This window comes from Psychrobacillus sp. NPDC096426, from assembly GCF_044762745.1.
In the GTDB taxonomy this organism is placed as follows: Bacteria; Bacillota; Bacilli; order Bacillales_A; family Planococcaceae; genus Psychrobacillus.
In genome coordinates this window covers 1-57671 of sequence record NZ_JBIWEX010000016.1, presented here as the reverse complement: position 1 = coordinate 57671, position 57671 = coordinate 1, and the positions used below count along the sequence as shown (strand labels likewise).

At 36.6% G+C, this 57671-nt stretch carries 45 protein-coding genes and 1 other RNA gene; 22 read left to right on the top strand and 24 right to left on the bottom strand.

Annotation, left to right across the window (positions count from 1 at the left end):
- Positions 1–60 precede the first annotated feature (60 nt).
- From ACIQYS_RS14065 to ACIQYS_RS14045, 5 genes are all read left to right on the top strand, one after another.
- Entirely contained in the window at positions 61–363 is a 303-nt protein-coding gene (locus ACIQYS_RS14065) for a YunC family protein (RefSeq protein WP_402981096.1), read from the top strand.
- Positions 364–992: 629 nt separating this feature from the next.
- Positions 993–1502: a MarR family winged helix-turn-helix transcriptional regulator gene (locus tag ACIQYS_RS14060; protein WP_402981093.1), complete on the top strand. Its 510-nt coding sequence runs from the start codon at positions 993–995 to the stop codon at positions 1500–1502.
- Position 1503: 1 nt separating this feature from the next.
- Positions 1504–3228: an ABC transporter ATP-binding protein gene (locus ACIQYS_RS14055; protein WP_402981090.1), complete on the top strand. Its 1725-nt coding sequence runs from the start codon at positions 1504–1506 to the stop codon at positions 3226–3228.
- Entirely contained in the window at positions 3225–5087 is a 1863-nt protein-coding gene (locus ACIQYS_RS14050) for an ABC transporter ATP-binding protein (RefSeq protein WP_402981087.1), read from the top strand. The genes ACIQYS_RS14055 and ACIQYS_RS14050 overlap by 4 nt, the downstream gene beginning before the upstream one ends.
- Positions 5088–5221: 134 nt before the next feature.
- Positions 5222–5590, top strand: a complete 369-nt coding sequence (locus ACIQYS_RS14045; RefSeq protein ID WP_402981084.1) for a hypothetical protein — start codon at positions 5222–5224, stop codon at positions 5588–5590.
- On the opposite strand, the gene ACIQYS_RS14040 is transcribed toward ACIQYS_RS14045, so the two are convergent.
- Entirely contained in the window at positions 5587–6591 is a 1005-nt protein-coding gene (locus tag ACIQYS_RS14040; protein WP_402981081.1) for an LLM class flavin-dependent oxidoreductase, read from the bottom strand. The genes ACIQYS_RS14045 and ACIQYS_RS14040 overlap by 4 nt on opposite strands.
- An 18-nt stretch (positions 6592–6609) precedes the next feature.
- Entirely contained in the window at positions 6610–6894 is a 285-nt protein-coding gene (locus tag ACIQYS_RS14035; RefSeq protein WP_402981244.1) for a DUF3219 family protein, read from the bottom strand.
- A gap of 191 nt (positions 6895–7085) precedes the next feature.
- Here ACIQYS_RS14035 and ACIQYS_RS14030 point away from each other — a divergent pair, with 191 nt between their 5' ends.
- The gene (locus tag ACIQYS_RS14030) at positions 7086–8282 is read left to right on the top strand and encodes an MFS transporter (RefSeq protein WP_402981078.1); all 1197 of its coding nucleotides are present in this window, start codon (positions 7086–7088) and stop codon (positions 8280–8282) included.
- Positions 8283–8389: 107 nt separating this feature from the next.
- On the opposite strand, the gene ACIQYS_RS14025 is transcribed toward ACIQYS_RS14030, so the two are convergent.
- On the bottom strand, positions 8390–8650 hold the full coding sequence (locus ACIQYS_RS14025) for a hypothetical protein (protein ID WP_402981073.1): 261 nt from the start codon (positions 8648–8650) through the stop codon (positions 8390–8392).
- Positions 8651–8808: 158 nt separating this feature from the next.
- Between ACIQYS_RS14025 and ACIQYS_RS14020 the strand changes: the two genes are divergently transcribed.
- The 7 genes from ACIQYS_RS14020 to qoxD all read left to right on the top strand — a co-directional run bounded on the left by ACIQYS_RS14020 (position 8809) and on the right by qoxD (position 15681).
- Positions 8809–9030: a small, acid-soluble spore protein tlp gene (locus ACIQYS_RS14020; RefSeq protein WP_402981069.1), complete on the top strand. Its 222-nt coding sequence runs from the start codon at positions 8809–8811 to the stop codon at positions 9028–9030.
- Positions 9031–9174: 144 nt separating this feature from the next.
- A complete protein-coding gene (locus ACIQYS_RS14015) occupies positions 9175–9843 on the top strand; it encodes a hypothetical protein (protein ID WP_402981066.1) in 669 nt (222 codons plus the stop codon).
- A 126-nt stretch (positions 9844–9969) separates the two neighbouring features.
- Positions 9970–11463 (top strand): MDR family MFS transporter, encoded by a 1494-nt coding sequence (locus tag ACIQYS_RS14010; protein WP_402981063.1) that lies wholly within the window; start codon positions 9970–9972, stop codon positions 11461–11463.
- A gap of 419 nt (positions 11464–11882) precedes the next feature.
- Positions 11883–12800 (top strand): cytochrome aa3 quinol oxidase subunit II, encoded by a 918-nt coding sequence (gene qoxA / locus ACIQYS_RS14005; protein ID WP_402981242.1) that lies wholly within the window; start codon positions 11883–11885, stop codon positions 12798–12800.
- Positions 12801–12856: 56 nt separating this feature from the next.
- Positions 12857–14815, top strand: coding sequence for a cytochrome aa3 quinol oxidase subunit I (qoxB, locus tag ACIQYS_RS14000; protein ID WP_402981060.1), 1959 nt, complete (start codon positions 12857–12859; stop codon positions 14813–14815).
- Entirely contained in the window at positions 14802–15398 is a 597-nt protein-coding gene (qoxC, locus tag ACIQYS_RS13995) for a cytochrome aa3 quinol oxidase subunit III (protein WP_402981057.1), read from the top strand. Before qoxB ends, qoxC begins: the two co-directional genes overlap by 14 nt.
- Before the next feature lies 1 nt (position 15399).
- Positions 15400–15681: a cytochrome aa3 quinol oxidase subunit IV gene (gene qoxD, locus ACIQYS_RS13990; protein ID WP_402981054.1), complete on the top strand. Its 282-nt coding sequence runs from the start codon at positions 15400–15402 to the stop codon at positions 15679–15681.
- Between the two features lie 26 nt (positions 15682–15707).
- On the opposite strand, the gene ACIQYS_RS13985 is transcribed toward qoxD, so the two are convergent.
- The 3 genes from ACIQYS_RS13985 to ACIQYS_RS13975 form a co-directional block, all read right to left on the bottom strand.
- Positions 15708–15941 carry a hypothetical protein gene (locus ACIQYS_RS13985; RefSeq protein WP_402981051.1) on the bottom strand — a complete coding sequence of 78 codons (234 nt, stop codon included), beginning with the start codon at positions 15939–15941 and terminating at the stop codon, positions 15708–15710.
- Positions 15942–16355: 414 nt separating this feature from the next.
- Entirely contained in the window at positions 16356–17819 is a 1464-nt protein-coding gene (locus ACIQYS_RS13980; RefSeq protein WP_402981048.1) for a hypothetical protein, read from the bottom strand.
- Between the two features lie 155 nt (positions 17820–17974).
- Entirely contained in the window at positions 17975–22423 is a 4449-nt protein-coding gene (locus ACIQYS_RS13975) for a S8 family serine peptidase (protein WP_402981045.1), read from the bottom strand.
- A gap of 646 nt (positions 22424–23069) precedes the next feature.
- On the opposite strand from ACIQYS_RS13975, the gene ACIQYS_RS13970 reads away from it, so the two are divergent.
- Positions 23070–23873, top strand: coding sequence for a S1C family serine protease (locus ACIQYS_RS13970; protein ID WP_402981042.1), 804 nt, complete (start codon positions 23070–23072; stop codon positions 23871–23873).
- Positions 23874–24458: 585 nt separating this feature from the next.
- On the opposite strand, the gene ACIQYS_RS13965 is transcribed toward ACIQYS_RS13970, so the two are convergent.
- Positions 24459–25211, bottom strand: coding sequence for a hypothetical protein (locus ACIQYS_RS13965; protein ID WP_402981039.1), 753 nt, complete (start codon positions 25209–25211; stop codon positions 24459–24461).
- A 27-nt stretch (positions 25212–25238) separates the two neighbouring features.
- Complete coding sequence (locus tag ACIQYS_RS13960; RefSeq protein ID WP_402981036.1) at positions 25239–29054, bottom strand: DEAD/DEAH box helicase; 3816 nt, start codon at positions 29052–29054, stop codon at positions 25239–25241.
- A 312-nt stretch (positions 29055–29366) separates the two neighbouring features.
- Here ACIQYS_RS13960 and ACIQYS_RS13955 point away from each other — a divergent pair, with 312 nt between their 5' ends.
- Positions 29367–29756, top strand: coding sequence for a DUF485 domain-containing protein (locus ACIQYS_RS13955; RefSeq protein WP_402981033.1), 390 nt, complete (start codon positions 29367–29369; stop codon positions 29754–29756).
- Complete coding sequence (locus ACIQYS_RS13950; RefSeq protein WP_402981030.1) at positions 29753–31276, top strand: solute symporter family protein; 1524 nt, start codon at positions 29753–29755, stop codon at positions 31274–31276. Before ACIQYS_RS13955 ends, ACIQYS_RS13950 begins: the two co-directional genes overlap by 4 nt.
- A gap of 964 nt (positions 31277–32240) precedes the next feature.
- Here ACIQYS_RS13950 and ACIQYS_RS13945 read toward each other — a convergent pair.
- From ACIQYS_RS13945 to hutG, 9 genes are all read right to left on the bottom strand, one after another.
- Positions 32241–33773 (bottom strand): sensor domain-containing diguanylate cyclase, encoded by a 1533-nt coding sequence (locus ACIQYS_RS13945; protein WP_402981026.1) that lies wholly within the window; start codon positions 33771–33773, stop codon positions 32241–32243.
- Between the two features lie 111 nt (positions 33774–33884).
- Positions 33885–34610, bottom strand: coding sequence for an EAL domain-containing protein (locus tag ACIQYS_RS13940; protein ID WP_402981023.1), 726 nt, complete (start codon positions 34608–34610; stop codon positions 33885–33887).
- A gap of 107 nt (positions 34611–34717) precedes the next feature.
- Complete coding sequence (locus tag ACIQYS_RS13935) at positions 34718–36475, bottom strand: methyl-accepting chemotaxis protein (RefSeq protein WP_402981020.1); 1758 nt, start codon at positions 36473–36475, stop codon at positions 34718–34720.
- A gap of 122 nt (positions 36476–36597) precedes the next feature.
- On the bottom strand, positions 36598–36906 hold the full coding sequence (locus ACIQYS_RS13930; RefSeq protein ID WP_402981017.1) for a chemotaxis protein CheW: 309 nt from the start codon (positions 36904–36906) through the stop codon (positions 36598–36600).
- Positions 36907–37424: 518 nt separating this feature from the next.
- Positions 37425–37619: non-coding RNA, 6S RNA (gene ssrS, locus ACIQYS_RS13925), on the bottom strand.
- Between the two features lie 67 nt (positions 37620–37686).
- Positions 37687–38217, bottom strand: coding sequence for a YhcN/YlaJ family sporulation lipoprotein (locus ACIQYS_RS13920; protein ID WP_402981014.1), 531 nt, complete (start codon positions 38215–38217; stop codon positions 37687–37689).
- A 55-nt stretch (positions 38218–38272) separates the two neighbouring features.
- A complete protein-coding gene (locus ACIQYS_RS13915) occupies positions 38273–39016 on the bottom strand; it encodes a YqjF family protein (protein WP_402981011.1) in 744 nt (247 codons plus the stop codon).
- 71 nt (positions 39017–39087) lie between these two features.
- The gene (locus ACIQYS_RS13910; protein WP_402981006.1) at positions 39088–40539 is read right to left on the bottom strand and encodes a hypothetical protein; all 1452 of its coding nucleotides are present in this window, start codon (positions 40537–40539) and stop codon (positions 39088–39090) included.
- 50 nt (positions 40540–40589) lie between these two features.
- Complete coding sequence (gene hutG / locus ACIQYS_RS13905) at positions 40590–41549, bottom strand: formimidoylglutamase (protein WP_402981001.1); 960 nt, start codon at positions 41547–41549, stop codon at positions 40590–40592.
- A 230-nt stretch (positions 41550–41779) separates the two neighbouring features.
- Between hutG and ACIQYS_RS13900 the strand changes: the two genes are divergently transcribed.
- Complete coding sequence (locus tag ACIQYS_RS13900; protein ID WP_402980998.1) at positions 41780–43162, top strand: C40 family peptidase; 1383 nt, start codon at positions 41780–41782, stop codon at positions 43160–43162.
- 60 nt (positions 43163–43222) lie between these two features.
- Here ACIQYS_RS13900 and ACIQYS_RS13895 read toward each other — a convergent pair whose 3' ends face one another.
- Positions 43223–44608: a UDP-N-acetylmuramoyl-tripeptide--D-alanyl-D-alanine ligase gene (locus ACIQYS_RS13895; RefSeq protein ID WP_402980995.1), complete on the bottom strand. Its 1386-nt coding sequence runs from the start codon at positions 44606–44608 to the stop codon at positions 43223–43225.
- A 91-nt stretch (positions 44609–44699) separates the two neighbouring features.
- On the bottom strand, positions 44700–46079 hold the full coding sequence (locus tag ACIQYS_RS13890) for a Mur ligase family protein (protein WP_402980992.1): 1380 nt from the start codon (positions 46077–46079) through the stop codon (positions 44700–44702).
- A 163-nt stretch (positions 46080–46242) separates the two neighbouring features.
- Between ACIQYS_RS13890 and ACIQYS_RS13885 the strand changes: the two genes are divergently transcribed.
- On the top strand, positions 46243–47463 hold the full coding sequence (locus ACIQYS_RS13885) for an ATP-grasp domain-containing protein (protein ID WP_402980989.1): 1221 nt from the start codon (positions 46243–46245) through the stop codon (positions 47461–47463).
- Positions 47464–48026: 563 nt separating this feature from the next.
- On the opposite strand, the gene ACIQYS_RS13880 is transcribed toward ACIQYS_RS13885, so the two are convergent.
- The 3 genes from ACIQYS_RS13880 to ACIQYS_RS13870 form a co-directional block, all read right to left on the bottom strand.
- A complete protein-coding gene (locus ACIQYS_RS13880) occupies positions 48027–50195 on the bottom strand; it encodes a YheC/YheD family protein (RefSeq protein ID WP_402980986.1) in 2169 nt (722 codons plus the stop codon).
- 144 nt (positions 50196–50339) lie between these two features.
- Positions 50340–50771: a CotY/CotZ family spore coat protein gene (locus tag ACIQYS_RS13875; RefSeq protein WP_402981239.1), complete on the bottom strand. Its 432-nt coding sequence runs from the start codon at positions 50769–50771 to the stop codon at positions 50340–50342.
- A 94-nt stretch (positions 50772–50865) separates the two neighbouring features.
- Positions 50866–52089: an ATP-grasp domain-containing protein gene (locus ACIQYS_RS13870; protein ID WP_402980983.1), complete on the bottom strand. Its 1224-nt coding sequence runs from the start codon at positions 52087–52089 to the stop codon at positions 50866–50868.
- A 232-nt stretch (positions 52090–52321) separates the two neighbouring features.
- Between ACIQYS_RS13870 and ACIQYS_RS13865 the strand changes: the two genes are divergently transcribed.
- Positions 52322–53209 carry a DMT family transporter gene (locus tag ACIQYS_RS13865; RefSeq protein WP_402980981.1) on the top strand — a complete coding sequence of 296 codons (888 nt, stop codon included), beginning with the start codon at positions 52322–52324 and terminating at the stop codon, positions 53207–53209.
- 85 nt (positions 53210–53294) lie between these two features.
- On the opposite strand, the gene ACIQYS_RS13860 is transcribed toward ACIQYS_RS13865, so the two are convergent.
- Positions 53295–53531, bottom strand: a complete 237-nt coding sequence (locus ACIQYS_RS13860; protein WP_402980978.1) for a hypothetical protein — start codon at positions 53529–53531, stop codon at positions 53295–53297.
- Positions 53532–53709: 178 nt separating this feature from the next.
- Positions 53710–53901: a hypothetical protein gene (locus ACIQYS_RS13855; RefSeq protein WP_402980975.1), complete on the bottom strand. Its 192-nt coding sequence runs from the start codon at positions 53899–53901 to the stop codon at positions 53710–53712.
- Positions 53902–54023: 122 nt separating this feature from the next.
- On the opposite strand from ACIQYS_RS13855, the gene ACIQYS_RS13850 reads away from it, so the two are divergent.
- The 3 genes from ACIQYS_RS13850 to ACIQYS_RS13840 all read left to right on the top strand — a co-directional run bounded on the left by ACIQYS_RS13850 (position 54024) and on the right by ACIQYS_RS13840 (position 57491).
- Positions 54024–54653, top strand: a complete 630-nt coding sequence (locus ACIQYS_RS13850; protein WP_402980972.1) for an alpha/beta hydrolase — start codon at positions 54024–54026, stop codon at positions 54651–54653.
- A 189-nt stretch (positions 54654–54842) separates the two neighbouring features.
- Positions 54843–55820, top strand: a complete 978-nt coding sequence (locus tag ACIQYS_RS13845; RefSeq protein WP_402980969.1) for a BMP family lipoprotein — start codon at positions 54843–54845, stop codon at positions 55818–55820.
- 21 nt (positions 55821–55841) lie between these two features.
- Entirely contained in the window at positions 55842–57491 is a 1650-nt protein-coding gene (locus tag ACIQYS_RS13840; RefSeq protein ID WP_402980966.1) for a methyl-accepting chemotaxis protein, read from the top strand.
- Positions 57492–57671: the final 180 nt, after the last annotated feature.

Genomic DNA, 57671 nt, shown 5'->3' with positions numbered 1-57671 from the left:
AAACCCTTTTTCTTTCACTTACATAACTTAAAAGGAGAATAATAGGAGGGATAAAGTCTAATGATTAATTTAGAACCTATCAATATCGAAGGACATACATTTTTAACGATTTCTGTCGAGCTTCCAAAAACGAATTTACTTGTTGTATCGAACGACAAAGGGTATATCATGTGTGGTGCACTTGACGTTGCACTATTGAACGAGAAGCTAAAAGACCGCAAAGTAATCGCAGGAAGAGCAGTAGGCGTGAAAACAATTGAACAACTACTTAATGCCCCTTTGGAATCCATCACTTTTGAAGCAGAAGAACTTGGTATCACAACAGGCATGGTTGGCAGAGAAGCATTGTTGAAAATGATTTAATTTAAAACTAGAGAGCTAGCATTTTTATATAGCTAGCTCTTTTTGTGTTCATTGAATTAGAAAAAAAGTGTAAGTGTATCTTGTTTTCCGGAACTACCTACAAAGGATTTTAGAAATAATGTGTCTTAATGAAGTTACCGCTAGGATTTCCGCTGCAGGGCGGACGCTTTCCGCTACAATCCATCAAATTTGCCAGCTAATCAGCGTCACTGTTTTAAATTCAATCTAATTTAGTATTTCTTGAAAATAAGATCCAATAAATGGTTGAACGAGACATAACATGCTGTGAACGCGACAAAACACATCTCGAAAGCTACAAACAGGACGCTGAACACGACAAACAGGCCTAGCGGAGATGCTATAATGCGGAAAAATTGATTTTTACTAAGTCACTGCTAGTTGGACGTTAATAAATATAATGCTCTATTCAATGTGACTTTTAATCAGCGGAAATCCTAGCTGACACTTCTTTAAGACGCATTATCCCTAAATAGTGGCATACCATATGTTGTTGTGAGAAGGCTAGCTCTATTTTATGTCCAAAAATTTCTTGAAAAACCCTTCCCTTTCTAGCTGACTTCCCCATAAATAAAGAGTAAATTTATAAAATAAAAAAGAACTGTTCACAAATGAACAATACAAAAAAGAACGGAGTGATTACAGTGAATTGCACCAATCAGCCGGATAGTAGATCTACAAAATTCTTGCATACCTTTTGGCGTGTAAATAGAAACATGATGCGGTTTATACATAAAACCGCACTAGAAAATGATTTATCTATCCCACAATATTCTGTCCTAATGACCATTGCACCACGTAAAGAAATGACGCAAAAGCAATTAGGTGAAGTATTACAAATTCCCAAAAGTACGTTAAGCACGGCAGTCGATGGACTAGTACAAACCGAATGGCTCCATAGACAACCCGTTCCTGACAATCGAAGAGAAATGCAATTAATACTCAGTGAAAAAGGAAACAGCCTGTTTGAAGAAATAAGTCAACAAAAAGGAAGCATTCATCGTACAATCTCATCTATTATGGACACACTTACGGAAAAACAATTCGAGGAATTTCAAGCCACACTGCTTCATATCGCTGACTTTCTAGAAACTGAAACTATATCAAAGGAGAACAACTAAAATGGTTAAACTCATGAAAAACTTAACGGTGTATAAGTGGATTGTTCTCTCAGTGTTAGGATTAGTCTTTATCCAATCAATGGCTGACCTTTATTTACCAACTCTTATGGCGGATATTATCGATAATGGGGTAGTAGTTGGCGATACAGCTTATATTTGGAAAATTGGTGGAATAATGCTTTTAGTTGCGGCATTTGGAGCGGTCGCATCCATCACAGCAAGCTTCTACTCCTCCAAAGCTGCAATGGGGTTAGGTAGGGATATTCGCCGTAAAGTGTTCAAACATGTAGAGCAATTTTCGCTTCAAGATTTCGATGAATTTGGCACAGCATCCCTTATTACAAGAACGACCAATGATATAACACAAGTGCAACAAGTGGCCATCATGATGCTACGAATGGTCGTTAGCGCTCCTATCATGTTGGTTGGTGGGATTATTATGGCCGTATCAAAAGATGCTAAATTATCGCTTGTCATTGTACTTACAATGCCTGTGTTAGTTGGGGCTGTGTTATTAATCATGTATAAAGGTGTACCACTTTTCAAAACAGTACAAACAAAATTAGACCAGTTAAACCTTGTATTACGTGAAAATTTAACCGGAATTCGGGTTATCCGTGCTTTTAATCGAGAAAAACAAGAGAAAGTTCGACTTCAAAAAGCAAACAAAGAATTGACTGATGTATCTATTAAAGTAAACAAAGTAATGGCAATTTTAATGCCCGTTATGATGTTGGTGATGAATATCACCGTTGTATTAATTATTTGGTTTGGTGGAATTCGCATTAATGGAGGCGCTATGCAAATCGGGGATTTAATGGCATTTATCCAATACGTTATGCAAATTATGTTTGCACTTGTGATGGCTTCTATGATGTTCATTATGATCCCCCGTGCAGCAGTATCTGCAAACCGTATTAATGAAGTGCTTAATACAAAACCAACATCTTTAAACGAAGGAACGAAATTAGCTAACAAAGAACGTGGAACACTTGAATTTGAACATGTGTCTTTTAGCTACCCAGGAGCAGAAGAGTCTGCACTATCTAATATTACATTTAAAGCAACGTCCGGAGAAATTACGGCAATTATCGGAGGAACTGGTGCTGGTAAATCAACGCTTGTGAACTTGATTCCACGTTTTTATGAGGTGACAGATGGAACGATTCGTGTTAATGGCGTCGATATTCGTGAAACTTCCCAAGAAGAGATCCGTTCGAAAATCGGGTTCGTTCCTCAAAAAGCACTTCTCTTTTCTGGGACAATCAAAGAAAATATTCGTTTTGGAAAACAAGATGCAACTGATGAAGAAATAAAATATGCGGCGCGCATTGCGCAAGCAGAAGATTTTATAGGCAAAATGGAGGAAGGATATAATTCCGTTATTTCACAAGGTGGTTCGAATGTATCTGGAGGGCAAAAACAACGTCTTTCGATTGCAAGGGCGCTCGTTCGGAAACCTGATATTTACATTTTCGATGATAGTTTTTCGGCACTCGACTTCAAAACAGATGCAAATCTACGAGCAGCACTGAAAGATGAGACCAAAAACGCAACAGTTGTCATTGTTGCACAACGAGTGAGTACTGTAGCAGATGCAGATCAAATTATTGTATTAGACAAAGGCGAAATTGCAGGAATTGGTACGCATAAAGAGCTGTTAGAAAATAATGATGTGTACCGAGAAATCGTTGAATCTCAGCTCTCAGAGGAGGAAATCGCATGAGTAAGCAAAAAAACTCCCAGTCACGCGGCGGACATCCAGCGGGACATGGCGGAGGAAACATGATGATGATGGGCGGACAAAAACCAAAGAACTTTAAAGGTACTTTAAGACGCCTTCTGACTTACTTAAAACCTCGGAGCAATCAATTAATCGCCGTGTTTATCGCTGCTATTTTAAGTACCGTATTTGCAATCGTTGGTCCTAAAATTATGGGAAATACAATTACAAAACTATTCGAAGGTGTATACGCAAAAATGACCGGAGTTCCAGGAGCCGCAATCGATTTTGAGGCAATTGGGAAACTACTTCTTCTACTAGCAGCTTTGTATGTGATTAGTAGCTTGTTTACGTATATTCAGCAATATATTATGTCAAGTGTTGCACAAAAAACGGTTTATGATTTAAGGGAAGAAGTAAACGGTAAACTAGAAAGACTTCCCCTTAAATATTATGATGGTCGACCAAATGGGGAAACGTTAAGCCGTGTTACGAACGATCTCGATACAATCGGAAACACACTTCAGCAAAGCTTAACGCAATTTATCACTTCGGTGGTAACCATCGTAGGTATTATCATTATGATGTTAACGATTAGCCCAATATTAACGTTAATTTCCATTGTAAGTTTACCAGTATCGATGTTTGTCATTCAACCAATTTTAAAAAGATCACAAAAGCATTTTGCAGATCAACAACGAACACTCGGTCAATTGAATGGGCACATTGAAGAAATGTATACTGGTCATCAAGTTGTCAAAGTGTTTGGCCATGAGAAAAAAGCGATCGCTGAGTTCGATGAAGTGAATGAACAATTATATGATGCTGGTCGCAGAGCACAATTTATTTCTGGCATTATTATGCCGATGATGTCTTTTATCGGTAATTTAAGCTATGTCGTAATTAGCGTTGTTGGAGGAATATTAGTTACGCAACGTGCCATTTCTATCGGTGATATTCAGGCTTTTATTACGTACACTCGCCAGTTCACACAGCCGGTAATGCAAACTGCAAATATCGCCAATATTATCCAATCGACAATTGCAGCAGCGGAACGAGTTTTTGAATTACTGGATGAGGAAGAAGAAGAAAAAGAAGTAACGACAGAAAGTTTATCTAAAGCAAAAGGTGCGGTTACATTTGAACAAGTGGACTTTGGTTATGGGGATAATCTATTAATCGAAAATATGAACATCGATGTGTTACCAGGTCAGACGGTAGCGATTGTCGGACCAACTGGTGCTGGTAAAACAACATTGATTAATTTATTGATGAGATTTTACGAATTAAACAATGGGAAAATCACGATTGATGGACACGATACTAGAAAAATGTCCCGAACGGATCTCCGAACAACATTTGGCATGGTGCTTCAAGACACTTGGCTCTTTAATGGGACGATTAAAGACAATATTGCATTCGGAAAAGACGGTGCAACAGACGAAGAAATCTTCACGGCTGCTAAAACGGCACGTGCCGACCATTTTATCCGAACTTTACCAGATGGCTATGACACTGTTTTAAATGAGGAAGCATCCAATATTTCGCAAGGTCAAAAACAATTAGTAACAATCGCTCGCGCTGTTCTTGCAAATCCACCTATTATGATTTTAGATGAAGCAACATCGAGTGTAGATACGCGAACGGAACTACTTATCCAACAAGCGATGAATCGCTTAATGGAAGGAAGAACGAGCTTTGTTATCGCCCATCGTCTTTCTACTATTAGAGATGCTGATTTAATATTGGTGATGAATCAAGGGAAGGTAATTGAACAGGGTTCACACGAGGAGCTCATCAAAGAAAACGGCTTCTACGCTGACCTTTATAACAGCCAGTTTTCTACTAAAAAAGCTATTTAAACATTTGATGTAAAAAAGAGAGACAGCCGAACTATTTCTTGCTGCCTCTCTTTTTCTAATATTATTTATAGTCCGTCATATTCTACTCTTTCTATTTATATACTAACTTTATAGATTGGGGCGGAGGGATGGTTTTGAACAAAGTAGATTTCAAAAAAGCTTTCGATATCGGGTATCAAGAAATGATATTTACCGCAAATAATGATGAAACTTTCATTCGTATAAAAAACAACTACTCCGTTCCATCTTCCAAAGTATCCTCCACAATCGTTCATATTAACGGGAAATTATTTGAGGAAAATAGATTTTGGATCTTCTTTACCGAGCTAGTAGAAATAAGTTCGGATATTCGTGAAGATGTTCAAATTGAATTAGATAAATTTGAGATAGACACGGAAGACTTTGACGAAGAAGCCTTCATTCAACACTTAATAGACGAAATAACAGACAAATTAGAAGAAAATGAAGTCTATACAGTCCTAAAAGAAATGGAAGTGCTTTAACTGTTCTTCAGCAATTCAGCCGCTATGAGTCTATATGAATTAAATCGATCTTTTGTTGAATAAGTTATCGTATTCAACATAATTTCGTCTGCTCTATAGTTAGTTTGCAATTCGATTAGCTTCTCTTTTACTTCTGTTGGATTACCGATAATTAGTTTCTTTTTCATATTTTCCAATGTAGCTTCTTCCTGATCATTTAAGCTATATTGCTGTGCTTCTATTATAGAAGGAACTCCTCTCTCCCCTTCTCCTCTTCCTCTTTGCAATGCCCATATGAGCGTACTTTTCGCTACCTCATGTGCCTTTTCTGTCGTTTCCGAACAAATAACCGAAACCGTTACAATCACTTCTGGTTTTTGCCCTTGTTTTCTAGGTATATAAGCATCTAAATACCGCTGAATTATAGCCGTTCCATCCTCTTCACTCATAAAGTGACCGAACGCATAGGCAAGTCCATTTTCCGCAGCAAGCAAAGCACTTTTTTTACTTGTCCCAAGAAGCCAAGGTACTGGTGAAACTTCTGGAACTGGTGAAGCAGAAATTTTCGAGAATGCATGGTCTGTAGGGAAGTCATTGTCTAGAAAATGAAGAAACTCTTTTACTAAACTAGGCATTTTATATACGTTTTGTAGGAAATTATCCGACAAAGCATTCGTAGCTTCCGCGGAACCACCTGGTGCACGACCTAGACCAACATCCACACGACTAGGAAATAAAGTAGCAAGCGTGTTATATACTTCTGCTACTTTGAATGGTTTATAATGTGGCAACAAAACAGCACCTGAGCCAATACGAATGGTATTTGTATTCGTTCCTATGTAAGCTAGCATTACTTCAGGCGCAGAACTTGCGAGTCCCGTTAAATCATGGTGTTCCGTAATCCAGTAGCGAGTATAACCTAACGATTCCCCAAGTTTTGCTAACTCCATCGATTCGTTTAATGCCTCTTTTGCAGTTTGATTGGAAGATATCGGAGATTGATCCAAAATACTTAACTTCATCGCTTCATGTTTCCCTCCTTAGTTTTGCACTTCTAATAAGCTCAGCCTGTACTCTCCAACTTGTCCTTTTTCGTATAAATTTGTAATCGAAGTGGAATATTGATGAATGCTTCCCTTAAAAGAAAAACCTTGTCCCGGTACTTTCACTTCGAACGTGCCTTTATAAAGTAGTACGGCTATATCGTGATATTCCTCACTTGTAACATTAAAAACAACAGAAATTAGATATAAATCATTTACCTTTTTTAATTCATAACGATTTATCTTAATCAAAGTATCATCCAAAACAATTTCTTTTACCATTACATCTTCTAATTTTTTGTCCATGCCAAACACCCCCGAATATAATACTTTTTTTAAGTGTACCATCTACGAAAGGCACTTTCTTTATTCTAAGCTTTTATGGAATACAACTCTTAATATTTCTTGAAAAAAAGGGAAGAATAAAATTAAATTTTATAGTTAATAGCCATTGAAAGGCGGTCTTGTTTACCATGAGTAAAGAAAAAGTTAAACTATGGACAAACCAATATTTAATCATTATATTATTGTCTTTAGTCATGTTCACTTCTTTTTATATGATTACAGCAGGTTTCCCAATTTTCGTATCAACCATCAGTAATAATCCTGCGATTGCAGGAATTATGACCACTACCTTAATGTTAGCATCACTAATTACGCGCTTCTTTGCAAGTGTCATTATCCAAAAAGTGAATATGAAGTTGCTCCTTATTATTTCCCTCCTTTATTTTTTGGGCACAATCGGCCTCACTTTTGTGAACGACTCCATCGGGTTTTTAATATTCATTCGAGCACTACAAGGTATTGGATTTAGTATGCTTACGATTTTAGTCTTTACGTTCTCAAGTAATATTGTTCCTAAATCTCGGTTAGGTGAAGGCATTGTTTTTTTCGCAATGTCTACAAGCGTTGGGACGACAATTGGACCACTTATCGCTATTTCTTATCTTGCGCATTATTCATTCCGATCGATGATGATGTTAACTCTGGTTCTTATGGCTTTTTCATTTGTGTGTAGTCTTTTCACAAAAAATACGGTTAAAAAAGAAAAGGAAAGTCCAGAGGCTACAAATAATGAACCTTTCTATAAGTATATGTTCGATAAGCGTGTTCTTCTTCCATGTATTTTAGTAGCGTTCAATTATATGGCAATTGCAGGAACAGTTAACTTTATAGGTGCTTTTGGAAAAGAGATCAATGTTGGCGGAAGGATTTCACAGTTTTTTATCGCACAAGGAATTGCAATGGTGTTAGTTCGTGCTTTCTCTGGTAAAATTTTCGATCGATTTGGTCATAGAATCCTCATTATTCCTGGTGCCATTTCAGGGGCAGTAGGTTTGATCTTATTAGGCTTCTCTACTAGTATGTGGTTGGTTCTAGTTTCAGGGGTATTATTTGGAGTCGCTTTTGCCATAATTCATCCAATTATCCAAGCTTGGGCATTAACGCTTGTTCCACCAGAGAAAAAAGCAACAGCCAATTCGATGCTTCTTATTTTTATCGATTTTGGTTTGGCGGTTGGATCAGTAGGACTTGGATTCTTAGCAAAAAGTGTTGGATACGGCATGACTTTTAGTTATTCGGCTGCTTTTATGATTGTTATTTTGTTGTTGTATCTCATTGGAAGCAAGAAAGCAGTGACATTAGAAACCAAGAAGGAAAAATCATAGTAGACGGAACATACTAGTATATGAACGCTATAAACCAAAACAAACTGAGGCTGTACCAAACAATTACTTTTGGGACAGCCCCATAATAGGCAATATACATCTCACAGTTAATGTATTGTATTTAGTTTCTCTTTATCTCGATTCAACTGCTCCTGAAGTGCACTAATAGGATCCAAGTTTCCTCTACTTTCGAGAGCCATTGTGACCGAACGCTCTGCGCGTTCAATCATATTTTGAGCGTTTTGAATTGACTGCTCAGAGGGGTTCGTAAGTGCCTGACCTACAGCTAACGTGACATTATCGACAGAATTATGCAATTGACCAATGACATTATCTTCTTTCCAACTCATTTGTGTGTGATCTTCCACTATGAATTCCTCCTAACGTTTTCTTAGAAATCAATACGTCTTTACTATGGCAAAACCAAGCCAAATTTATTCAGTTTGAACTAAAAACCTCCAATAATTTAAATGAATCTGGGGATAATATAGGGTGAAAGACTTTTATCAATGAAGGAGGAAAAATAATGTCTATACATGAACCGGAATCAAATGATTCAGCTAAGAACGTAGAAAGACTAAAGAAAACAATTCGCAATAAGGAAGCAGCAGAAATGGCTATGGAATTTGCAGAAGGTGAAGAACTTGCTGCCATTAAGAAGAAAAATGAACGCCGTGAAGAAAGTATTGATGGTTTACGAGCAGAAATACTAGCAGAAGCTAAATCACGCATCAACGGATATATTTAATCTCATTCAAGTTAGCCCAGCGTAATTGAGAGAAGTTAGCCAACTAATCTTCGGATTAATTGGCTAATTTTTTTCGTATACAATTGAATTATCACACTAATGATAGAATGGACGTAAACTAAGGAAAAAAGGAGCGTCCTTAGTATGCATCATTACTCAAATGAATTTTCCTCTCCTCCCCAGCATCCAGTTTACAAAACACCCTATTCACAATACACTGCACCCGTTCGATACTTATTGAACAAAGCATCTAATTATCAACAACGCTACTATTTATCGAATGCAGTTGTTGACTTCGAAAGCATGAACCGACTTCTTTGGTTGGAGCATGTTAATTGGACCAGAATGACCATTACAAGTATTGTATTCAATTTGCCTGACCTACCTACTGTGCAAACACGGCTTTTACAAAATGCAACCGATTTAGGAAATTGTATTCGTCCTTTTTACGGTGATCAACTCGCAGATAGATATGCTGAGCTCATAAAAGAGCATCTAGTACTAGCAGCAGAACTTGTAACGGCAGCTGTTAAAGGTGATTCTAAAAAAGCAGAGGAAAAAGAAAAAGAGTGGTACCGTAATGCAGATGATATAGCAATCTTTTTGAGTAGTATTAACCCGTTCTTAACAAAAGCAGAGGTACAAAAGATGTTCTATACGCATTTGGCTTTAACAAAAAACGAAGCGGTTTTAATGATACAAAAAAATTATCAAGAAGATATTAAAGTATTTGACCAAATAGAAGCGGAAGTTTTGGAGATGTCCGATATGATTTCGCATGCAATCGTCAAGCAATTTCCTCATATGTTCTAATGAATGGTTTTGGGTTTGAAAAGGTTACAGATTGTTTCAGACTCGATACCTATTATTTACTTCCCTTTTTAATGGTGTTAAACTACAAAATATCGAATTAACATTGGTAAAGGAGTTGAGTAGTAAATGTACAGAGAAACAAAGGTTGTGCCTGTTATGGCAGCACTTATGTTAGGAATATTCATGGCATCTTTAGATAACACCATTGTCGCTACAAGTATGGGGTCTATTATCGGTGATTTAGGCGGAATGGAAAAGTACGTGTGGGTAACATCTGCTTACTTAGTTGCGGAGATGGCAGGAATGCCGATATTCGGGAAACTATCCGATATGTATGGAAGGAAAAAGTTTTTTATCTTCGGAATCTTATTATTCCTAATTGGTTCTATTTTGTGCGGAACTGCTCAATCAATGGTTCAATTATGTGTATTCCGCGCCATTCAAGGAATCGGCGGGAGTGCATTAATGCCAATTGCTTTCACTATTATTTGGGATGTTGTTCCAAGTGAATCACGTGGAAAAATGAGTGGATTATTTGGAGCTGTGTTCGGCCTATCCAGCATAGCAGGTCCTTTATTAGGCTCTTTTATAACAGATCATATTCATTGGCGTTGGATTTTTTATATTAATATTCCAATTGGACTTGTTGCTTTAGGTCTTATCTCTTTATTTTACAATGAGTCTAAAATACATACTCGTCAAATCATAGACTGGGCGGGTGCTATATTCCTGGTCAGCTTTTCCGTCTCTCTTATGTTCGCGCTTGAATTAGGTGGAGATACGTATAGTTGGACTTCATGGCAGATTATTTCATTATTTATAATATCTGTTGTTAGTTTCGTAGTTTTTCTGTTCGTAGAAAAATATGCGAAAGATCCGATTCTACCGTTTGATTTATTTAAAGAACGTTTATACACCAATAGTGTTTTAACTGGTATGTTCTACGGTGCGGTGTTTATGGTTTCTACCATCTATATTCCGCTTTATATTCAAGGCGTTACTGGCGGAAGCGCTACTAACTCCGGTTTATTACTATTACCGATGATGGTTACTTCTAGTTTAGGTGCGGCAATGGGCGGTTCTTTGGCAAATAAGTTTAGTTACAGATCCATTATGATCGTTTCCAGTATTCTACTTGGCATAGGTACCGTTTTCCTTGGAACATTAGAACCTTCCACTCCTCGTTGGATGTTAACTATTTACATGATGATAATAGGCCTTGGTGTTGGACCTTCCTTCTCGATTCTTGGTATGTCCGCTATTCAAAAAGCGTTACCTCAACAGCGTGGTACTGCCAGTTCAACTAGTAGTTTCCTACGTGCTTTAGGTATGACGCTCGGCATTACGATTTTTGGCGTAATTCAAAAAAATAGTTTTGCTTCAGGATTACCTGAAGAATTTAAACAACACGCTGCTGGCGGGGATAGCCGTGCTATTCTATCTCCAGAATTACGTGCTCAAATTCCATCTGATATTCTAACGAAAATTACGGACGTATTATCGAGCTCGCTCACGACAACATTCATATGGACACTTGTTCCACTTGCTGTGGCATTTGTCTTTATATTATTAATGAGTAAAGAGAAATTGTCCGATTCACAGATGTTTCAAAATAAATAAATAGAGGCTACTCCAAAATACAAACTTTGGAGTAGCCTTTTCTCATGTGTCTTCCAAATATGCTCGGATGGCGCTGGTGTACGCCCCGCTAAAAACATAATAATAAAATGCAGGAAGAAAAACGTATTGTTTTTCTTCCTGCATTTTATTTTAGGAACTTACGAATTTCTATTTCCACCCCTTGTGAATATTCAGCACTGAGACCACATCTATCCAAATAAGTGTCGATCTAATGACAATCGTTACAATTTAGTTAACAAATGGTGTACTTATTAAGGAATCAAAATGAACGTTTTGTGAAGTCTTCTTCTTGGTGTTGTTATTAAGGAGGTTTGTAAATATGATAGAGGCAACGGAATACGGATCACTTCGTACACGTTTAATAAACTCAAATAATCGAAAGGGGTACAACTATGAAAATAAAAGTGAAATGGGCTTTACTTACGATGATTTTCACTATAGCCACTGTGCTAACTGGTTGTGAACCATTATTAGTTTTAGATCCAAAAGGTCCTCAAGCAAAAACGCAAGCTGATGATATTATGTTATCCATCATGCTTATGTCAGGTATAGTAATTGCGGTACTTGCAATATTAGTATTCGTGTTAATAAAATATCGTGCTTCTAACCAAAAGGACGATTACGAGCCTCCTCATATTGAAGGTAGTCCGATTGTGGAAGCAATCTGTATTGGTATTCCAATTATTATCGTTATTTTCCTTTCTTTCGTTTCAGTTAAAAGTAATTACGAGGTAGAGGCAACTCCGGCAGGATACGAGGATACAAAACCTTTAATAGTTTACGCTTCTTCTTCCAACTGGAAATGGCATTTTAGTTATCCTGAAGAGGATATTGAGACAGTTAATTACTTATATATCCCTGCGGGTCGTGCGATTGAATTTAAACTATATTCTTATGGGCCAATCACTAGTTTTTGGATTCCACAACTAGGTGGACAAAAATATGCGATGGCGGACATGGTCACAACTTTACACTTAGCAGCAGACAATCCAGGTGAGTTCATGGGAAGAAATGCAAACTTCAGCGGTGCAGGATTTGCTAAAAATACATTTGAAGTTACTGCAATGTCTCAAACTGATTTTGACGAATGGGTAAAAGAAGTTCACGAAACAGCTGAACCTCTCACAGAAGAAAAGTTTGATGAGTTATTAGAAACAGGACATCTTGGACGTTCTACTTATACAGGAACACATTTAGAATTTGCACCAGCTCCTGAACATAACCATGGTTCCACTGAGTCTGAAATGGATCACTCAGAACATGAACATCATGATTCTAACCATTCTGATGAAGAATCAGCTCATTCTCATCATTGATAAAAAAGTTTCAGTATCGTAACAAACAATAGATTTTCGAAAGGAGTTACAAAAGTATGGATTTCTTTGATCGTTTTGCAGTACCACATCCAAGCTTTTTAATATACGCATCCATGGTCGGTATTGGTCTAACAATGGTTGCAATCGTTTTAGGTATTACCTATTTTAAAAAATGGGGATACCTTTGGCGCGAATGGATCACCACAGTAGATCATAAACGAATTGGTATTATGTATTTACTAGTTGCTTTACTTATGCTATTCCGTGGAGGAGTAGATGCAATAATGATGCGTTATCAGCTTTCAATGCCTGATAACACATTTCTAGAATCGCAACATTATAATGAAGTTTTCACAACACATGGGGTTGTTATGATCCTATTTATGGCTATGCCGTTCATCACGTTTTTCTTTAACTACCTTATTCCGTTACAAATCGGAGCTCGTGATGTAGCATTTCCTCGTTTAAATGCACTAAGTTTTTGGTTATTCTTTATGGGTATGGGATTATTCAACATCTCATTCATCGTAGGTGGATCACCTGATGCAGGTTGGACTTCTTATTTCCCACTTGCAAACAATGAATTCAGTCCATCAGTAGGTACGAATTATTATATGATCGCTATTCAAATAGCTGGTATGGGTACATTAATATCAGGTATTAACTTTATAACGACTATTCTTAAAATGAGAGCACCTGGTATGAAGTTAATGAAAATGCCGATGTTCACATGGTCGGCATTTATCGCAAACGTAATCGTTGTTTTCGCTTTCCCTGTATTAACAGTACTTCTTGCAATGGGAACAATGGATCGATTGTTTGGAACAAACTTCTTTACAACCGGCGATGGTGGTATGGATATGCTTTGGGCTAACTTGTTCTGGGTTTGGGGACATCCTGAAGTATATATATTAATCTTACCGGCATTCGGTCTTTATAGTGAAATAATCTCTACATTTGCACGCCGTAATCTTTATGGCTATAAGTCGATGGTTGCCTCTATGGTAGTCATTTCAGTATTTTCATTTTTGGTATGGACTCACCATTTCTTTACAATGGGTCAAGGTGCATTCACAAACAGTATTTTCTCAATCACAACAATGGCGATAGCTATTCCGACCGGAGTTAAAATATTTAACTGGCTATTCACGCTTTGGAAAGGGAAAATTGTATTTACAACGCCAATGTTATATTCCATGCTCTTCATTCCACTGTTTACATTAGGTGGAGTTACTGGGGTTATGCTTGCGATGTCAGCTGCTGATTACCAATATCATAATACGATGTTCTTAGTTGCTCACTTCCATAACGTAATTATTCCAGGAGTAGTTTATGCGATGATTGCAGGTCTTACTTTCTATTGGCCAAAAATGTTTGGTTTCATGTTAAATGAGAGAATTGGTAAATGGACGGCATGGTTAATGTCAGTTGGGTTTGTTTTAGCCTTTATTCCAATGTATATTACTGGATTAGATGGGCAAGCACGTCGTATGTACACATATTCTGAATCGACTGGTTTTAGTACGTTGAATATGGTTGCATTTATCGGTGCAGGAATTATGGCAGTGAGTTTTGCTTTACTTGTCTACAATATTTACTATAGTATTCGTTATGCTTCAAGAGATATTGGTAGTGACCCATGGGATGCACGTTCACTTGAATGGGCTACTCATACTCCGGTACCAGAATATAACTTTGCTATTACACCACAAGTTGCATCAACTCAAGGATTTTGGGATGCGAAGAAAAATGGGCATGAATTATTTAAAGGTAAAATTGAAAAAATTCATATGCCAAATAACAGTGGTTGGCCATTTATCCTAGGTTGTATTTTCTTCGTCTTTGGATTTGCGATGGTATTTAGCATATGGCCACTTGCTATCGTCACATTAATCGGTATTTTAGTTTGTCTAGTTTATCGTTCATTCGAGAAGGACCATGGTAGATATATCTCCGTTGAGGAAATTGAAGAAACTGAAGCAAAATTGCGAGGTGTAAAAAATGAAAATAGATAACTCGCTTCCGCTTGAATATAGTACGGAAGAAAATAACTTGAAAATCTTAGGTTTTTGGATCTTCCTAGGTGCCGAAATAATGCTTTTCGCAACACTGTTCACCATGTATTTCACTTTAGAAAATCGCATTGGCCATGGACCTTCTGGTGCAGAAATCTTTGAAATTACACCAGTATTAGTTGAAACCATTTTACTTTTAACAAGTAGTTTTATTATCGGTCTTGGGATCCATGCTATGCGTTTAGGTAACAAAAAGGCAATGATGATTTTCTTTTCAATCACACTACTACTTGGTGCTGGGTTTTTATCCTTTGAAATATTTGAATTCATTCACTATATTCATGTAGGAGCAACACTACAAACTAGTGCATTCACTGCCGCTCTGTTAACTACATTAGGAACACATGGATTGCACGTAACATTTGGTTTGTTTTGGGGATTAGCTATCCTTATTCAAATCAAAAAACGTGGGTTAACTCCTGAGACAACTAATAAATCTTTCATCTTTTCGCTTTATTGGCATTTCTTAGATGTTATTTGGATTTTCATCTTTAGCTTCATCTACTTGAAAGGAATGATGTAACGTGAAAGAATTATTTCCTGTAAAACAAGTAATGGGCTTTGTCTTTTCGTTGGTCCTTACAGTAGTGGCACTGATGGTTTACTTCACGGATATGTCATTTCCTATTGGTATGACAATTCTTCTAGTAACTGCATTTATACAAGCTGGTCTTCAACTAGTGGTATTCATGCATGCTGGTGAGACTAATGACAAAAAATCTATCTATACAAACGTATATTACGGTTTAATCATTGCGCTTATCACCATTTTTGGTACACTATTAATACTAGTTTGGGATATGTAAATAATCATTTTAAAGAGAGCGTCTTTTTAGGCGCTCTCTTTTTTACATTTTCTAGAGTTCGCAATCATTTCTTCAGATGCTACTAAAAACATACCTATTAAGAAAGTAAAAACAGCCCCCATTACTGTCCCAATACCAATTCCCATCATTGTACTGTATTCACTTACAAAAACACCGTATAAGAAAATGGCAATTCCAATAGCGAGCACTGTCGCTCCTACGTATTTTGTAGCATGAAACATTTTCATGTTTGATTCCATTTCACTCACCCTCTCTTTCTATATATTATTCACCTTGTTCACAAAATTGTCAATTATATTTTGTTTTTATGCCTCTTTATTCTTGACATAGGCAAGGAAGACTCGCATTTTATCTCGCAATATAGGTATAATGCGTCTTAAAGAAGTGTCCGCTAGGATTTCCGCTACAGGGCGGACGCTTTCCGCTCCAATCCACGAAGCTTACTAACTAATCAGTTTCGAATTTTACAGTATATGGTTTAACGAGACAAAATCCACTGCGAACGCGACAAACTAGCCTTTGAACACGACAAAGACTACCACGAACACGACAAACCCAAAAATCCTATCCTCAAGACGCATTATTCCTATATTGCGTAAAAAAAAGAACTGCTCCTTAGCCGAATGACTTCGTAGCAATTCTTCTTTTCCTTCTTATTTTGGTTCAACACTCTCTCCAAAGATTATTACGCTTTGACGTTCTGTTACAAATTCCTGTCCATTCCACTTCAAAACGTTTTGAACATACCCTAAGGCCTCCGCGTGAAATTTTCCGGAAATTTCTTGCAGCGCAACAAGCTCATAAATTCCATCTCCCGTATAATCAATAGGATAAAGCCCACTAATCGGTTCTACCCAACCTTCAATCGGTTCTTTTAAAGTCCCCTCTTCATCATAGATTTCCATTAAATATCCCTTATCTTTATACTCTAAATCTAGTGTATACTTCTTTTTAGGAACGGAGCTAACTATCGTTACTTTATATTGATTTTGATAATCGATTTGATAATCGGTGCTGTCATTGAATTCTTCCGAATCAAATACTTGTCGCATTTCCCCTTCTGAAAAGGTAAACATATATGCTTTAATCGTACCTTCAATTTCACCAGTATCAATCACAACTAATATGTCGTCCAACTGGTTTCCAGTAAAATCGCCCAAAAATAGTCTTGGATTATACCCAACACTTTCTTTTAAGGAAAGTCCTTCATACAAATCTACTTTCTTGTTCAAAATATTTAACGTTATATCCTCCCAATAAGAACTTCTCTCCGTTATATTTCCTGTTAAGTATACGGTTTCCCTAAAGCTATCCCCGGTGATATCTCCCCTTTTTTTGTCAATGACGGTCTGACCGTTAGTCCGAGCATGTGTTAAACGACTCAAAACTTGTTGTTTTTTATCTAATAACTGTTCTTTTGATGGGTAAGGTGAACGAAACGATAGTGCTCTATCAATGGAAGTTAAATTCTGCTCCAAGTTCCCAGCTTTCCTCTGTGCATCTGATAAATAATACCAATAATACGAAAAATCATTTGTTTGCAATAATTTTTCGTAGTAAGCAGCCACTTTTTTAAAATAATACGGATAAACATCTTTCGCTCGTACTAGCTCCCCTTCACTAAAACGATAAACGTCTACTTTATAAGCATCTCCCGTATCATGTATCCAAATAGCCAGTTCATATTGGCCATCTTTCCCGTAATGATCGGGCATATCTTCTATTTCCAATTTACTATAAACGATATTATTAGTAGGCAATCTTATCATTCCAACGTTTGTCCATTGTAATAAGTCCAACTGTGAACGCATGTCGTCTATTTGCCAACCGACAATCATTGTATTCACCCAGTTTTCTGTAATTGGTGCTACTCTTAAATCGGAAATACCATATCCCTTTCCCTCAATATGCTTTAAAGGTAGCCACTGATTATCATGTTTTTTTAACAGTAGAATATAATTCTGTTCTTCATACCTATATGCGCCAATTAGTTCATCCATTTGATCCCCGTCAATATCAGCAAGCAGTATTGCCGCTCTTCTTTGGGGTTGTTGTAATTCTAGAACGGTAGCCCCAAGCGGCAAAAAATTCTGCAACGTATTTATATAATCGCCCATTGTACCCCCCATTTACATTCATTATTAACTATCATATGCGGGTAAACATACGTTTTAATCATTATTTGTAAAGTTTATGTTAGAAGCTCATTCCATATAAAAAGATGCCAAAGAGAAATATTCTCTTTGGCATCTAATTTCGCTGCACTTCAAAATTATTCTACAAATTTTTCTACAGGTAATTCTTCTGGCGTTTCTGATGATTTTTCTACAGACGGTTGTTCAGATGGCGTTGGTACGTTGATGTATAGTTTACCAGCAGCAGTTTGGCGCGTTTCGTTGTTAAAGCTGTCTACAACTTTCACTTCGAGAACGGCCCCATTCGCAACAGTTTCAGCTGGTACTGTCCAATATCCAACGTAATGACCGTTCGCTTGTTCCATCATCGGTAACTCAGTCGCATTTTGAACTTGACCACCTACATTCGTTAGCGGCATATGGATAACAAATGTTGCTTTCAATCCAGGTGCACTATCAAATTCAATCTTAACGCTTTTACCTGTAGCTAAATATAAGTCTTCAGCTGGTTTTACATTTTCGATTGCAGGTGAATCGTACTGAGCTGTAACTGTAATTTTTTTCGATATACTATTATTTGCTTTGTCTTTAGCGACAACTTTAATTTCGTTTGCACCATTCTCTAGAAGAATTCGTTTAGAGTACTTGCCATCAACTACTGTTGCGTTTTGTCCATTTACTTTTACAGTGTCAAGGTTTGCATCTTCAACAGTTCCTTCTATAGTTACGGATTCACGATTTGTTTTGTCGCCATCTTTCGGGCTGTCGATTGTAAGTTTAGGTTTTAAAGTATCTAAAATGACTTCAATGGGAGCAGATTCACCTGTTACTCGGCCATCTAGAAGGGAAACTGCTGTAAACTTATTTATACCTTCTGTTAATTGAGTTGGTATTGCAAATTTTCCATCTGTACCTACGACAACAGATCCTGCATCTTCACCATTTTGTTTCAATTTAATAGTAGTAGTTGGTGATGCAGTCCCTTCTACTGAAATAGATGCTTCATTTGTTACTAAGTCAGCTGTTGGTGCAGTGATAACTGGACCATGCACTTCGTAGCTGACACGGGCACGGATCATATAGTTTCCTTCCGCTGTTGGCGATGGTGACCATGCTCCAGAAACTCCTTGGTAACTTCTACCTGCATTTGTACCATTCTCATCGGTTGCAAGGCCTGGAGTATTTGGATTTGCAAACGTTTGGCGGTATACCATGAAGAAGTCGCCATTTACAACAATGTTATGCTCGGTCAATTCTACAACCGTCCACTCACCGTTACGTAGTGCTGTTGCGTCAATCGGACCGGCAAGCTTCTTACCAGGCGTACTGTCAGTACCTGTTGCATCCCATACTTCGACTGCAAATGCAGTTCCACCAGGTACAGGCCATTCCGTATCCCAGAATCGGAATACACCGTCTGTTACAATACCAGTTTCTTTTCCTTCAGGAAGAGACATTTTGACTGCCCAAGCATTACCCGCAGCGTTGAAAGCACGTGCATTTTCAGCAGTCCCGTCATCGTAACCGATTTCTCCGCCTGGGTAAGTGTAGAACGGCTCAAGCGTAATGTTTTGTGTGATTGCTTCTGAACCAATGGTAATGCTTGCTTCTCGGCTGTGATAACCACGAGCAATTACTTTTAATGTGTAATCACCTTCATATGCAGTAAGTGAATAATTACCTGCCGCATCAGTTTCAACAGGTGTAATATTCGCATCTTCTAGGAGTAATAGAGTTGCTCCTGATACTCCTTCACCTGTCGATTGATCAGTGATTGTACCACTCACTGTATTTTGTGCAACTTCATCTAACGTGAAATTAGCAGTTGCTGTTCCATCTGCGTCAATGGAAACAGATTGTTCTTCAGAAGTGAAGCCATATGCCTCTGCTTTCACCGTGAATGTTCCTGCACCATGAGTTAATGAATAAGAACCATCAGCAGGGTTTGTATAAACTGAACGTCCTGATTCAAGCACACTCACTTGAGCGCCTAATGGTAAAAGTGTTGGATTCGCAACTTTTTCTACCACTGGTGGTGCTTCTTTAACTGGCAATACAGGACGGATTTTAGTTGGGTCAATATCTTCTTTTTTAGCAAGTTTATCTTGACCATTTCCGATTTCAATTTTGCTGATACCATTATTTCCTATAATCTCATAGTTACCTTTGTTTTCATCTTTTCCTTTAGCCACTTTACCGGTCTTTGAAACCTCAGCAAGTCTTACATCATCGATATACCATCCTTCTCTTACTACGCTTCCGTCAGAAAATGCGTTGAATCCGATATAGATTCGTTGTCCAGCATAGGCTGATAGGTCCACTTCACCATCGATCCAACTGTTTGATGCACCTTGGACCATTAGTAATTGTGTCCACTCTACTTGATCTGTCGAAACAAACACATGACCATAATCCCAAGCTCTTCCGGTCGAAGATTCTTCAAAATTATGCCATTGTTTGAACTGCAAATAGGAGTTCCCTTCCGGTAAATCAATTGGAGGCATAACTAAAGTAGCGTTCATGCGGTTATCATAATTACCTTTTAAGTTTGTTGCATACACTTTCTCACCAGAAGCAGCATTTCCTGGACCTGATGTTGGTACGCCCCATTCCCAGCTATTTGCTTCACCAAAAGAATACCAACCAACAGGTTGTGCTTCAAAGTCTTCTGAATAACCAACTGTAATTCCTGGTTTCACTTCTACAACATATTCCTGACTGCTCACTTCGTTGTTTCCGAAATCATTAATTATCCATTTGTACGTAAAGGAGTTACCTGCAATGAGATCACCAGGAATCAATACACCGTACTCTCCGGATTTGTAATCACCAGATTTGTGTCCGGCTTCGATTGATTGCAACACACCATTTGCATCTTTGTAGTTCAATAAAACAGAAGCAACACTAATGTTATCACTAACTGCCACCGTCAATTCTAAATCCATGCCCGCATATGTTTCTCTAGGTGCCGAATGTTCGAATACCGGCGCTTCGTTATCATCGCCTTGTTTCGTTACTTGACCTTTTAGTGTTCCAAGTCCAGTGACAATGGAAGATACTGCCTCATAAGCATCAACTAATCCAGATCCATACGCATGGTTAGGCGTTGTTGGGTACTGAGCGTCAGTCAGTGGATTTGCTGTATTAAGAAGGATTTCTTCCATTTCATCAACTGTCAAGTTAGCATTAACTTGACGAAGAAGTGCCGCTACACCAGATACTGCTGGTCCTGACATAGATGTCCCGTTCCAACCAGCTTCGTAGTTACTACCTGGTACAGATGAACGGATGTTCACGCCTGGTGCAGAGATATCTGGCTTAATTTCAGCATATGGTGAAGGTCCACGAAGAGAGAAACTTCCCACTTTATTATTAATGTCAGTGGCACCAGTTGCAAATGACTCAGGATAATTTGCAGGTGCCGCTACAGATCCTGCTCCACCTGGATTAGACAATGTTGTATTTCCTGCAGAGAACTCTGGGAAAATTTCTGCTGCACGCCAGTTGATGACAACATCACGGTACCATTCGTCAAGACCAGGACCGCCACCCCAAGAGTTATTGACTACGTCTGGAGCCATGTCCACACGAGCGTTGCCACTTGCGTCAGTAGGCGCTAAAATCCATTGAGCAGCTTCTAGTAAGTCAGTGTCTGTCCCACCAGCTGCTGTAAAGGCTTTAACTGCAATATATTTTGCTCCTGGTGCTACACCAATTTGGTTTGCACCATTTGGTTCACTTCCAACCATTGTTCCTGTTACATGCGTACCATGGTCGATATCATCATATGGTGTAGCCCGTCCAGCAGCCGTCGCATCGAACCAATTAAAGTTATGAGAAACTTGTCCAGTTGCTTTATTGTAGCCACGGTATTTTTCTTTTAAGGCTGGGTGATCCCATTGAACACCAGTATCAATACTTGCTACAACTGTTCCTGCTCCGTCGATACCCATTGCCCAAACGTCTGGTGCTTTGACACGCTCTACATTCCACTCAATGTTTGCGGTTTCTGCTTTGGGAGCGACAGCATTTTCAGTTTTCGTTGTAAATAATTGGCGGGTTTCATTTGGTAAAACTTTTTCAACTTCAGGAAACGTTGCGATTTTTTCAGCAACCTCTTTTGTTGCGGTTACAGCCATTCCATTTACAATGTAATAGGATGTAATATCCTGGGCATTCCCCTTAGCTGCTTCCTGTTCAAGGAATTGTTTTACTGATTGTTGCGATTCAAGAGAAGTTGATTTCAATTCTGATACAACCGCAGAACGTTGAATAAGTTTTGTATTATGTGCTGATAAATTTGCGGCATCTGCACCTTTTCGAGCTTCAGCAGCTACTGCCTCTGAATCGGCTTTTTCTTTGAATTTGATTAGGAATGTTACTTTTTCATCTTCTTTGAAGTTTTCCAGTAACCGACTGCTCATCTTATTTGTCACAGAAATCGAATTTGGGCTCGAATCTCTGAAAGATTGCTGAAGCTTACTAGTCGTTTCGGCACTTACTACGTTTGGTGCGATTAGTGAAAACGTCATTAGTAAAGATGCAGCAATACTCAGTGCTTTGGTTGAACTACTTTTCCTCCCCATTTTCTTTCCTCCTTTGAATTTTCCAACGATATTAATACCTAGTGAAAAGCTGTTAGTCTTTTAAAAATATCTAAAAAAGACCAAACAAAAACACCCTAGCCTCCTTTCCTAAACTGTCATTTAGGTAAACAGAATCAATGGTGTCATTCGTGGATCTCTTGTTGTAATTAATACTATAGAGGAAATGAGTCGCAAGTTTTGTCTATTTCAGTCGAAATATATCTGAATTTTCAAAATTAATAGTTATTTACTATTTTACATCTTTTATCATGTAGGTAAAAAGTCGATTCAATATATTTGATAGAGTAGTATAATACACGTGGAATTATTGGTATAACTGTTTTTACAAAGAAAAATAGTTTTATGTTATGTAAGTTCAGTTTTGTTACTTTGTGAAAAATAATTAATTAAACCTACTAAATTAGTTAAGGGTAATTTGTCTTTTTAAATATATTTCAATTAACCACTTATTTTTAACCTTAAATTTGTAATATTATTAAATATTAGTGAAACTTAATACTTCACTTTAGATTTTTAATATGTAAATATAACTACTTTTGTTAAAATGAGTTTTTTTATAAACAAGGCTTAAACCTAAAACTCTATCTGTTGTGTATAATACATGTAACGATGGGAGTGTGAGCGAATGAATTCAACTGAACAAAATTCGGAAGAAGAAGTAGATGAAGAATTTCTAGAATTTGTGTTAGAGGCACAGCAAGAAGCACTTGATAAACAAGCACAAGATAAGAATAAGCATATACCGAAACATCGCTTTCCCAGGTGGATTTTTTGGCTAATGGCAGCCGTTTTATTTGTCAATACTTTTGCAGTTATCTTCCAAATATATTCCATTCCTGCAATTGAATTTATGAAAACTTCTGCAAGATTATCTGCACAAGAAGATATTGCACTCTATAAAAAGTCGGTTGTCATTGTGTTAACGGATGACGGCAAAGGAACAGGTTTTTCGATATCAAGCGATGGAACGATTTTAACAAACTATCATGTTGTCGAAGGAAATAATACAGTAACTGTTGGTTTTCCGGAGGACGGTCGTTTTAAAGCAAATGTTGTACATACATATCCATCAGTAGATCTTGCTGTACTAGAAATTGACGGGGAAAATTTGCCCCATCTTAAGCTTGCCAAACAACCAGTTTATGCAGAAGGTGATCCAATTACTTTTATTGGAAATCCTTTAGGCTTCACCGGCATTGCAAACGAAGGAAAAGTTATTGATTACTATCAGCTAAGCGATTGGGATGTACCTGTTATGATGATGGAAGCAACGGTTTATCGCGGAAATAGTGGAAGCCCAGTTTTAGATAATGAAGGTCAAGTAATTGGCGTCGTATTCGCTACAATGGATCATGAAGAGTACGGAAGAGTTGGTCTGTTTGTACCGATTGAAGAATATTACAAGGAAAATGCTTCTTCAAAAGAATAAAAAATCACCAATTTAGGGGTATTTTATACAATGTAGTTATAGTGCACTGTAACAAATAGCCACTATGCCTTCGCGCTTGCCGCACCTCGCATGAGCCAACTCTTGTTGCACACGAGTGGGTCTCATGACTTAGGCTTATGCGGCCGGCGCGCTACGGCATAAGCATCCGTATTATTATCTGGTTACAACTGTCCCATTAATAATGCACATATGTTTTAAATGTCATATTTCATGATAATAAAGATTATTGAAATATTAGTATCATTATTGTCTCATATCAAGTAAACCCTTTACTATGAGAAATGGTTGCTCTCGACAATGGATTGGGTACTCTCAACCACAATTTGGTTGCTCTCGGATTGATTTGATTGCTTTCTGAATAGGTTTCTGCTCTCGAAGAGCGAAAGGGCGGCGACTCCTGCCAGATGAGTGAGAAGATGAGACTTCGCAGCGTACGCGTAAGCGTCGGTGAAGGCTCATCGCTCACCCGGCGGAAATCCCAGCGGTAACTTCCTTACGACTCATTAGTCCCCAAAAGCAATATACTCTCTATTACTTGGAGAGATTATCCACAGATTTTTATTACTATGACAAATATTTCTCTCGCCATGCTAAACGCTCTTTTTCATTCAGCTCATTTTCCAGTTTTTCATCCCATCTTTCAAGTAACGTATTCCAAACCCGGGCATAGAGGAGATCTTCTTCTTTATTATGAAGAATAAATTCTAAGCATGGAATATCATCGACATACAGTTCTGTCGTTGATTGGATTTCGGATATAACTACTTGTACATCTCCTTCCTTCTCTTCCACACCCTTGGTTTGAAGTGCATCGATGACTTGCTCATTCTTAAAAGAAAGCTCTGCATCCAAATAGCCCTCTTCTACATATCGATAGGTTACAAGCTCTGCCTCGCCATCCATGGCAGGTTTGATATCACCATTCAAAAATGATTCGTGACTAACACTGTATAGAACAATCAGTGATTCCATATCTTGTTCCTCTTCAAAAATCCCATTTTCAAGTTGTCGACTTCCTTTAACTGTTAAGGAAAACAAACTATCCTTTTTCTCTATTAATCCAGTTCTGCCCATAATGTCGATTAGATCCTCAACGAAAAGCTGCTCGACAAGTAAAAGCTCACTTAATTGCTCAGCTTCTGTAATTTCTGCTTTTTGAAATGCAATAAGCATCATTTTCATCAGAACATCCATTTTCATCCGTTTCACGGGCGTGTACTCGACTTCAATAGAATGAATCGGCAAACTCCATCTAGAGGAATGCACGATTTTTACTTTATTGTTTTGTTGCAGTTCATTTTTTAAGCGTTTCTCCAAGTTTTGCATATCCTATATACCTCTATGTTACTTTTTCTCTCGACCACGCTGATCTCGGTAACCATTTTGTTTTTTTACAGTACTAAGTAATCGACTATACATTTCCCTAGAACCTTTTTGCTTCGCACGTGTAGTGAACATATTGGCACTTCCTACTAAAATGAGCAATTCCCTTGCACGGGATAGCGCAACATTCAGTCGTCTATAGTCATTGGCGAATCCAATATCGCCGCTCTTATCTTGATTGTTCCGGACCATACTTAATATAATAACGTCCATTTCCATTCCTTGGAATTTATCAACTGTTCCTGTTCGGAAGTTCAAATGTTTGAAGCTAGTTTCTTGTTGTATTAGTCTGTCTATTCGCTTCACCTGTTCTCCGTAAAAACTAATGACTCCAATACTTTTTCGTTCCTCTTTTGCTAGTCTACCCTCGTTTTTAGCAATTTCAGTAGCCCGATTCAAGTCAATTAATACTTCTCTGATTGTATCGAGTTCCGCCTGGTTAAAACGACTTTTCCCGTTTTTCATTCGTTCTTCAAAACACTGCTTTTCATTTGGCATATCCAGCCACAATAAATGGTCTTGTCGTTTTACATAATGAGAATCGAGTGAATGATTACGCATAGCATCTGAGTCTACTAACCCACACTGCAGGCGATAATTTTCTTCCTCATAAAATGGGGTGATTGTTTCCATAATGTTGGCATGCATTCGATATTGAATAGCTAGCATTGTTTTATTTGTCTTCGGTAAGTTTTTAAACAGCCGTTCAAACAGCGACTCTTTCAAAAGCTTCTTCAATTCATCTTTTTCTTCAAAACTGTCACTTTCCTCTAAAATAGCTTGAAGTGTTTCTTCTAGTGTGTCTTCCCCAACAAGTGGCGGTAGTTGATGGTGATCTCCAACTAAAATAATTTTCTTTCCTTTTAACATTGGTAATAATAGCTCGGGGGGAGTCGCTTTTGATACTTCGTCGATAATAACGACATCAAAAGTAGGATAATTGTCCATAAACTCTTTTCGAGCAGATGCTACGCAAGTTGTTCCAATAACATTTGCATGTCGTACATACAGTTTGCGTATTTCATCTAAGTCATGATCATTTGCTTCCGCCAACAACGTAAACCATTCATTTTGCAGAGACTGAGTTATTGGTAAACGGTCCTTCTCTTGTTGTGTAGCCGCCATTCTTTCTTCCAACTCGGCAATTTCTATTAAGGCTTTTTCGCGCTCTTTCTCAGGATTTTGTTGTAATAACTCTTCTAAAGTCTTTAGTTGTTTTTCTTGCTCTAGTCCTTCCGAATTCACTTGTTTCGTTTCCTGCTTATTTTGTTCTAGTTGCTTTAAGACTTCTTCTAGCTTTTCGTTGGAAACTTTGAACTCGCTCCTTTTTACTTCGAGTTGCTCTGTATTTTGTACAAGTGTGTCTTTTACTTTATTCCATTCAAGAATGGTATTTTCATTTTCTTGCAATTGTAATTGTAACTGTTGTAATTCAGGAATATTATCTAAAGTGCCTAGTTGGCTGTGTAGTTCTGCAACTTTTCTTTGAAGTTGTTGCAATTCATCATTTTGGATAATCCCTTTGTTTTTCCATTCATTTTTGGATGAATCGATCATTCGGATGTCTTGTATTACTTGTTCAGTAAGTTCTGCTTTAATCGAAATGAATAAGTTAGCTGAATCGGATTTCGCTTTTTGTAAAATTGCTCCTTGCTTCCATACGAATTTCCTTCTTACATTTAAGCCTTCTAAATAAACTTCTAACCGCTCGATATTAGCTGATCCTGAAGTTAACAGGCGTTTCATACTGTCTATAAACTGATGAATTTCTTTTACAGAATACGTTGAATCAAATACTACTCCACTACTATTTACATGGCTTTTTACAGTCTCAAGGGAAACATGATTCTTTGTTAATAAACCTTCTACGTATCCAATAGCAGATAGTAGTCGTTTATTTAATTCTTCCCAATCAGCAAAAGAGATAATGGTTTCAAAAAGCTTGTCCAAATTAGTTATTTGCTGCTCTAACATATGGGAAGGTGTGATTTCATAATCGTTCATACGATTTTTGAGCAAATCAATTTTAGTAATCGAATGTAGTTCACTTGAAAATTGCTCCAACTGATTGACTTTAGATTGTGCAACTTGATATGCATGTCTCGTTTCGATTAATAACCCTTCCATATTCCTGCTCTCTTGTACTGCCTGTTGGTAGATTATTTGATGTCTAGTTTGATCAATCTCCAATTGAAGCCGTTCTATCTTTTTTAATAACTCTTCACTTGTAGGATTAGACTCGATAAATTTTTCCATCTGTTCGATTTCGTTTGTGCGTTCATTCGTTATTCCTTTCAAATGATGATAATTCTTTTCTAGTTCTTCGCGTTCTTTTTTTAGCTGGATTAAACGTTTTTTAAGCTCTTTAATTTCCTTCATTCTTTCTTCGAATTCTATTTGAGCACGTTGTTTTTGTTCAATTTTTTCTGTTAATATTGCAATTTGCTGTTGCAGTGATACTGACTGTTCTTTATAGAGTGCTATTTCTTCTATTAGTAGTTTATCTTTTAACGGGTGTCCACTAATTTCTTCTTGTAAAGCTTTTAATGTTTGGTCTTTCCAATACCCGCCAACATTTTCTTCGATAAATCTTTTCCCTTCTTCTTCAATACTTTCTGTTCGACCAAACCGCAATATGCGAATGTCCTTATTGGAAAGCAGTCGACTGAGTGCATTATCAACGGCAAGGTTGGATTGGGAAGCGACTAGCGTTCGGAGTCCTGCTTTTGCATTTTGTTGGCATATCTCAGAGATTACGGTAGTCTTCCCTGTCCCTGGTGGACCTTGAATGACATATAAATCCTCTGCAGACATTGCTCCAACCACTGCTTCTTGTTGAAACTCGTTTAACTGATTATGAAATTCTAAATCCTTTTGCTTATTCGCTATTTGTATCGTTGGACGTTTTTCAAATAAAATATTTTCTAAATTAGCATTTGCAGCAAGACCGTTTTGTAAATCTTCAAATCCTTTGCGAAGTCTACGGATCTGGCTCAGTGTGGAAAAGTTGCTAAACACTGCTTCTTTCCATTTCGGATGCCACTGATTTCGTCTTGCCATCTCTTGAAATCTTGGTTTCATCTCAATCTCAATCGTTTTCTTCGCTCGATCTACTTTTAACACTTCTCCAAAATCGTTTTGAAAACCTTTAATAGAAGCACTTAGTCCTTTTAATTTATTCCATTCATTTTCTTTTACATTACTCCCCATAAGCGTAAGTCTAGTGAAGTCTTCATTGAAAATGAATTTCGAAAAAGCTGTCGTTATATCCGCAATATCGGCATTGCGTTCTTGTATTTTCAAATACCCTTCCCAACTAGAAATTCGTTTTTTCACGTACTCCGATCTTTCTTCCGCAACCGGTAGTTCTCGTATGCTTGTATGTAATTGAATCGGCATTCCTGCTCCATTATTACGAGCAGTAACAAAATGCAAATCGACGGAAAGACGCCTATTTGTCTTTACCGGAACCTTTGTACCCCGTACATAAAAGCCTGTCGCGAGTAATCCGTCCGTTTGTAGTACGCACTCCATTACCCCAACCCGGCTTTCTAATTTTCCTGCTAAAACCTCGTTCGATACATTATCAAAATAAAGCGAAACTGGTGTATTCCCATGGTTATTCACTGGACGTTTTTCTATATGCACTTTAAAAGATTGTTGCATTCTAAAAAAGGCATGTTCATCAGCAGCCCATTCCTGGATTCCACCGCGTGCTTTATTCGTCATTATTAGATTACATCGCATTGTATTTACTGGGATTGACACTTGTCTCATGCACATGCCTCCTTTCTAAAAGGGATGAATGATTAACAAAACAAAAGAGTACCCATCTCGATTTTTTAAAAAAATCGGGTACTCTACATTATTTTTATTATACCCCTAAATGAGCAAAAAAGAACTGACAATACTATGAAAACGAATGAAATTAAAATCTCTTACCAAAGTAGCTATTAGAAGAACATTTATAAATTTGAACATTTTGTGAACTTTTTGTTGCTATCCTATAAATATTCTAATATCATTAATTTACACCTCAGAATAGTGCGGAATATTCAGAAATAACATTAAATTTAAGGAGGAATGAAAATGGCGAATAAACTAGAAAACACTTTCAACCCAGCAGGCACTCAGAAGGATGAAAAAGCACATACTCATCCTAAAGTAACTGGCACACCGAATTATGAAGCAATTGCAGAAAGTCCAGAATTTCAATCATTAAAGTCTAAAAAAAGAAAATTTATTTTCACGATCGCAATTATTTTCCTATTATGCTACATCACATTACCTATTTTGACTTCTTACACAACCATACTAAACGCAAATGCATTCGGAGACGTTGCATGGGTGTGGGTATACTCCATCGCACTATTCATTATGACATGGGCATTGTGTATGATTTATGTCGGCAAGGCAAACGGGTTTGACCGGGAAGCGGACGAAATATTTGAAAAGGAAAAGGCTGGTGGCTATGAATGAATGCACTAGGATTATCATTCTTTGTAGGAATTGTTGCATTAACATTATTCGTAACGTATATCGCTTCGAAACGAACAAACTCTGCTAGTGAGTTTTATACAGCTGGTGGTGGTTTATCCGGCTGGCAAAACGGAATCGCTATTGCAGGTGACTATTTATCTGCCGCATCCTTTCTCGGAATCGCCGGTGCAATTGCACTTTTTGGTTTTGATGGTTTCTTTTATAGTATTGGTTATTTAGTAGCTTACTTAGTTGTGTTATATATTGTGGCAGAACCACTTCGAAACTTAGGTCGCTATACATTAGCAGATATGATTATGTCTCGATTCGATCAAAAAAAGATTCGTGCTGCCGCGGCTGTGAGTACGATAACTATTGTTTTATTTTATATGATTGCACAACTTGTTGGTGCAGGTGCACTTATTCAATTATTATTAGGTATTGATTACTGGATAGCCGTTTTACTTGTTGGTACTATGATGACGATCTATGTACTATGGGGTGGAATGGCTGCTACAAGTTGGGTACAAATTATTAAAGCCGTGTTATTAATGGTTGGTACCGTTATTATTTCATTCCTAGTATTATGGAAGTTTAACTTTAATATTTTTGGCATGTTCACAGAAATGAAATCTGCTACAGCCCATGGCGAAGCATACTTACACCCTGGTGTTAAATATACAAATGGGTTAGATACCATTTCGATGATGATTGCATTGGTATTAGGTACGGCTGGTTTACCGCATATATTAATGCGTTTCTTTACGGTAAAAGATGCAAAGACTGCCCGTAGCTCTGTTGTATTTGCGACATGGATTGTAGGTGCTTTTTATATACTAACTATTTTCCTAGGATTTGGTGCTGCTGCATTCGTAGGCTCTGAAACAATTATAGCGGCAAATCCTGCTGGCAATATGGCAGCCCCTCTCCTTGCTCAAGCTTTAGGCGGAGACTTGCTTATGTCATTTGTTTCGGCAGTTGCATTTGCAACTATTTTAGCCGTTGTAGCGGGACTTGTATTATCGGGTGCTTCTGCATTTGCACATGATTTGTACGGACAAATTATCAAAAAAGGAAAAGTAACTGAAAAAGAACAAATGAATGCGGCGCGTCTTGCTTCGGTTGGGGTGTCTGTATTATCTATTCTTTTAGCTCTAGGTGCACAAACGATGAATGTTGCATTCTTAGTTTCGCTCGCTTTCTGTATCGCAGCAAGTGCTAATTTACCCGTAATCATTTATACGATTTATTGGAAAAACTTCAATACCTCGGGTGCGTTATCTGCAATTATTACAGGACTTGTTACTGCACTAGTTCTCGTATTATTAAGTCCAAACGTATGGGCTGCAGATGGCTCTCATTTCTTTACAGGAGAAGCAATATTTCCATTAACAAATCCTGCAATTATCTCAGTTCCAGCTGGTTTTATCGCAGGATGGATAGGTACGTTAGTTGGAGCACGTGCAGATCAAAAGAAATATGCGGAAGTGGATGTTAAAGCAAATATTGGGTTGAAATAAATATAAGCAAGGGGCTCTCAGAGCTCCTTGCTTATTATTTTTAATTGCACATATAGGAATACAGCACAACATGGCATCTGTTGGATTAGTTTAATAATGCTCAGCGGTCAGTTTGTTACTTTCAAAATGGACTTTGCTGCGTTTACCGCATGTTATGTCTCATTAAAGAAATACTACATAAGATGGATTGGAGTGGAAAGCGTACGCCCAGCGAAAATCCAAGCGGTAACTTCCTTAAGATATACATACAAATAAATTTTATTATTTCCTAGTAACAAAAAAACCGGCTCCCACTGGAAACCGGTTTAACATTTAAAATTAGATAAGCCGCCTTTGCCGTACTTTAATAAGAAAGTTTTAAACCACCACTCCTCAATTTTGAGATATTTTTTAGGGATTGCTTACTTTATTGTTACCCTTATGTCTTTTTAGAACAGGCTAAATAAAAGCAGCATATTTAGAAGTATGTGTAAGTTAATTAATACAAAAATACTTTGAAATAAGTTAATGCTTGTTTCAAGGTTTTTTATCTATAAGACCTCTTTAATAAATAACCTTTCTTCCTTCCTATCACATCTCCTATCTAAATCTTTTCTTCTTAAACAAACCTGCTACGTGAACAAGAAAAAATAGCTGTATTATCAGATCTATAATTCACTAAAGCACCCGTTAGCCATCCACTGTAAAAAAGGAGGTTTGTCCGGAGTGTTGACAAAGGGATTATACTCCTTCCGTAGCCACTCACATCCAATTACTCGTTTCCTTCAAATTCATGGAAGCATAAGTAAGCATCCCCTGCATGGACAATTTTCCCCTCGGAGAACAATCCACCTTCCCCAGATGCTTTCTTAAAGTTTATAAGACATCTTCATGTCATACGAGCTTTGGAACTTAATATGGTTATTCTTCAGAAGGAAGTACAGATATAATCTGTCAGTATCCACAAAATGAAGTCTTGAATATGCTATGTTTTTTCCTTATTCTTAGCCTTCACTATTTGGTTCCTTCCGTTCGTTTTAGCCCGATAAAGAGAGGCATCTACTCGGTTATAAAGTTCATCTATTGATTCACCAAATTGATATTCTGTGACACCAGCCGATATAGTTATATAATCATTTGTAGGACATATGTAAGAGGCGATATTTTGTCTCAATCTTTCTGCTACATGACTTGCTTGTTCAAGGTTTGATTTTGGTAATAGGATAATAAATTCCTCTCCACCAAGCCTTATACATACATCATTTTCACGAACAACTTCCAACATTTTGGTTGACACATATTGTAATACCTCATCTCCTGTATGATGACCATAGGTATCGTTTACATCTTTGAAATGGTCTATATCGAACATGATTACAGAGAACGAATATTGACTATACTTCCACCTTTTCGTTATTTTTTCAAAGTATCGACGATTCTTTAGCTTTGTTAAAGCATCCGTGTAAGAACGCTCCTTATAATCATCCACTCTCTCTTGCTGCCTTTCAGCAAACTCTTGAATGGTTTCATTTAACTGCTTCACTTCCAAATACCACATCGAAGGCTTGTCGACTTTTCTAAAATCCTCCTCCTTTTTTTCTGTATCATTTGCAAATATCGCCAATTTCCGTAAAGGTGAGGATAATTTTTCAGCTATTATTAAAGTAAACACTAAGATACATAACACAAATGGAATGGAGTAAAAAAATATTTTACTCACGATTCCTTTTAATGGATGAACACTTACATCATAAGGTGTCTGGGAAATGATTCCCCATTTACTAAGCGGCATATATTGATAAGCAGCGAGAAATTCAACTTTATCTATATTGGTTACTTTTTCTGTTCCACTTTGATGTTTCTTTATCAATTGTACGACATCAAGTTGCTTAACATTTGTACCAATTATTTGTTTGTTTGGATGATAAATCACGTTTCCCTTATCATCCACTATGAATACATATGAACCATTATTTGCTACATGATTACCAATAATATCTTCGAAGAAATTGTCCTCCGCTAAATATATGGCGCCACTTAAATATCCTTGATATATTTTGTCTTCATTCCAAATAGGTGTAGAAATAAGAATAATGGGACGTCCGGATGCAGATTCGAAGGGTTGTGAGATGAGGGCTTCTCTTTTCATAAGAGGTTCTTTTAAACCGGGTGTCTCTAATTCTTTTGCAACGATACCTGAGAATGGTGCAGCCTCAAGAACAACACCTTCTTTGTTGACAACAGTAATGGCATAGAAATCATCCGTATTTATTAAAATTTCATCTAATTTATTACTTAATAACACTTTGTTATCCATCAAATAGCTAATATCTTCAGACATTAACGATAATTTGTCTTGCATTTTCGTTAGTTCTCCCTCTAATTTCTTCGACAAGTTTTGAACGTGATTTTCGTTGACATTCAATGAATCATTGATTAAATTGTGTTTCGTTACCACATAGGTTGAAATTAATGTAATACTAAGGATTCCAATAATCGTGCATAATAGCAGGAGCATGATCCAAAATCGTAATGTTTTAATCGGTTATTCACCTCCATGAATCGCATTTTGTTTTTTCAAACTTTTGATGAATGATTTTCTATATTAATGACAATTGGTCGTAACCGTTTAAGAATGGACAATGGTTTCTTCTATTATACGAAAAGGCTTTGAAATATAATAGCCTTGAAACAAAGGCACCCCTAAATCTTTTGCGATTATTAAATCCGCTTCAGTTTCAATACCCTCTAAGACTAACTCAACATTTTCATCAGTATAATCCAAAACAAGGGAGATTAATTGTTGTTTTTCTATTGAGAGCGCTAAGTCTTTTGAATGTGTATGATCTAATTTCACAAAATGAGGGACAAACTTCTCCATTCTTTCAAATGAACTTCTTCTAATTGGTATATCGTCTAATGCAATTCGTACACCCACTGATTTAAGATACATGAGACGTTCAAAAAAGAGGGGAAGATTCAACAAAGATTCTTCTTTCTTATCTTCATTAATTTCGAATACGACACGTTTCTTTATGTGAGGATAACTCGATACTAAGTTCTGGATAAATTTCATGAAATTTTGATGAATGATTGTGGAAGGAAAAACATTCACAAACAAAAAATATTTTTCTATGTAAGAGGTTGGAAACTCTTCAATCGCATTGTTTATACAAAGTGTATCTAATTCATATAAAATACCCTGATTTCGTGCATCTTGAATAATCGTTAACGGATTTATTCTCGGATTACTTCTCATAAGTGCTTCAAAAGCAAAAGTTGCATCTTGTAAATTGGTCAGTGGTTGATATTCACAATACAATAATTTTTCTTGAATTAATTTCTTTGTATCCATAGTTACTAACAATTCCTTTCTTCATCCCAATTGTTTAATACATCTTATTCTTAAAACAAACGAGGTCGTCAAAGATTTTTTTCACCGACCTCGTATACATTGACAATCTACCCAAGTTTAAAGTGTCGAACGATGCCATTCAGTTCTTCTGCTAACTTAGCAAGTTGTTCTGCACTACCAGCTACTTCTTCAATTGAACTATTGGATTCTTCGGCGGTTGCTGCCGTTTCTTCTACCCCTGCTGCAGCTTCCTGAGAAATGGAAGCAATTTCTTCAACTTGACCATTCATTTCTTGGCTATTCGCTGAAATCTGTTCTAAATTGTCCGAAATGGTTTTTATACTTACTACCATCCCCGTAACAGAAAGCGTAATGTTCGTGATGGTTTCTCCTGTCAGATGTATCTGATCTTTCCCTTTTTCTACTTCTTTATATCCATTATTTAAAAACTCTTTTACTTGTCCAAAATCTTTTTGTGTATTTTCTACGATTATAGTAATGTCTTTAACAGAGTTATTCACTTGTTCAGCCAGTTTCTTCACTTCATCTGCTACTACCGCAAATCCTTTCCCATGTTCACCTGCTCTTGCAGCTTCAATCGATGCATTTAAGGCTAACAAATTGGTTTGACCAGCAATGTCCTTAATGACAGAAACTAAACTTACAATTTCATTTGTTCGTTCTTCAAACCCTTGAATTCTAACAACAGATTCTTTAATTATTTGGTCTACTTTCCCCATTTGTTCATTGGAAGAATCCATTAATTGCTTTCCTTCGTTAGTCATTTTCAATACTTCACGTGAAGATTCTTGAATAGTTTCTCCGTTTTTATTAGCTTCCACAACTTTTGATACAAACGCATCCATAATGGCTGATAAATCACTTGCACTATCGGCTTGTGATTCTGAACCCAAGGCTAACTCCTGCATCGTCGTTGCAATTTGTTCTGTACCTAATTTTACTTCATTCGCAGATTGAGTGAGTTCTTCACTATGACTCGATAGGGTTTCGGAACTTTGAGAAATGCGTGTCATTGCTTTTACTATGTTACCTTGCATTTGGTTCATAGCGGATGCCAGCTGACCTGTTTCATCTTTTGAGTTGACTTGAAGTTCTCCTTGCGTTAAATCTCCATCAGCAAGGTGATTCATATGGTTTACAACCTTTTTAATAGGATTGGCAATGCTATTCGCAAACAACCAAATGATTAATATACCCACTACTAAAGTAATACCGATAACAACAAAAATGATTTTAAGTATATCTGTAGCAGTCGAATTGAAGTCCATCATATATGTGCTTGAATTCACTACCCACCCCCAATGTGGATCAGTTTTTGAGTAGGATATTTTTGTTTCAACTCGATTTTCTTTCGTTGGATGTGGCCATTCATAATAAACAAAACCTCCGCCATCATTTCCTGTTTTAATGATTTTTTGAACAAATTTAACACCATTAGAATCTTCTGATTCCCAAAGGTTTTTACCTTCGGCTGTTGGATGTGCGAGTTCTATTCCTCCACTATCTAACGCATACATATAACCATTCTCCCCTAAATCTATACTTGGATTGATTGGTCGTGTTCCATCTGAATTCAGCTTACCTAACATCGCAATTTTTACTTTTTCTTGTGCCTCTGCTAAAGTAATATCTCCATTTTCCACATGTTCATTTAAGACTCGTATCATTTCTATAGTCTGTTCAACACTATTTTTTAAAAGTTGTTCCCCCGTATTATCTAAACTACTAGCACTCTTTTGATAACTGAAAATCCCTAAAATAATCAAAGGGATCGTGAGCAATAGAATGGAAATGCTAATAAGTTTCACTTTGATGGTTGCCATATTTTTAATTTTTTTCATCATAAAACACCGTCCTTTTTTTAATCCTTTTACGATATTTCTTATATTTTGGGTAAACCCCAAACCAATAATCTCTGATATTCTTCTTTAATTTGAGGTATTCAAAGTTAAGCACTTCTTCCAAACTAATGAGAGCAATTAAATGTTCCCCGTATTTGCAATTCCTTTATGTAGTTTTCCCTCATTAATCCCGCTTTTAATGGTGTATCATCAATTAATGATGGGTCTAAATCAATTACATCTGTTGCAATATCTACGATTAAGCCAAACACTTTTTCATTAATTTGCGAAATCAATATAAACTTTTTTTTACTGGACTCGGTCTCGCCTAAGCCAAAGAGCTCATTTAAATGGATAACTGGAAAGATTTTCTCCCTCAAATAAATAATTCCTTTGTAAAAGGATGGTGTTTTTCGGAGTTTCTTCATCTCCATAATTCTATTCTTTTATTCGAAACAGTAATCTCATTTCAATTCATCCTCTCACCAACAAAGAAACTGTTACCTATTTACTAATTATTATTAAAAATAATAGGCATAATTAATCACGATTATTAGAATACTACAAATACAATTAATATTGTGTATTTTTTTGTAAAATTATAGACATTATGTGACTAATTTGTGAAATATTTTATTGAAACAACTATCTAAAGTTTACATTTTTATTTAAATGGCATATAAACCATAGTTCTCTTTAATAACGAGCAATATTACACAATTTTCACGTTAGGTCTACAGTCAGGAAAATCCGGAGTTACAACGTTAAGATCTCTTTAATGCAAGTTCTTAATCGAAATAATTACTGTAGATAAAGAAAGAGAATAGAAATGATTAAACCTTTATACTCCGCGCTCACTTTGAAAAATTTACAAAAAACCTAAAATACAAAAAAAAAAAGCATCTTCCAATCAAGGAAGATGCTCGCTATAAACATTTCTATAATAACCTTTTAAGAAGCCGCCTTTGCCGTACTTTAATAAGAAAGTTTTAAACCACCACTCCTCAAAGTGGGTGTTCGCAAAAGCTATCTTGCATGTCCTTATTGTCAAAAGAGAATAAGGCCTGTCATTCCAGCTTCTATATAAAACTCCCTGTTACAGCATAAAGGTTAAAACTTAATATCCATACGTACAATGCAGCTCGTATTTATATAGTAAACCTATTTCGCGCTAAAATCAACGGAAATGTTTGCCACAGAGTACCGATGCTTATTTAATGCGCATCTGGGAATACTCTTTTTACTGTGTCAGAAAACTCTTTAAAGAACCCCTCTACTGGTTCATTTGCTCTGATTTTCTCGCCGTACTCACGAAATTGTTTAGCGAAGTCAGGGTTTGTTGATACGTAAACATTATGAAAATCCCCATTGGTCGCTCTAGCTTCATCCGCAATTTTCTTTTCTAGTTCTTCACTTGAATTAGTTCCTTCTTTTAGTTCAACCGCAACATATGCATTGTGGTTCGTCACAATTACATTTGCCCTTTCCACTTCTTTCATCGCTGCAATTTTGTCTGCAACATCATCAGCCAATTCCAGTTTGTGACCTTCGTTACCATTCACGTCATTCACGTTATTCGTGACAGTTTCATCCGTCGTTGTGTGCGTATTGACGTTTGTATCTGCTACCTTATCCGTTGTAGTTGCACCATTATTAGCTACATTTTCGGTTTTTTTATTTGTCCCACACGCAGCTAATGATACAACAAGAAGCATGACCATAGAAATTTGTAATAATTTAATCATCTTGAATCCTCCTTTAAATCTAACACTGTGGATAGTATGTGTTGTTTTTTACTATTTATTCATTATATTTTTCTAAAACTGGAGGACAAAGCCTAGCTTTTTTTAGTCTTGAATAATGGACAAGTGGGCATTCTTCTTTATAATTATCCTTTTGGAAAAAAGACGCTATTGTATTTTCACAAACTATGCCAGTTACATTTTGCAAACGCCAAGGTGAATGATTAATATCAACCCGGTATAGACGTCCTTTTGTTTTCGTCCATAAGCAATATCGTTCCGTAAGCCACGTATTAAGCTGAGTGCTTTCAATTGGCCTTCCTATTGGTTGAAATGTAGTGAGGAAAATTTTCTTTTGATGTTCACATTTGTAATGGATTGAAAATGTTTTCTTATGTTTTTTAATATTTATTTCCGCGTTACGATATGGTAAAAAGCCACCGAAAGTAGCTAGTTTTACAATGAAAGGATGATTCGCATCTAAACTGAAGAAGTGGACACCCGCTTTGCCTTTGTTAGTAACATATGTACGAACATTAAGTTGTAAGAAAGATCGTAATCCAGGTAAAGGCGGGATTAATCTAGGGCGATTTCTTTTCACTTGGAAAAATACTAAGCCAATCCACGCTTTGCCTTCATATAAGTCAAGTTCCAGTTCGGCAGGGATGTATTTACGTACTTCTTCAGGTGGAACAGGCCAATGAAGAAACAATACATGATGCCATTCCTGCGTTATAATCCATGTTTTTTTCCCCATAAGGTTAATCCTTTCTTTTAAAGTAATGAGCTTATTGTTCCCCATTACCGCTCCTTCAAACGAAAGAAGCTGAATAAAAAACCCCTTCAACAAAAAGGGGATAACTATAAACCTATTCAACTAGTACTTAAATCCTTACCAAAAATAGAAACAGTTTGCCGGTTGCTTACAAATTCTCGTCCATTCCATTTCCATTCATTTTGCACATACCCTAATGCATCCGCGTGATATCTACCTGCAATTTCTTGATAAGAAAGAAGCTCATACGTACCGTCTCTTGCATAGTCAATCGGATACAAACCACTAATCGGATCTACCCATCCTTCTATCGGTTCTTTCAGCGTACCATCTACATTATAGATTTCGGATAAATAGTCTTCCCTTTTATAAGTTAAATCCAAGGTATATTCCTTCTTCGGATTCGAGCTTGTAATCGTTACTCTATAATGATTTTCGTAATTAACTTCATATTTCGAATGCTCATTAAATGCATCAGTATCAAATATTAGTTTCATTTTTCCATCCAAAAATGCAAATACATACGAATAAACCGTACCACCACTTCCTCCAGTATCAATCACTATTTGTATGTCATCTACATGGTTCCCTGTAAAATCACCGAGAAAAATCGTCGGGTTATATCCCATATTTTCTTTTAAAGGGATACTTTCATACACGTTTGTCTTACCATTCAAAATAACGAGCGTAATATTTTTCCAAAATGGGCTCCCCTCTGTTTTTTCTCCGGTGAGATAGACGGTATCCCGAACGCCATCACCAGTTACGTCTCCCATCGCCCAATCTATTACAACTTGGTTATTTGGGTTCGATTCTCCTTGATGGTTTTGAATTTCTTGTCTTTCTCTAGTAAGCTCTTCCTTTGATGGATAAGGAGATGGAAAGGTTAAGGCTTTATAAATGGAATTTAATGCTTTATCCAACTTTCCCTCCTTTATTTGTGCATCCGCTAAGTAGTACCAGTAATAAGAGTATTCATTTGTTTTCAATAAACTTTCATAGTATGCTGCTACTTTTCTAAAGTAATAAGGATAGACATCTTTTGCTTGCACAAGACCGGTTTTATCGAAACGATAAACTTCTACTTTATAAGCTTCACCAGTATCATGCGTCCAGATAGCAAGTTCAAACTTACCATCTATGTTCATATCTTCAACTTCCAACTTACTGTAAAAAAGATCGTTTGTTGGTAACCATACAAAACCGTTCTTTGTCCATTGCAGTAAATTTAGTTGTGACATCGTACTACCATGTTGCCAACCGATGATTACCGTATTTACACGAGTGTCTGTGAGTGGTACAGCACGCAAATCTGAAATGCCAAACCCGCTTCCTCTTATCATTATTAGCGGTTGCCACTGATTGTTTCTGTTTTTCAAGATCCATAGATAGTTTTTCCCTTTATACTGGAACGCCCCGATCAACTCATCCACATCGTCGCCATCAATATCTGCTACTAGTACTGCCGGTTTCTTTTCGGTCTGTTGGAGTTCTAAAATTGTTGCAGCTTGCGGTAAAAATTGTTTAAACATTTTTATATTATCGTTCATCATACACCCCTTCCCGACATCATATGCGGGGAAATAGTTAGTGTGGCATACTAGTTTAAAAACGATGTAATTGCTTCATTAACTAGATATGCACCTAATTTTACCGTTCGATTATTTTCATCCAAAAGTGGATTCACTTCCGAAATATCGAAGGATAATGTCTTTTCATTGGAAGAGACAATACGAATAATAGAACGTACAGTATTTGGACTTAATCCAAAAGGAGAAGAAGCACTTACACCTGGGGCAAATGCAGCATTGAGTACATCTGTGCATAGTGTCAGCATAATAAAATCATTATTTTGGAAAAATTCCTCTATTGCTTTATTCACTTGTACTAGCTGTTCACCGTGCATATCTTCTTCGCAAATATAAATCACTCCAAGCTCATCTGCCTTGTCGAAAAGTGCTTGTGTATTACCATATCGTTGAATTCCAAGGACAAAATAGCTACTGTTTTCATCTTGCTCTAGTATTTGTCTGAACATTGTACCGGAAGAAGGCTGTTCATCGTAAGGGCGCAAGTCAAAGTGGGCATCAATATTGATGATACCTAGCTTTGCCGCTTTACCAATATAGTTTCGAACACCGAGATAATGCCCATAAGCAGTTTCATGTCCGCCGCCCAGAATTATTGGAGTCATTTTTTTGGTTAGAACTTGATTTACTACATCTCCAAGTTGTTGTTGGGCTTTTTCAAGGTCATTTCCTGTGCAATCAATTGTTCCTATATCTACAACATATTTTTCAGATGATACATGCCATGGGAGCTTTGCCAATTCCGAACGTAGTTCATTTGGTGCTTTTGCTGCTCCAATTTGCCCTTTATTTCTCCGGACTCCTTCATCACTTTCAAAACCAATGATTACACATGCTTTCCCCTCCGTATCAAGCGTATCAAGCTGTGCTAATTCCACGATTTGGTGATACCTGAAACTCTCTTTGTTTTCTAAATGATCTGTACGCCCTGACCAAATGCCTTCTTTCACTTTTTTAACCAAGTTATCCACCCTTTCTGATGTAAAGAAATTGATGTGTTTATCACTACATACACGATTACTTATGCTTCTCCTTAAGTTCTTTGAAACATTTGTAATGAAACTGTAAACATCTTTAAAGAACCTTGTAATAGCAAGGGTTTAAGCCATCTACCAAAGATTTGTGGTATATATTCCCTCAAAGGATCCACTCTTTTGCATGCTAAAATCGGAGCAAGTCAAAAAAAACTTTGGAGGTATCTATGACGAAGAAACGCTTTATCTCAACTACTCTATCGGTTGTCATCGGTTTAAGCGCCCTAGGTGTTGCCCCTGACACTATTCATCCTATACAAGCATCAGCTGCAACAATTAACACGCAAAATAATCAACAAGCAGTAGAAGCAAAGGCTGATCAATTAATAAAAACAGCGAAAAGTTTAATCGGGAAAGCTACTTACAGTAATACAGAGTACAAGCCTACTTTTCCTTATAAATTTTCATGTGCATCCTTCCTTATGTACATTTTCGAGCAAAATGGCGTAGATCTTGCAACTTATAATGAAGACTATATGATGCAACAAGGAACTGCGGTAGCTAGAAACCAACTACAAAAAGGTGATTTACTATTCTTTGATAGTAGAGGTGGAAATATTCCTAACCATGTTGCGATGTACATTGGCGACAATAAGATCATTCAAATGGCAGATCCAACACAAAAAATTGTCATTACAGACTTAGATAGCAAGCCATATTATACAGATAGCTATATAACAGCACGAAGAGTTCTACCAACACTTATGTCATCTAATCCAGCAACTACAGGCGATAAGATTGTAGAAAAAGCCTATAGTTTAATAGATAAAGCGACAATGGGTAGCGTCAATAATGAATCATCATTACGTTTTACTGCTACAGGATTCATCGACTATGTGTATAAAACAAATAATATCAAATTGGGTACGACAAATTTAAAAGATTTAATGAATAAAGGTACAACAGTTTCCAAAGCTAACCTAAAAAAAGGCGATTTAGTTTTCTTTAACGGTACTAAAGGATCCAAAACACCATCTATGGTAGCAATATACGCAGGGGATCATCGAATCATTATTCCAAATTCAAATGGCATATTAACGAGAGTTCTATTTGTCGATTACTATGACGAGCATTATATTACTGCAAAGCGTGTGTTTTCAGAAGGTGCATCAACATCTACAACAACACCTTCAGTAAAAGTCCCAGAAAAAAGTACTGCGTCACAAACAAGTGCTTTACCAGCAGATAAGATTATCAATCTTGCCTCTAGCTTAATCGGAAAGGCCAAGTTTGGATACGGATATGATGAAAAATCTTTAACATTTACTAGTGCTGGATTTACTTACTATGTGTATAATCAACAGGGAATTGATCTAAAAAGTAAAATAGCTAGTCAACAAGCCCAAATAGGGAAAGCAGTCCAAAAGAGTAATTTGCAAAAAGGTGATCTAATTTTCTTCACTAACGGTGGTTCTAAAATTACTGAAAGTGCAATTTATATTGGAGCCAACCAATATATTCGTCTGAAAACAAATGGTAGTGTCGTAAAAGAAAATTTAAATTCTACTTGGGCCAATAAAAACTACAAGACGGCTCGTCGTGTTCTTTAATATAAGACTTTTCAAAAGAAGCATTCAACGCAGTGGGCGTGAATGCTTCTTTTCTATCTATTATTTTTGTTTTAAACTATTAGCAAAATCTATCATTGATCGGCTCGACATTGGACCTTTTATCAACAAAATAGTATTTCCGTCAAGTATTGGTTTTAAAACATCGATGACACCATTTACATCTTGAAACATATGGACAGTTGCCTCTGTCCCGTCTTCCTTTGCTTGATTTGCTATTTCTTTTGCTTTGCTCCCTATTGTAATAAGTGTATGAATATTTCTTTTCGCAACCAAACTTCCAATTTCCCGATGATATTTCTTTTCAAAATTCCCTAATCGCTTAATATCTCCCAGTACAAGGATGACATTTTTCCCCTGCCCAATGGAATCCAGTACCTTTAATGCAGATTCGACAGATGTAGGGTTATTTGTCCAAGTATCGTCGATAATAGTACTTCCACCTATTCCGTCTGAAAACTCTAGGTGTCTTGTCATATTTTTATAGGTCGCTAAACGTGAAATAGCTTCATTCAAATCCATCCCCATTTCGTTTACAGCTGCGATTGCAGCAAGCGCGTTATATACTTGATGTTCACCATAGCCTGGTATAAAAGCATTATATTTTTTATTTAAAAAATGAATTTGAAAATTCATTCCACTTTTTGCAAATCTAATATTGGAAGCTCTAAAGTGAGACTTCTCACTTACTCCAACATAAATGATCTTTCCTTTAAATGAATGCAAAGGAACTTTTTTAGTATTGGAATCATCCGCATTCAAAATTAACGTGCCGTTTTTCTTTATACCATCCACTATTTCTGACTTTGCTTTTATATACCCTTCCAAGTTTCCGCAGCCATCTAAATGATGAACGCCGATATTTGTAATAATGCCGATTGTAGGCTGATAAATGTTGCACTGATGCTTTATATTACCAGTATTCCCTAACCCAAGCTCAAAAACAGCGGCATTTGTATTTTCAGCAATGCCCATCAAATACGGTAAAGATTGACGCGGTTCATTTTTACTACTAATGGATGCTTGGACGTTCCAGTCTTTTCCTAAAATATGTTTGATCATTTCTTTCGTAGTAGTTTTACCACATGTTCCGGTTATTGCAACTACTGGTATTTGAAAAAGATTTCTATAATAGTCCATGAATTTCCAATATGATTGTACAAGACTTTTTACTCTTATGACCGTTGTATCCGATAGAGCATTTTTCAATTCTGAGGAGGGCTTATCTGAAATCACAAGAGAAGGTCCCTTATTATTAATTTCATGCCAGTTAATAGAATCGCTCCTGCTTACAAACATTAGCGAATTTCGTTTTGTTAGGTCATGCCGATTATAATAAATAGCATTACTTACATTCCAAAGCTCGGAACCACTTATTAGTTCCCCTTGCAGTAAATTTCGAATTTCTTTCACGCGTAAAGGTTTCAATAGTACTCCTCCTTCCCCCTTTATAGTATGAATGGAATTTCTTGATGATTAGGTTATGGAATGTGCATAGTGTTTGTCCATCTTTTTAAAATTATTTCTTCTTCCGCAATTTTGCAGCTAACTCAATTATAGGTTGGCTGTACATATCTCCTTTGATCAGAACAATTGTATTGGAGTCTAGAATTTTTTCTAATAGATAAAAAACGAGGACTTCATTCCTAAATGTGTAGACCGGTGAAGTTAAACCTCTTTTTACCGCATGGTCTGCTATTACGCTCGCATGCTCTCCTATCGTAATGAGTACATCCACTCCATTCTGGTAAATTAAATCTCCTGCCTGTTCATGAATAGTATAGCCCCATGAACCTAAATCAGTAATTGTACCTATGATTGCCACCTTTTTTTTCTCTTTCCCAATTTCATTTAATACTTTTAATGCTGCTTCCAATGAAGTTGTTGTAATACTCCATGTATCATCTATAATCATAGAGTCGTTTATGCCATCCACCACTTGAAGTTGCTTATTGAACTTCCGAAATGTTTTCAAGCGAAAAGCCGCCTCCGGGATAGTCACTCCCATTTCATAAACAGCCGCTATAGCAGCAAGAGCATTATAGACCTGATGAACTCCTAAGCCTGGTACAAATATTTGATAATTTCTCCTCTTATGCTTAATACTAAATTCCATGCCATCTTGACAGTAACGAATATTTCGTGCTCGAAAATGGCAAGTCCTATGAGTTCCAACTTTTATTATTTTCCCTTGAAAGCTTTTCATATCAATCTTACTTGTATTGCTATCCTCTGTATTAATAATTAGTACACCTGCAGGATTAACAATTTTCACCATTTCTCCTTTTGCCTCAATATAGCCTTCTAGTGTTTTGCAATAATTGAGGTGATGTGCCCCGATGTTTGTAATGATTCCTATTGTAGGTTTGAAATATTCACCTGCTTTTAATACATCCCCTGGTGAACCAACAGCCGTTTCAAAAATAGCTGCTTCGGTTTCCTCATCTATGCTCAAAAGATACTGCAAATTTGCCGTTCTAGAATTACTAGTAAGACTTGTAGCTGTAACTATTCTATCTTCTGAAAGAATATGTTTGATCATTTCTTTTGTTGTTGTTTTCCCTGAAGTTCCTGTAATGGCTACTACAGGGATTTGAAATAGGCTCCGGTAGTAGCGAACAAATTTCCAATATGCTTCGTCGGCATTAGTTACTTGGATGAGAGTTACATTCTCAGGAATTTCATCTTTACTATATTCCCACTCTGTTGCAAGTACTAATGGGGAAAATTTCTTTAGACTTCTCCAATCAACAATTCTCTTATCAGTAAAAAGGATAGTATTTTGATTTTTTATTTGCTTTAAACGGTATGCTCCGTAATGGACTAACACTTCATCAGAACCTTGCACCAACTCACCAGAAATGATTGTTCTTATACTGCCGACTGTATGGGGTTTCATTAAGTTATTCAACTCCTTTCATAATACATAATATGTTTTTAAACTGAAGTTGACTGGATAAATAGAACATAATTGCGTGATACATAACTATGCCAAAACTAAAACATGTCATAAATATAGAAAGAAACATTTTAATCAAAATTTATAGGAAGGAGCGAACCGTGTGAAAGCAATTATTTTTATTAGTACAAACAAATCCGGATCAAGCAGGGAAGCGATTAAAGCATCGGGTGATTTAGGATACTTTACCATTCTTTTCACAAATAACGAGAAGCAAATTCAACAAAGACAGGAGTATACAGATGTCCATAAAATGGTTTCTGTAAACACAAACAGCCTAGATGATATGAGAGAAGAAATCCTCAAGTTACAAACAATTGGTGTCGAAATTCAAACCATCGTTAGTTTTGTTGATCCTTTTGTTCATACCGCATCCATTCTCTGTGATGAATTCTGTCACAATTATGTTCTATCTAAAGCCATTGGAATAATGGAAAATAAAGAGGAAACAAGGTCTACTTTAAAAGATCAACCTTATACCCCTAAGTTTTTCTTGATAAACCCAGGCAAGACGATTCCTATACAAACAATATGTGAACAGTTTGATTTTCCTATTATTATAAAATCGCCAAAATCTACAGGATCTAAAGACGTACTTTTAGCAGAAGGAAAAGAACAATTAATACGACATATTGATAGTCTTGTGAATAAGAACCCGGATAACACAATTATGATTGAAGAATATATAGATGGTGATCAATATTTAGTAGAGGTACTCGTTCACAAACATAAAGCAAGTATTGTAGGAATCATTGAACAAGAAATCACAAAGAATAAGAGATTTATCATTACAGGTTATGGTGTGCTTGCAAATGTTCCTTTAGATATTAGAACAGGGATTGAAAAGATTCTTCAGTCCATTATTGAAGAACTCAAGATTGAAAATGGAGCTTTACATCTGGAAATGCGTTTAGCTAAGAATGGTTGGAAACTCATCGAGATTAACCCAAGAATTTCTGGAGGTGCTATGAACAAAATGATTCAAGCAGCATTCGGAATTAATTTAGTAGAAGAGACGCTTAATTTATATTTAGGAAAAAGTCCTGCACTATTACCGAAATATAAGAAATACGTTTTTACCAAATACGTTATTTCCACAAAGAAAGGAATATTAGAAAAAGTAACCGGGAAAGCAAGGGCTAAAAAATCGCTTGGAGTCGTAGAGGTTTACGTGAAACCTAAAAAAGGAACTCTTTTAATGCCACCATTATCCATGGGTCATAGATATGCTTATGTAATTGCAGTTGGTAGTAGTTTAGAAGAAGCCAAAAACCTCGCAGATACTGCAGCAAAAGAGATTACATTCCATCTAGAAGAGGAGTGACACTAAGAACACCTTATAGGTGCTCTTTTTTTTATATTTTCATAAGGACAAAAGCGAAAGCTCCTATGCCTGCCCTGACAGAGGAACAATGAATGGAATGACGCACATAATAGAGATAATGTGTCTTAAAGATAGGATCTTCTGGTTTGTCGCACTCGGGGTAGTCTTTGTCGTGTTCAAGGCTAGTTTGTCGCGTTCGCAGTGGATTTGTCTCGTTCAACCATTTATTGGATTTTATCTTCAAGAAATAGTGGATTGGAGCGGAAGGGCGGCGACTCCGGAGGGATCAAGTGAGACAGATGAGACTTCACAACGTACGCGCAAGCGGCGGTGAAGGCTCATCGCTCACCCCTCGGAAAGCGTCCGCCCTGAAGCGGAAATCCTAGCGGTAAATTCTTTACGACGCAGTATCCCTATAATACGTACAATATAAAAAATGACATACTTTATTTTACTTGAAGAAAGTTATCCACACACCATAGATTTTATTATTTCCTAAAGCAATTATAAAACCTGAATAACGTCCCTTTAGTAAGAGGGCGCTATTCAGGCATTTTGTAGAATTATTCTTTAAATGTTTCATCTAAAAACTTGACTGTATCAAACATATTTGTCTTACTTGCTCCTTTGATTAAGATTGTGTCGTCTTTCTCTACAATCTCTGTCAATAACTCATGTAATTTTTCCTTGTTTGTAAAATGATATATATTTGTAGGGGAAAATCCTTTTACTTTCGCTTGAGCACCAATTTCTTCCGTTCTATATCCATAGGTGATTAAAATATCAACACCTATTTCATGGACGTAATCGCCGACTTTACGATATTCTTCTTCTCTTAACTGGCCTAACTCTCTCATTTGTCCAATAATCGCTATTTTTCGGTGTTTCCCTATGTTGGTTAGGACATCAAGTGCAGCACGTACTCCTTGTGGATGGGAGTGTACAGTGTCATCGATTACTGTAATATTGTCGCGACAATTATAGATAGTTAATCTTCTTGGTGGTTTTCTAAAAATCAACCCGGCTTTAATTTCCATTGGTGTGAACCCTAAATAATCAGCCACAGCAATAGCATTTAAGGCATTATATACATGATGCTCACCTAAAATAGGTATAAATAGTTCAATTTCTTGTCGTTGTAGCCTCATTTTGAAACTCATTCCGTTCTCTTTATATTGAATTTGATATGCTCTATAGTTAGCTGGTGACTTTGTACTGACTGTTAATATTTTCCCTTTGAATTGATTAGTCTCCAAATACTTAGAGTTTTCATCATCTTTGTTTACGACGAGGATACCCTCTTGATCCATCCCGTGGATTAGTTCCGATTTTGCATGAGCAACTCCTTTAATACCGCTATCAAAGTTTCCGACATGTGCAAGTCCGATATTGGTCACTATGCTAATGTTAGGTTTAATAATGCTACAATGTTCCGTAATGACCCCTGGATAAGCCATACCGTACTCTAATACAACCGCCTCGTGAGCGTCATTAATTTCTGCTGCATGTTTTTTTGTATGCTCTGTTGTATTCCAATAATCTTTGGACTCAAAAACATTCCACTTTTTGGACAATATCGATGCGAGGAATGCCTTAGACGTTGTTTTACCAGCACTTCCCGTTATCGCGATAATTGGTATTTCCCCTTTTTCTTCAATCTTTTTCTTCTTTATTTTCTTAATTTCAGTTTTAATTTTCTTTTGGTTTTCAGCTATAAACTTTGCATATTGAATGGAATGGATTACTACATCTAATTCCAAATAAAAAGCAGGCGGGCAGCCCGGACGCCAGTTTACTTCGTAAATCCAAATTTTCGAATTTTCGTCCAGCCCAACGTCAATCCCGATTTCATCAATTACTTCTCCATATTTCACCATTTGTATATGATCCAAATGATTAGCTAATGCCAAAGAAAAGTGCTCAAGCATCCGTCTAATATCAAATGCTTCTTCCTTAAATTCCTGTAGTAAAAATGGATCTAAATAATTTGTGAAGCCACCATTATTAATATTTGGGATGATAGATCCGTTTGGAGCTACTCGTGGATAAATAGTAGTAATCACCCACTTTCCTTCCCCATTTTTTTGGACATGTAGCCTAAAATCATACACTTGACCGGATTTATTGATGGATTGTATATATGGTTGAACGATAAAAGTTCCTGACGATAGCTTATCCTCCATGAATACGTTCAACTGTTCCTTTGTATAAAAGTAATTTTCTGAATCCTTCTTTACTTCATAACCCTTTCCTACTTCGGAAATTAAAAAGATTCCTTTTCCTTTTCTCCCATCAATCGGTTTAAGGACAACTTTATGAAAAGAAGAAATGAATTTGTAAAAATTCTCTACATTCTTTACAACTTCAGAAGGGATTAAGTAATTCGTAAATTCCTTTGCTTCCATTAGTCGTTCATTTATATTCCATTTATTTCCTATGGAGTTTGTAGTAAATGGAATTTCATTCTTCAATTTATCAATAATTCCTTTTGACTTAGCTAATTTTTCAGGACTCCCTGCGTTATAAATAACATCTGGAAAAGGCATGATTTTCTCTTGCCAGCTTCCATTTTCATAAACTTGACCTCGAATAGATCGATTCACAAAGTTCACTGCACCGGGTGAAAAGTAAAAAAAATTGACCCCCTCTGCCTTAGCAACTGCTGCATATGCATAAGACTTTATGACGGTTTTTGGATCTTTACGATGGTGTAGCATTCCTATTATTGTCATTTAATATTCTCCTTTTGTATTTGTGTAATTATATTTGTATTAAATTCATCCATCCTACATTGGATACGGACAAACGTTCAGTTTTTATTTAACTTCTAGTAAAAATAAAAAACACCCCAAGACTTGTAGGGTGAAGATGTGTCATTACCATTTCGGCTCTATTATAATTTTTCTTGTCAACAATTCGGTCTCCAATAGTTGTATGGCACAAATACGTGACAGATCAACGTTCTTACATATAGACGTTTTTTCTAATCTAACCAAATCACAAAATGAATTAGAGTAATTGCCTTCAATATCCAGAGGACGTAGTAACGAAATCGTTGTACAGCATGTTTCTTTATCTACGGACTCTATTCGAAAATAACTTGTTTCAAAACACTCTTCAGCACTCCTAAAACTTAATGGACTCCCTTTTTTAGTTATCAAGAGTAAGGGAATCGTATCTGTACCTGCTATTTTGGCGAGTAAACGACCAAAAAATTTCGTTTGGGAATTATTTAATAGATCCTGGAGCAATTTCAATTCACAGAGCGCATCACATAAACATTGGTTACTTTTAACTTCGGTGCTCAATTGATTTTTCAACTCCCTTCTTACTCTTAGTAGTTATAATATTACGGCTTGAGAAGGTTACACGGGTAAACATCACCAAATTGAATTGTTGCTTTCAGAAAGGTTCCAGATAAAACTTTATCTCTTTTGTAGCTTCTAATGCGATTGCCTCTGCTTGTTCCGCTGTTTCTGAAGCAGCAATGACGCATGCATACCGATTCCCCATTGAGTATGGGGTCGTTATTATTCTTCCTTCAAGCGGTTTAATATGAACAAATTTCACTCCATCATGCATTAAAGCAATTTCTTTCCCAGTGATTTTGAGTAGCTTTCCCCGGGAACCTATTGTTAAATATCTGGCGTACACATGATTTTTCTTCTTTTCTAGTACAATAGGTTCCTCGCCTAAATATACTTTTAATATTTCTTTTAAAAGATTTATCCCGGTACCTTCTTCTATAATTCTGTTCATCGCTCCTCCAGCCATTCTCGGATTTACCTCTATTAATGTCCATTTCCCTTGAACAAGTTTCATCTCCATATGACATGAGCCATTAGAAAGACCTGTTTGTTCAAGGACCCTTGAAATGCACGCATATAGACTACGATATTCATCCATTTCAACTTTTCCTGGAAACTTATAACCAACTACAATAAATCTGCCATTGTATAGTACTTCTTGCTCAACTAACCCTAGAAATTTAATTTCATTGTTATAAACCAATATTTCAACGAGGTACTGTGGTCCATGTAAAAATTCCTCTATTAACAATGGATTATTTGGATGTTTTTTTTGTAGAAACGTTATAGCCTTTGCAAGCTTTTCTATCGTTTCAACAAGTAATACATCCTTTGAACCATTCGAAGTTGGGGGTTTTATAATAAAGGGAAAGAGGGATTTATATTCTTTTTCAAACTTTTCAAGGGAATCATCTGGGTGAAAAATTGTATAAAAGGGGGTCATCGGAAGATTCTTTAGTTTTTCCCTGATCGCTATTTTGCTTTCCATCATCCCTAAGGAATCCACGGAAATCTCGGCTAACTCAAAATACTTAGAAAGCCTAGCTGCATAAGAAACATATGGATCAATTAAACTAACGCATGCGCAAATTTGTTTACCTTTTTCCATAAGCTTTTTTATTTCTTCCACCATTTGTTGTTCGTCTAATAAATCTTCCATAAACACAAACTGATCAACTTCCGAGAAATCAGCATTGCTTGTCATGCGCTTAGTCTTGTCCGTACATAAAACCACATAATATCCCATTTCTTTTGCTATCGCCAAGGCTTCTTTACTTGTTCCAGACTTGTTACTTCCAATAAATACAATTGCTTTCATAGGAATAGCCACCCATTCATTTATACACTTTTGTCTCTATAAAATATGTTTAGAGAACGATTTAGCCACTACATTTGCCTATGCAAAAGTCAAATATAATACCATATTCCTTTTCAACAAGTTGTTTTATAATGGGTTTTATTGTAGTATTAGTTGTTTACTTTTACTTGTAATATGAGTAACGGTAAGTGTTTCTTAGTCTATTTACTAGTAGAAAGTTTGGTGGAGCCAATTGAATAAGAAAGCTCTCATTTTGGCAGCGATTACTGTCTTTATTTGGGGATCGAGTTTTGCATCTATAAGCGCTAGTTTACATGGCGGTTATTCGGCAGGGCATTTGATTTTATTCCGTTTTATCATTGCATCTGTGATCTTCGCGGTAATTGCATTTTGGCCTGGGATTAGTTTTCAATTACCAAAGAAAGAGGATTTATTCAAAATAGCACTTCTTGGATGGATCGGGATTAGCCTCTATCATATATGTGTAACGTTTGGACAATTAACGATTACAGCGGGAACTGCAGGAATGCTAATAGGTTCAGCACCTATTTTCACAACGGTTATTGCCGTGCTTGTGTTAAAGGAACGTCTTGGAACAATTGGATGGTTTGGTTTGGTATTTGGGTTTGTTGGTATTTTGTTAATCGGCATAGGTACTGGAGATTCTTTATTCAATATCTCACCTGGCGTATTTTTAGTTATTATAGCCGCAATTGCGACTTCTATATTTTTCGTTTACCAAAAATCCTTACTTATAAAATACAATCCAATTGAATTAACTGCTTATTTTACTTGGGCTGGTACCATTCCTTTTCTTGTATTTGCTCCTGGGCTACTTGATGACATCGGGCATGCAACACTGGAAGCAAATTTGGCCTCAATTTACATAGGGGTATTTCCGACAGCCATTGCCTACTTAATGTGGGCAATCGCTTTATCTATGAGTAAGGCTAGTTCTATTTCTAGCCTACTCTATGCAGAGCCAGTTATTGCAATAGTAGTCGCTTGGTTGTGGTTAGGAGAATTACCAGCGATACTTTCTATAGTAGGAGGATTCATCGCAATTTTAGGTGTATTAATTGTACATTTGTATGGAAAAAGACGAGGTACAGGCTCCTAAGTTTGAGGCAAGCACCGAATGAACAAGATCAACATACGTAATCCTTCAGTCGAAGCTTTCGTTATATACAAAAAAGTATCAGGTTTCAAAATGGCCTGATACTTTTTTTCGTTTTATCTATTCGGTGGTATTCTGATAGTTGAATCACTCGAACGCCCCTTGTGTTTAGTTCATGGTAAATTCCTCTACTGTCCGTAAATGAAATATAGCTGTCTCGTTCCTTTTGAATAAGCTCTTCCGCTTTTTCTTGGGATTCTATATGGATAAACCTACGAATATAATGATCTTCATCAAAAAAGTATGTTATTTTGAATTCTTTCACATTTTCATCTCCTAACATGATACATGTTTTATACCAAAACTTTACTCATTATTATATTAGGATGTCCAATGTGTAATGTTTTAAGCTACTTTTAATAAGGTTCATTATTAATGTACATTGAAAATAGAAAACCAATTAAAGACCACACTCATAATCACTGAATAAACTAGTAAAGAAATTAAAAAGGCGCTGTACTTTTTCCTCGATAAAAAAATACAATAATGGCTACCCCAACTGCTGATCCAATTAAAGATAACCACGGAAACTGTTCGTACGCTATAAGCAAATAACAACTGAACCCGAATACTAAAAACAACCCCAAATGAACTTGGAATAATAATTGCAGTTCTTCCCTACCGTATTGTCGCATCTGGACCCTCCATTTACTATTTCTTTATTATTCTATTCTACGATTCTATTACCGTATTTATACGAAAGATATAAATGCATATGTTAAAATAGATATACTTTGCTTGAAGGGAAGAAAAAGAAATGAAATCTCCTTTTACATTTAAATATTCAGCACCAAAAACTACAGGCGAAAAAATGCCTTCACTCTTTTTATTGCACGGTATGGGAAGTAATGAAGAGGACCTACCCCAGCTTGTCGAAAGCTTCAAGGAAACGCATCATATTTTCAGTTTACGTGGTCCGATTGTTTACAATCCGGGATATGCCTTTTTTACAATTGCAGAAGTAGGTAAACCTGATCGTGATGTGTTTGATAAAGTAGTTACGTTTATTCAATCATTTATCTACGAAGCAATCGAAGAATATGACCTTGATCCAAACAATATTACGTTACTAGGCTTTAGCCAAGGCGCAATTCTTTCCCAAACTTTAGCATTAACGATGGGCAATATTATTACTAAGGTTGTTGCATTAAGCGGCTATATTCCAGGTTTTGTGAAAGAAGAATATAGTAAGCAGCCAGTCGATCATTTGAGCATTTTTATTTCACACGGTGATTATGATTACGTTATTCCTTCTCAATGGGGTGCCGAAAGCAAAGATTATTTCGAAATGCTCGGGGCAAATGTGACGTTCAAGACATACGGGGATGGGCACGGCGTAACACCGGAAAATCATCAGGATTTAGTAAAGTTTTTGAAAGAGCATTAATAGTAAAGTTGGGGACTTTTTAAAAAGTCTCCTTTTTTATTTCCAGAAGAATAATTAAGCTTTAATCATTTTGTAAATATATTGTAAAGTTTAACTACTTTCAACACCCTGAAGTTTCCTGTTATTAATAACACTGATGTTCGGACGATACATATTAAGTATTAATATTAATTAGTTAGGATTGATTTCATGAAGAAGCACTTTATTTTATTTACGTTTATCATTGTTGCCCTCATGCTCACCGCATGTTCTAGCAACGAAACAAATACAAAAGCTGATAAAAGAGTGAAGATTGGAGTTATGCTTTCAGATACTGGTTTAGGAGACCAATCGTTCTCGGATTTAGGACTAATAGGTCTAGAACAAGCTCGTGATGAGTTAAATATATCTTTTGATTACCGTGAGATAAAAGAAACTAGTACATATGAAAAAGGACTAGAAGAACTAATTGCTCAAGGAAATGATTTAATCATCGGATTAGGCTTTTCTTTACAAGAAGCACTTGAAACCGTCGCACCTAAATATCCGGATACTAGTTTTGTTCTTTTGGACTCCGTATCAGATGTTCCAAATATATATAACGTTACTTTTAAAGAAGACGAAGGTTCTTACTTATTGGGTGCTTTGGCTGCGATGAAAACCCAAAGTAATGTCATAGGATTTATAGGCGGTCTGGATACCCCGCTTATCCAAAAGTTTGAGAAAGGTTTTACAGAAGGAGTAAAATCTCAAAATCCAGAAGCACAAGTACTTTCTACTTATGCAAATAGTTTTGGTGACGATAAGCTTGGCGCAAGTATTGCAAAAGATATGATTGCTGCTGGAGCTGATTTTATTTATCCTGCAGCTGGATTTACAGGAGTCGGAGCAATTCTAGAAGCACAAAAAGCTGGTATTTACTCATTCGGAGTAGATAGTGACCAGTATTATTTGGCTGAAAATAGTATCGTTTCCTCTATGTTAAAGCAAGTCGATATCGCCATTTTTAATACAATAAAAGAGTTTGTCGATACAGGAAAACTTGCTGATAAAAACACAGTGTTAGGGATAAAAGAGAATGGTGTAAATTTAGCTCCTATTCGTGTTATTAGTCTTTCGCCGGCTGAACAGAGTAAGCTCGAAAAACTACGAGAAGATATTTCGAGCGGATCGATTACGATACAATAATAGGAAGTTAGGTGTAAATAAATGAAACTCAAACAAAAAATATTAATGATTTCCCTTATTCCATTACTGCTTTCCGCTTGCATTATTGGTTATAACATCATTCAATTAACTGCATTAAAGTCCTCTACTGAAGAAATTGTCAATGCTTTAGTGAAAGTAGAAGAACTAAATAGTACAGCAAAAAGCCTCCAAAAATCATTGAGTGCTTATTCGCTAAATGTTTCAGAAAGCAATAAAAACGATATCGACACCGACTTAGAAAATATGAAATCACTATACGATTTACTAAGCCCTTTCTTAACGATTAAAGACCAGCAAGTTATTGCCCAACGACTACTTTATAAATATGAGGAAATTTTAACAGAATCAAATAAAGCACTAAATGCAGAAAACATTGCAGAAATAAAGCGTCAATCACTTCGAACAAAAGGGATGATGAATGACGTAATCGAACTAAAGAGAAGCATTACATCTGAATATCTGAAGATGCAGGAAGACTTACAAACCAAGATTAATGGTATTGTATCTATTTCTATTATTTTAGTTGCATTCCTTTTAATAGGAAGTATATTAGCTACTTTCTTCTTTACTAATCGAATTGTTCGCCCAATCAAACAAATCACTAAAAATGCAGAAGAAATTGCAAAAGGAAATTTAGCTGTCAGATTAGTAAACGTTTCGACTCGTGATGAAGTATCAGCCTTACAAAATTCCTTTGAACAAATGACGGTCAATTTGCGAGATGTTATTACACATGTCTCCGATAGCTCCAACCAAGTTGCTGCTTCTGCGGAAGAATTAATGGCAAGTGCTGATGAAACAATGAAAGGTACCGAACTAATCTCATCTTCCATTCAACTCGTTTCAGATGGAGCGGAACAACAAACATTCATGTCTGATGAATCTGCACGTTCAGCGGAAGAAAGCGCAAACGCTATCACCCAAATAACAGAGCAAGCAAATGCTGTCATGGAACTTTCTGTTTCGACAAACGAAAAAACAAAACAAGGTGCCGAGTTCGTTCAAGAAACCGTTTCACAGATGCAATCAATCTGTATATCTGTAGACGAAACAGACAAAGCACTTATTACATTAAACGATCGTTCGAAAGAAATCGTTCACGTATTAAAACTAATTACCGATATCGCGGAACAAACAAACTTACTTGCATTAAACGCAGCGATCGAAGCAGCAAGAGCTGGAGAAGCAGGAAAAGGGTTTGCCGTTGTTGCAGATGAAGTTAGAAAACTTTCCGAGCAAACAAGAAATTCTGTATCCAGTATTTCTGGGATTGCTTCAGAAATTGAACTGGATACAGAGAAAACAGTCTCTTCGATTAATGATGTGAAAGAAAGAGTTAATGCAGGGCTTGAAATTGCCCATCATACAGAAGAGACATTCCATGATATCCTTGTTTCTGTAGAACTCGTAAAAGAGCAAGTAAGCAATATTACGAAAGTATCTAACGATATAAACGATCAAATGGTACAAGTATCTACCCATGCACATGAGATGTCTAATGTTGCAAAAGTAACTGCGGATAGTTCTAATTCTGTAGCAGTTGCATCTGAAGAGCAATTAGCTTCTATGGAAGAAGTTACTGCAGCGGCCGTTTCCTTAGCAAATCTTGCAGAAGAATTACAACAAAGAATATCTAAGTTTACGGTATAAGCACAGTTATAAAAAACAGAAATGGTTAACCTCCCACTGAACGCAACCAACTGCAATGTTTTGCATAATAAGGAAACTGCGTCGCAGTAAAATTTTCCACTAGGATTTCCGCTGCAGGGCGGACGCTTTCCACGGGGTGAGCGATAAGCCATCGCCGACGCTAACGCGTTCGCCTGCGAT

Excerpts from the sequence above, each read along its gene's own strand:
- ACIQYS_RS14065 (WP_402981096.1), top strand. The coding sequence starts at position 61 with ATGATTAATTTAGAACCTATCAATATCGAAGGACATACATTTTTAACG.
- ACIQYS_RS14060 (WP_402981093.1), top strand. The coding sequence starts at position 993 with ATGAACAATACAAAAAAGAACGGAGTGATTACAGTGAATTGCACCAAT.
- ACIQYS_RS14055 (WP_402981090.1), top strand. The coding sequence starts at position 1,504 with ATGGTTAAACTCATGAAAAACTTAACGGTGTATAAGTGGATTGTTCTC.
- ACIQYS_RS14050 (WP_402981087.1), top strand. The coding sequence starts at position 3,225 with ATGAGTAAGCAAAAAAACTCCCAGTCACGCGGCGGACATCCAGCGGGA.
- ACIQYS_RS14040 (WP_402981081.1), bottom strand. The coding sequence starts at position 6,591 with ATGAAGTTAAGTATTTTGGATCAATCTCCGATATCTTCCAATCAAACT.
- ACIQYS_RS14035 (WP_402981244.1), bottom strand. The coding sequence starts at position 6,894 with ATGGTAAAAGAAATTGTTTTGGATGATACTTTGATTAAGATAAATCGT.
- ACIQYS_RS14030 (WP_402981078.1), top strand. The coding sequence starts at position 7,086 with ATGAGTAAAGAAAAAGTTAAACTATGGACAAACCAATATTTAATCATT.
- ACIQYS_RS14020 (WP_402981069.1), top strand. The coding sequence starts at position 8,809 with ATGTCTATACATGAACCGGAATCAAATGATTCAGCTAAGAACGTAGAA.
- ACIQYS_RS14015 (WP_402981066.1), top strand. The coding sequence starts at position 9,175 with ATGCATCATTACTCAAATGAATTTTCCTCTCCTCCCCAGCATCCAGTT.
- ACIQYS_RS14010 (WP_402981063.1), top strand. The coding sequence starts at position 9,970 with ATGTACAGAGAAACAAAGGTTGTGCCTGTTATGGCAGCACTTATGTTA.
- qoxB (WP_402981060.1), top strand. The coding sequence starts at position 12,857 with ATGGATTTCTTTGATCGTTTTGCAGTACCACATCCAAGCTTTTTAATA.
- qoxC (WP_402981057.1), top strand. The coding sequence starts at position 14,802 with ATGAAAATAGATAACTCGCTTCCGCTTGAATATAGTACGGAAGAAAAT.
- ACIQYS_RS13985 (WP_402981051.1), bottom strand. The coding sequence starts at position 15,941 with ATGGAATCAAACATGAAAATGTTTCATGCTACAAAATACGTAGGAGCG.
- ACIQYS_RS13980 (WP_402981048.1), bottom strand. The coding sequence starts at position 17,819 with ATGGGCGATTATATAAATACGTTGCAGAATTTTTTGCCGCTTGGGGCT.
- ACIQYS_RS13975 (WP_402981045.1), bottom strand. The coding sequence starts at position 22,423 with ATGGGGAGGAAAAGTAGTTCAACCAAAGCACTGAGTATTGCTGCATCT.
- ACIQYS_RS13970 (WP_402981042.1), top strand. The coding sequence starts at position 23,070 with ATGAATTCAACTGAACAAAATTCGGAAGAAGAAGTAGATGAAGAATTT.
- ACIQYS_RS13960 (WP_402981036.1), bottom strand. The coding sequence starts at position 29,054 with ATGAGACAAGTGTCAATCCCAGTAAATACAATGCGATGTAATCTAATA.
- ACIQYS_RS13955 (WP_402981033.1), top strand. The coding sequence starts at position 29,367 with ATGGCGAATAAACTAGAAAACACTTTCAACCCAGCAGGCACTCAGAAG.
- ACIQYS_RS13950 (WP_402981030.1), top strand. The coding sequence starts at position 29,753 with ATGAATGCACTAGGATTATCATTCTTTGTAGGAATTGTTGCATTAACA.
- ACIQYS_RS13945 (WP_402981026.1), bottom strand. The coding sequence starts at position 33,773 with ATGCTCCTGCTATTATGCACGATTATTGGAATCCTTAGTATTACATTA.
- ACIQYS_RS13940 (WP_402981023.1), bottom strand. The coding sequence starts at position 34,610 with ATGGATACAAAGAAATTAATTCAAGAAAAATTATTGTATTGTGAATAT.
- ACIQYS_RS13935 (WP_402981020.1), bottom strand. The coding sequence starts at position 36,475 with ATGATGAAAAAAATTAAAAATATGGCAACCATCAAAGTGAAACTTATT.
- ACIQYS_RS13930 (WP_402981017.1), bottom strand. The coding sequence starts at position 36,906 with ATGGAGATGAAGAAACTCCGAAAAACACCATCCTTTTACAAAGGAATT.
- ACIQYS_RS13920 (WP_402981014.1), bottom strand. The coding sequence starts at position 38,217 with ATGATTAAATTATTACAAATTTCTATGGTCATGCTTCTTGTTGTATCA.
- ACIQYS_RS13915 (WP_402981011.1), bottom strand. The coding sequence starts at position 39,016 with ATGGGGAACAATAAGCTCATTACTTTAAAAGAAAGGATTAACCTTATG.
- ACIQYS_RS13910 (WP_402981006.1), bottom strand. The coding sequence starts at position 40,539 with ATGAACGATAATATAAAAATGTTTAAACAATTTTTACCGCAAGCTGCA.
- ACIQYS_RS13900 (WP_402980998.1), top strand. The coding sequence starts at position 41,780 with ATGACGAAGAAACGCTTTATCTCAACTACTCTATCGGTTGTCATCGGT.
- ACIQYS_RS13890 (WP_402980992.1), bottom strand. The coding sequence starts at position 46,079 with ATGAAACCCCATACAGTCGGCAGTATAAGAACAATCATTTCTGGTGAG.
- ACIQYS_RS13880 (WP_402980986.1), bottom strand. The coding sequence starts at position 50,195 with ATGACAATAATAGGAATGCTACACCATCGTAAAGATCCAAAAACCGTC.
- ACIQYS_RS13870 (WP_402980983.1), bottom strand. The coding sequence starts at position 52,089 with ATGAAAGCAATTGTATTTATTGGAAGTAACAAGTCTGGAACAAGTAAA.
- ACIQYS_RS13855 (WP_402980975.1), bottom strand. The coding sequence starts at position 53,901 with ATGCGACAATACGGTAGGGAAGAACTGCAATTATTATTCCAAGTTCAT.
- ACIQYS_RS13850 (WP_402980972.1), top strand. The coding sequence starts at position 54,024 with ATGAAATCTCCTTTTACATTTAAATATTCAGCACCAAAAACTACAGGC.
- ACIQYS_RS13845 (WP_402980969.1), top strand. The coding sequence starts at position 54,843 with ATGAAGAAGCACTTTATTTTATTTACGTTTATCATTGTTGCCCTCATG.
- ACIQYS_RS13840 (WP_402980966.1), top strand. The coding sequence starts at position 55,842 with ATGAAACTCAAACAAAAAATATTAATGATTTCCCTTATTCCATTACTG.